This is a genomic window from Cobetia sp. PDI-12MA, from assembly GCF_059507695.1.
Window position 1 is genome coordinate 1,891,445 of record NZ_CM183351.1, and the last position, 57,671, is coordinate 1,949,115.

43 protein-coding genes and 3 pseudogenes (1 of these 46 cut by a window edge) are annotated in these 57,671 nt (G+C 61.2%); 32 read left to right on the forward strand and 14 right to left on the reverse strand.

The features are described from left to right. Positions 1-84: 84 nt before the first annotated feature. Complete coding sequence (locus tag AC5WNI_RS08175; RefSeq protein WP_487885529.1) at positions 85-642, reverse strand: hypothetical protein; 558 nt, start codon at positions 640-642, stop codon at positions 85-87. Positions 643-909: 267 nt separating this feature from the next. On the opposite strand from AC5WNI_RS08175, the gene AC5WNI_RS08180 reads away from it, so the two are divergent. The 5 genes and pseudogenes from AC5WNI_RS08180 to AC5WNI_RS08200 all read left to right on the forward strand — a co-directional run bounded on the left by AC5WNI_RS08180 (position 910) and on the right by AC5WNI_RS08200 (position 7,430). Continuing rightward, a complete protein-coding gene (locus AC5WNI_RS08180) occupies positions 910-2,937 on the forward strand; it encodes a BCCT family transporter (protein ID WP_487885530.1) in 2,028 nt (675 codons plus the stop codon). Positions 2,938-3,334: 397 nt separating this feature from the next. Then, positions 3,335-3,607, forward strand: a complete 273-nt coding sequence (locus AC5WNI_RS08185) for a hypothetical protein (RefSeq protein WP_487885531.1) — start codon at positions 3,335-3,337, stop codon at positions 3,605-3,607. A 23-nt stretch (positions 3,608-3,630) separates the two neighbouring features. Continuing rightward, positions 3,631-4,257, forward strand: a pseudogene (locus AC5WNI_RS08190) (BCCT family transporter); the annotation flags it as partial. Positions 4,258-4,357: 100 nt separating this feature from the next. Then, positions 4,358-5,197, forward strand: a pseudogene (locus AC5WNI_RS08195) (BCCT family transporter). A gap of 568 nt (positions 5,198-5,765) precedes the next feature. After that, a complete protein-coding gene (locus AC5WNI_RS08200) occupies positions 5,766-7,430 on the forward strand; it encodes an AMP-binding protein (protein ID WP_487885561.1) in 1,665 nt (554 codons plus the stop codon). A gap of 154 nt (positions 7,431-7,584) precedes the next feature. Here AC5WNI_RS08200 and AC5WNI_RS08205 read toward each other — a convergent pair whose 3' ends face one another. Beyond that, complete coding sequence (locus AC5WNI_RS08205; protein WP_487885532.1) at positions 7,585-8,841, reverse strand: dicarboxylate/amino acid:cation symporter; 1,257 nt, start codon at positions 8,839-8,841, stop codon at positions 7,585-7,587. A gap of 618 nt (positions 8,842-9,459) precedes the next feature. On the opposite strand from AC5WNI_RS08205, the gene AC5WNI_RS08210 reads away from it, so the two are divergent. The 5 genes and pseudogenes from AC5WNI_RS08210 to AC5WNI_RS08230 all read left to right on the forward strand — a co-directional run bounded on the left by AC5WNI_RS08210 (position 9,460) and on the right by AC5WNI_RS08230 (position 15,644). After that, the gene (locus tag AC5WNI_RS08210; RefSeq protein ID WP_487885562.1) at positions 9,460-10,746 is read left to right on the forward strand and encodes a thiamine pyrophosphate-dependent dehydrogenase E1 component subunit alpha; all 1,287 of its coding nucleotides are present in this window, start codon (positions 9,460-9,462) and stop codon (positions 10,744-10,746) included. 149 nt (positions 10,747-10,895) lie between these two features. After that, the gene (locus tag AC5WNI_RS08215) at positions 10,896-11,864 is read left to right on the forward strand and encodes an alpha-ketoacid dehydrogenase subunit beta (RefSeq protein WP_175088859.1); all 969 of its coding nucleotides are present in this window, start codon (positions 10,896-10,898) and stop codon (positions 11,862-11,864) included. A gap of 21 nt (positions 11,865-11,885) precedes the next feature. Next, positions 11,886-12,044 (forward strand): annotated as a pseudogene (locus AC5WNI_RS08220) (biotin/lipoyl-containing protein); the annotation flags it as partial. A gap of 306 nt (positions 12,045-12,350) precedes the next feature. Beyond that, entirely contained in the window at positions 12,351-13,709 is a 1,359-nt protein-coding gene (locus AC5WNI_RS08225) for a 2-oxo acid dehydrogenase subunit E2 (protein WP_487885563.1), read from the forward strand. A gap of 24 nt (positions 13,710-13,733) precedes the next feature. Beyond that, on the forward strand, positions 13,734-15,644 hold the full coding sequence (locus tag AC5WNI_RS08230) for a protein kinase domain-containing protein (protein WP_487885533.1): 1,911 nt from the start codon (positions 13,734-13,736) through the stop codon (positions 15,642-15,644). 116 nt (positions 15,645-15,760) lie between these two features. Here the strand turns inward: AC5WNI_RS08230 and AC5WNI_RS08235 are convergent, their stop codons facing one another. Further along, positions 15,761-17,170 carry an aspartate ammonia-lyase gene (locus AC5WNI_RS08235; RefSeq protein WP_487885564.1) on the reverse strand — a complete coding sequence of 470 codons (1,410 nt, stop codon included), beginning with the start codon at positions 17,168-17,170 and terminating at the stop codon, positions 15,761-15,763. Positions 17,171-17,491: 321 nt separating this feature from the next. Between AC5WNI_RS08235 and AC5WNI_RS08240 the strand changes: the two genes are divergently transcribed. Continuing rightward, positions 17,492-18,424: a LysR substrate-binding domain-containing protein gene (locus AC5WNI_RS08240; RefSeq protein WP_054556694.1), complete on the forward strand. Its 933-nt coding sequence runs from the start codon at positions 17,492-17,494 to the stop codon at positions 18,422-18,424. A 102-nt stretch (positions 18,425-18,526) separates the two neighbouring features. On the opposite strand, the gene AC5WNI_RS08245 is transcribed toward AC5WNI_RS08240, so the two are convergent. From AC5WNI_RS08245 to AC5WNI_RS08255, 3 genes are all read right to left on the reverse strand, one after another. After that, positions 18,527-19,681, reverse strand: a complete 1,155-nt coding sequence (locus AC5WNI_RS08245; protein WP_487885534.1) for a bifunctional nicotinamide-nucleotide adenylyltransferase/Nudix hydroxylase — start codon at positions 19,679-19,681, stop codon at positions 18,527-18,529. Positions 19,682-20,064: 383 nt separating this feature from the next. Then, positions 20,065-21,018, reverse strand: a complete 954-nt coding sequence (locus tag AC5WNI_RS08250) for a nucleoside hydrolase (protein ID WP_487885535.1) — start codon at positions 21,016-21,018, stop codon at positions 20,065-20,067. Between the two features lie 142 nt (positions 21,019-21,160). Beyond that, entirely contained in the window at positions 21,161-22,081 is a 921-nt protein-coding gene (locus AC5WNI_RS08255) for a ribokinase (protein WP_054556692.1), read from the reverse strand. Between the two features lie 170 nt (positions 22,082-22,251). Here AC5WNI_RS08255 and AC5WNI_RS08260 point away from each other — a divergent pair, with 170 nt between their 5' ends. Further along, entirely contained in the window at positions 22,252-24,198 is a 1,947-nt protein-coding gene (locus AC5WNI_RS08260; protein ID WP_175088745.1) for a cache domain-containing protein, read from the forward strand. A gap of 123 nt (positions 24,199-24,321) precedes the next feature. Here AC5WNI_RS08260 and AC5WNI_RS08265 read toward each other — a convergent pair whose 3' ends face one another. Next, the gene (locus AC5WNI_RS08265) at positions 24,322-25,374 is read right to left on the reverse strand and encodes an NAD(P)-dependent oxidoreductase (protein ID WP_175088746.1); all 1,053 of its coding nucleotides are present in this window, start codon (positions 25,372-25,374) and stop codon (positions 24,322-24,324) included. Between the two features lie 318 nt (positions 25,375-25,692). On the opposite strand from AC5WNI_RS08265, the gene AC5WNI_RS08270 reads away from it, so the two are divergent. The 13 genes from AC5WNI_RS08270 (at position 25,693) to AC5WNI_RS08330 (ending at position 37,595) form a co-directional block, all read left to right on the forward strand. Next, a complete protein-coding gene (locus tag AC5WNI_RS08270) occupies positions 25,693-25,917 on the forward strand; it encodes an FmdB family zinc ribbon protein (RefSeq protein WP_043333602.1) in 225 nt (74 codons plus the stop codon). Between the two features lie 147 nt (positions 25,918-26,064). Then, positions 26,065-27,852, forward strand: coding sequence for an aspartate--tRNA ligase (gene aspS, locus AC5WNI_RS08275; RefSeq protein WP_043333603.1), 1,788 nt, complete (start codon positions 26,065-26,067; stop codon positions 27,850-27,852). A gap of 280 nt (positions 27,853-28,132) precedes the next feature. Beyond that, positions 28,133-28,711 carry a crossover junction endodeoxyribonuclease RuvC gene (ruvC, locus tag AC5WNI_RS08280; RefSeq protein ID WP_175088747.1) on the forward strand — a complete coding sequence of 193 codons (579 nt, stop codon included), beginning with the start codon at positions 28,133-28,135 and terminating at the stop codon, positions 28,709-28,711. Between the two features lie 312 nt (positions 28,712-29,023). After that, positions 29,024-29,638, forward strand: coding sequence for a Holliday junction branch migration protein RuvA (gene ruvA, locus AC5WNI_RS08285; RefSeq protein ID WP_487885537.1), 615 nt, complete (start codon positions 29,024-29,026; stop codon positions 29,636-29,638). Positions 29,639-29,877: 239 nt separating this feature from the next. Further along, positions 29,878-30,921: a Holliday junction branch migration DNA helicase RuvB gene (gene ruvB / locus AC5WNI_RS08290; RefSeq protein WP_175088749.1), complete on the forward strand. Its 1,044-nt coding sequence runs from the start codon at positions 29,878-29,880 to the stop codon at positions 30,919-30,921. Next, entirely contained in the window at positions 30,918-31,352 is a 435-nt protein-coding gene (gene ybgC / locus AC5WNI_RS08295; RefSeq protein ID WP_175088750.1) for a tol-pal system-associated acyl-CoA thioesterase, read from the forward strand. The genes ruvB and ybgC overlap by 4 nt, the downstream gene beginning before the upstream one ends. 134 nt (positions 31,353-31,486) lie before the next feature. Continuing rightward, positions 31,487-32,164: a protein TolQ gene (tolQ, locus tag AC5WNI_RS08300; protein ID WP_175088751.1), complete on the forward strand. Its 678-nt coding sequence runs from the start codon at positions 31,487-31,489 to the stop codon at positions 32,162-32,164. A gap of 14 nt (positions 32,165-32,178) precedes the next feature. Further along, positions 32,179-32,625 (forward strand): protein TolR, encoded by a 447-nt coding sequence (gene tolR / locus AC5WNI_RS08305; protein ID WP_175088752.1) that lies wholly within the window; start codon positions 32,179-32,181, stop codon positions 32,623-32,625. A gap of 3 nt (positions 32,626-32,628) precedes the next feature. After that, complete coding sequence (gene tolA, locus AC5WNI_RS08310; protein WP_175088753.1) at positions 32,629-33,828, forward strand: cell envelope integrity protein TolA; 1,200 nt, start codon at positions 32,629-32,631, stop codon at positions 33,826-33,828. Then, positions 33,825-35,117, forward strand: coding sequence for a Tol-Pal system beta propeller repeat protein TolB (gene tolB / locus AC5WNI_RS08315; RefSeq protein WP_175088754.1), 1,293 nt, complete (start codon positions 33,825-33,827; stop codon positions 35,115-35,117). Before tolA ends, tolB begins: the two co-directional genes overlap by 4 nt. 70 nt (positions 35,118-35,187) lie before the next feature. Beyond that, complete coding sequence (gene pal / locus AC5WNI_RS08320) at positions 35,188-35,697, forward strand: peptidoglycan-associated lipoprotein Pal (protein ID WP_175088755.1); 510 nt, start codon at positions 35,188-35,190, stop codon at positions 35,695-35,697. A 138-nt stretch (positions 35,698-35,835) separates the two neighbouring features. Next, positions 35,836-36,624 carry a tol-pal system protein YbgF gene (gene ybgF / locus AC5WNI_RS08325; protein ID WP_495929110.1) on the forward strand — a complete coding sequence of 263 codons (789 nt, stop codon included), beginning with the start codon at positions 35,836-35,838 and terminating at the stop codon, positions 36,622-36,624. Positions 36,625-36,830: 206 nt separating this feature from the next. Then, positions 36,831-37,595 carry a YciK family oxidoreductase gene (locus AC5WNI_RS08330; protein WP_175088757.1) on the forward strand — a complete coding sequence of 255 codons (765 nt, stop codon included), beginning with the start codon at positions 36,831-36,833 and terminating at the stop codon, positions 37,593-37,595. Between the two features lie 202 nt (positions 37,596-37,797). Here AC5WNI_RS08330 and AC5WNI_RS08335 read toward each other — a convergent pair whose 3' ends face one another. Both AC5WNI_RS08335 and ubiG read right to left on the reverse strand, forming a co-directional pair. Next, complete coding sequence (locus AC5WNI_RS08335; RefSeq protein WP_175088860.1) at positions 37,798-38,478, reverse strand: HAD-IA family hydrolase; 681 nt, start codon at positions 38,476-38,478, stop codon at positions 37,798-37,800. Positions 38,479-38,480: 2 nt separating this feature from the next. Then, positions 38,481-39,242 carry a bifunctional 2-polyprenyl-6-hydroxyphenol methylase/3-demethylubiquinol 3-O-methyltransferase UbiG gene (ubiG, locus tag AC5WNI_RS08340; protein WP_217485807.1) on the reverse strand — a complete coding sequence of 254 codons (762 nt, stop codon included), beginning with the start codon at positions 39,240-39,242 and terminating at the stop codon, positions 38,481-38,483. Positions 39,243-39,467: 225 nt separating this feature from the next. Here ubiG and mtnA point away from each other — a divergent pair, with 225 nt between their 5' ends. From mtnA to AC5WNI_RS08355, 3 genes are all read left to right on the forward strand, one after another. Then, positions 39,468-40,652, forward strand: a complete 1,185-nt coding sequence (mtnA, locus tag AC5WNI_RS08345) for an S-methyl-5-thioribose-1-phosphate isomerase (RefSeq protein WP_175088758.1) — start codon at positions 39,468-39,470, stop codon at positions 40,650-40,652. Between the two features lie 185 nt (positions 40,653-40,837). Next, a complete protein-coding gene (gene galU / locus AC5WNI_RS08350; protein ID WP_175088759.1) occupies positions 40,838-41,722 on the forward strand; it encodes a UTP--glucose-1-phosphate uridylyltransferase GalU in 885 nt (294 codons plus the stop codon). A 3-nt stretch (positions 41,723-41,725) separates the two neighbouring features. After that, the gene (locus tag AC5WNI_RS08355; protein WP_175088760.1) at positions 41,726-43,012 is read left to right on the forward strand and encodes a nucleotide sugar dehydrogenase; all 1,287 of its coding nucleotides are present in this window, start codon (positions 41,726-41,728) and stop codon (positions 43,010-43,012) included. 191 nt (positions 43,013-43,203) lie between these two features. Here the strand turns inward: AC5WNI_RS08355 and AC5WNI_RS08360 are convergent, their stop codons facing one another. Together AC5WNI_RS08360 and AC5WNI_RS08365 are read right to left on the reverse strand one after the other, a co-directional pair. Then, positions 43,204-44,331 carry an alcohol dehydrogenase family protein gene (locus AC5WNI_RS08360; RefSeq protein ID WP_217485808.1) on the reverse strand — a complete coding sequence of 376 codons (1,128 nt, stop codon included), beginning with the start codon at positions 44,329-44,331 and terminating at the stop codon, positions 43,204-43,206. A gap of 449 nt (positions 44,332-44,780) precedes the next feature. Beyond that, on the reverse strand, positions 44,781-45,365 hold the full coding sequence (locus AC5WNI_RS08365; RefSeq protein WP_043334256.1) for a superoxide dismutase: 585 nt from the start codon (positions 45,363-45,365) through the stop codon (positions 44,781-44,783). Positions 45,366-46,019: 654 nt separating this feature from the next. Here AC5WNI_RS08365 and AC5WNI_RS08370 point away from each other — a divergent pair. The 3 genes from AC5WNI_RS08370 (at position 46,020) to tamB (ending at position 53,698) form a co-directional block, all read left to right on the forward strand. Beyond that, on the forward strand, positions 46,020-47,204 hold the full coding sequence (locus AC5WNI_RS08370) for a coiled-coil domain-containing protein (protein ID WP_175088761.1): 1,185 nt from the start codon (positions 46,020-46,022) through the stop codon (positions 47,202-47,204). A 183-nt stretch (positions 47,205-47,387) separates the two neighbouring features. Next, positions 47,388-49,457 carry an autotransporter assembly complex protein TamA gene (tamA, locus tag AC5WNI_RS08375; RefSeq protein ID WP_175088762.1) on the forward strand — a complete coding sequence of 690 codons (2,070 nt, stop codon included), beginning with the start codon at positions 47,388-47,390 and terminating at the stop codon, positions 49,455-49,457. A 92-nt stretch (positions 49,458-49,549) separates the two neighbouring features. Beyond that, positions 49,550-53,698, forward strand: coding sequence for an autotransporter assembly complex protein TamB (tamB, locus tag AC5WNI_RS08380; protein WP_175088763.1), 4,149 nt, complete (start codon positions 49,550-49,552; stop codon positions 53,696-53,698). Positions 53,699-53,837: 139 nt separating this feature from the next. On the opposite strand, the gene AC5WNI_RS08385 is transcribed toward tamB, so the two are convergent. Then, a complete protein-coding gene (locus AC5WNI_RS08385) occupies positions 53,838-54,191 on the reverse strand; it encodes a YchJ family protein (RefSeq protein ID WP_487885539.1) in 354 nt (117 codons plus the stop codon). Positions 54,192-54,363: 172 nt separating this feature from the next. Here AC5WNI_RS08385 and msrA point away from each other — a divergent pair, with 172 nt between their 5' ends. Then, entirely contained in the window at positions 54,364-55,002 is a 639-nt protein-coding gene (gene msrA, locus AC5WNI_RS08390) for a peptide-methionine (S)-S-oxide reductase MsrA (RefSeq protein WP_175088765.1), read from the forward strand. Positions 55,003-55,168: 166 nt separating this feature from the next. On the opposite strand, the gene AC5WNI_RS08395 is transcribed toward msrA, so the two are convergent. Both AC5WNI_RS08395 and AC5WNI_RS08400 read right to left on the reverse strand, forming a co-directional pair. Next, positions 55,169-56,338 carry a dicarboxylate/amino acid:cation symporter gene (locus AC5WNI_RS08395; protein ID WP_175088766.1) on the reverse strand — a complete coding sequence of 390 codons (1,170 nt, stop codon included), beginning with the start codon at positions 56,336-56,338 and terminating at the stop codon, positions 55,169-55,171. A gap of 354 nt (positions 56,339-56,692) precedes the next feature. Continuing rightward, positions 56,693-57,671 carry the 3' portion of a hydrolase gene (locus tag AC5WNI_RS08400; RefSeq protein WP_175088767.1) on the reverse strand. It continues 80 nt past the right edge of the window, so the window shows 979 of its 1,059 coding nt (coding positions 81-1,059); the start codon falls outside the window, past its right edge; the stop codon is at positions 56,693-56,695.

A 57,671-nucleotide genomic window follows, 5' to 3' on the forward strand; every position in this document is an offset into this window, starting at 1 on the left:
TTCATGCTCATGGTTTCCAGCTCTCGGATCTCAGCCTTGACCTGAGAGCCATGAACTTCAGCGAAGCCTCATGCCTCGGGCTGCCTATTGCACGCTGTAACCGCGACCGGTGAAGCAGGCACTCAGCGCGCGGCGATAGGTGACTGCGTTGCTGGCGGTCACGGGCGGCGGCGCGGAATTGGCTTCGGCGCCACTCTGCTGATTGGCCCAGCGATGGCACTCATAGCGATCACGCGCTTGCTGGTCTTCGCTCTGGCCCTTGGTGGGGTAGGCGATGACATCGACCGCCGCGGCCGTGAGTGTCGCCTGAGCGGGGGCCTGGACGGGCAGGTATTGCTGTTGACTCTCTTCCCACAGGTAATAGGTGCCTGCCGCCAGGTAATACAGCGTAGCGCCCACCCAGACACCGCGCGCCCCTGCGGGCAGGCCATGACCGTGCCCCGGGCCACCCGGAGCCCAGCGAACCAGCCGACCGGGCTCACCATGCCGGATCACGATGTTGGGGCCTATGTAGCCCGGCCCGTCGAAGCGGCCATGCCCCGGGCCCGCCATGGCGGACGTGGTCGGCAGGGCACTCAACAGGGCGAGAGACAGCGCGAGCGCGCGCAAGGGGGCCTTGCCGGAATGATGGTTGCGACTCATGCGTTTACTCCTGTGTGACCAGCATGGCTTTTGAGTGTGCCAATGGCGTTGGGTGCCAGCGTGCAAGCATCAAGAAAACAAATGACATCCTGCGCCATGTGCTTGCCAGTAAGTTGGACGGTAGTTGGACAAGACATTGGTCATGTAGGCATTAGGTGATATTATCCGCGCGCAATCTGATCATGTTTTTTCATTATAGTGTTGTTTGCCAGCAGGGCGCCGAGACAGCTCACGGCGTCTCTCCCGGACACTCACAAGGAAATCTCCATGCGCAATACCCCTGCAGCGGGCGGTGGCGAAGCTGCCAGTGCCGAGCCGCGCACCGGCTTGTTTGCCAAGGTCAACCCGCCGGTCTTCTTCGGCGCGAATGCCATCATCCTGTTATTGGTGATCTTCACCGCGGTGTTCTCGGACACGGCCATGTCGGTGTTTGAATCGGTCCAGCATTGGATCACCAACACCGTGAGCTGGTTCTACATCCTGTGTGTGGCGATCGTGCTGATCTCGGTGGTGTATGTCGGCTTCTCTCGTCATGGCGAGATTCGACTGGGTCCGGACCACTCACTGCCGGACTACAGCAATGTCACCTGGTTCGCGATGCTGTTCTCGGCGGGTATGGGCATCGGTCTGATGTTCTTCGGCGTTGCCGAGCCGGTGATGCACTTCCTCAATCCACCGACGGGCACCCCGGAGCAGGTCGAGACCGCACGTGAAGCGATGAAGCTGACCTTCTTCCACTGGGGGCTGCATGCCTGGTCGATCTACGCCATCGTCGCGCTGATTCTGGCCTACTTCAGTTATCGCCATGACCTGCCGCTGACGCTGCGCAGTGCCTTGTATCCTCTGATCGGCAAGCGCATCTACGGCCCGATCGGCCATGCGGTGGACATCTTCGCCATCGTCGGTACTGTCTGCGGTGTCGCCACCACGCTGGGCTACGGCGTGGCACAGGTCAATGCTGGGCTCTCGCACCTGACCGGCATGCCGAACAATGACTGGACCCAGGTCGCGATCATCGTCGTGATCACCGGACTTGCCACCATCTCGGTCGTGACCGGCCTGGACAAGGGCATCCGTATCCTGTCCGAGATCAACCTCGGCCTTGCCGTGGTGCTATTGCTGTTCGTGCTGCTGCTCGGCCCGACCGCCTTCCTGCTCAAGGCGTTCGTCCAGAATTCCGGCTTCTACATGGCGGATATCGTCGGCAAGACCTTCGAGCTCTACGCCTACGAACCCAATGACTGGATCGGTGGCTGGACGCTGCTCTACTGGGGTTGGTGGATGTCCTGGTCTCCGTTCGTCGGCATGTTTATCGCGCGTGTCTCGCGCGGCCGTACCATCCGGGAATTCGTGATCGGCGTGCTGTTCGTACCGGCCGGTTTCACCCTCTTGTGGATGACCATCTTCGGCAACACCGCCATCTCGATGATTCTGGAACAGAACGTCACGGCGCTGGTCGATACCGTCAACGACAACTATTCGCTGGCCCTGTTCACCTTCCTCGAGCAGCTTCCGCTGTCGTCCATCACCTCGATGATCGCGCTGGTGATGGTCATCGTGTTCTTCGTCACCTCGGCGGACTCCGGCTCGATGGTGGTCGACATGCTGGCCTCCGGTGGTCGTGAAGACACCCCGACCTGGCAGCGTATCTACTGGGCCTTCGCGGTGGGTCTTCTGGCTGTCGTGCTGATGCTGGCCGGTGGTCTGGGGGCGCTGCAGACAGCCACCATCGCCACCGCCTTGCCGTTCGGCATGATCCTGCTGGCCGCGATATTCGGGCTGCTGCGTCAGCTCAATCTCGAGTCCGTCAAGCGCCGCTCCCTGTCGGTCAATACCGCAGCCGCGACGCCGATGGGCGAGAAGGGCAACTGGCGCAAGCGCGCCCAGCACCTGATGAGCTTTCCGACGCGCGCCATGGTACGTGGCTTCCTGCGCGGTACTGTCGCGGAAGGCATGCAGGAGCTGGCCGAAGAGCTGCGCGGCCAGGGGCTGGAGGTCGAAGTCACCACCAGCCGTGACCGCGTCTACTTCAATGCGCGCCACGGTGAGGAAGACGACTTCATCTATGGCGTACGCATTCGCTCTCACTTGCGTCCGGACCTCAATTTGGATCAGGAAGACGAGGGCGATGAAGAGGATTACTGTCGTGCCGAAGTCTTCCTAAAGGAAGGCGGTCAGTCCTATGACCTGATGGGCTACAGCAAGGACCAGGTTATCAATGATCTGCTCGAGCAGTACGAACGTCATATGCATTACCTGCACCAGCTGCGTCTGAGCCAGTCCGTCGGTCAATGACCTGACAGGCAGTCAGTGACGCTTCACGCGTCGTCATGATACAGAAGCCCCTTGTGGAGAAATCCGCCAGGGGCTTTTGCCTGTCTGGATGAGACTCCTTGCAAGAACCGACCTGGACATTACCTCTGTCGAAAGACGCAGGAATAGGAGGCCTCTATTTCTCGGCTCAGTCATTAGCGCTGCTTATCCAGGCGACGTCGAGATCTTATTTGTCTCGCAAGCAGGGGGCTCTAGCATGAATTCTTCCCACAAAATCGCCTATCGGCAGGGGCCTGATGACATGCCGCGGTGTTGTCGCCTGCCAGGTTTCCCGCCCATGAATGACCGGAAGTGAGCGGGATCTGCCCGCAATGGCCCCATGACGACTGAGGTCCCTTGAGCCCCGGCATCCGCAGTCATGAACAACGATACCGCTGTCATGCACGACGGTACCAATGTCACGAACGACGACAGCGGCATCATGAAAAATGACAATAAAAACCTGTCACGAGGTAGGAACATGTTGAAAGGAAAGGAGCTGGATGCACTCATCGAGCAGCGAGGTGTCCTGAAGGGGCTCAACTCGACGCTCGGAATCACCGCGATCACCATGACCGTGTTCTTCATTCTCTACGCGATTCTGTTGGGAAAGACGGCCAGCGATCAGTTTCTGGGATCAAGTCCTGGATAGAGAGCACCCTGGGCTGGTACTACGTGCTGGTGATGTTCTCGACCTTCGTGGTCTGTCTTTACGTGATGTGTTCGCGTGTCGGCAAGATTCGGCTGGGGCGCGACGATGAACGTCCCGAGTTCAGCAATTTTGCCTGGTTCTCGATGCTGTTCGGCTGCGGGACCGGCGCGGGCATACTGTTCTTCTCGATGTCCGAGCCCATGATCCATTTCGCGAGTGACTGGAGCGGCGGTAATCCGTTTCTGAGTGCTGACGTCAAGGCGGCCGTCGCCGCCTTCTTCGAGGCCAAGCAGGCCGCCCTGACGAGTGGTCTCATGCCGGGGGACGAAGGCTTCCCGGTGCCTGACAGCCGCGTCGCGGAAGCGGCCGCCGGCGGCATCAAGCTCACCGTCTTTCATTGGGGCACGATCGCCTGGGCCATGTATGCCATCGTCGGGCTGTCTCTGGCCTATTTCGCCTTCCGTAAGGGCCTCCCACTCTCGATGCGCTCGGCTCTCTATCCGCTGATCGGCAACCGGATCTACGGGCCCATCGGGCACACCGTCGATATCCTGACCGTGTTCGGTACCATTTTCGGCATCGCCACCACGCTGGGTCTGGGCGTCGAGCAGATCGGCTCCGGCCTGATGTCACTGGGTCTCATCGAAGAGAAGTCTCGCATGGTGACCGTGGTCTCCATCGTGTTGATCAGCGTCATCGCTACCCTGTCAGCGACCAGCGACCAGCGACCAGCGACCAGCGACCAGCGGCGTGGCACGTGGCATCAAGCTGCTTTCCACCTTCAATACCTGGGTCTGCCTCGGCATCCTTGCCTACTTCCTGCTGGTGAGCGACGCCAACTATCTGATCGCGAGCTCCATCACTGCGCTTGGCGATTACCTCACCGATGGCGTCTCGATGACACTGTGGACGGCGCGCACGCCGGATGAGCGGGGGTGGCAGGGCGGCTGGACCATCTTCTACTGAGGCTGGTGGATCGCCTGGGCCGGTTTCGTCGGCATGTTCATTGCCCGTATCTCGCGCGGCCGGACCATCCGGGAATTCATTCTCGGGGTAATGGTCATCCCCTCCATCATCGCGCTGGTCTGGTTCGGCGTCATCGGCTCGGCGGGCATCCATCAGTCCCTGTACGGGGCCGACATGGGCATCTACACGGCTGCGGTCACCAACTGGGACTACGCCGGCACCCTTTACCACTCGTTCGAGGTGCTCACTCCCGGCATCGCCGCGACCGTAGCCAAGGTGGCAGCGGTGGTCGTGGTAATCATCTTCTTCGTCACGTCTGCGGATTCCGGCATCCTGGTGCTGGGGCGCCTGCTGGCCTTCGGTCGTCGCCCCCCGGTTCAGCAACGCATCATCTGGGGCATGATGCTGGGCGCCGTGACCTTGATCCTGCTGTTGCTGGGAGGCGATCAGGCGCTCAAGTCCCTGCAGGCTGCCTCGATCGCCGGCGCCTTGCCGTTCACCTTCGTGCTGATCGCCATGACGACCGGGCTGTTGAAATCGCTGCGCGAGGACGGCGAATCGATGATCGAGAACGAGGAGCATATCCGCAAGATGATCGAGAACGAGGTCCGCGACCTATCGTGAGTTGCCGCTTGCCAGACGTATGTGCCTGACGTAGGCGTTCGGTGTGCAAGACATGAGGCCTCTGCCCCTGGGCAGGGGCCTCGTTGTTTCTCGCTTTCGAGTGAGAAGGCGGTTAACGACAGCGATTTTTCTGCATCGGAGCAGGCCTGCGCATGTCACCAAGGTCGCAAGGCAATATCAAACGTACGTATGTTCCAATGTTGGCAGGTCCATCGATTCCGCCAACGGCGCGCAGCATTGGTTTGCGGCTATGCTGTCGACAGTGAGGGCCCCCATAGACTGACACTCACCCGACGGAGCCCCAGCAGCGCCTCACCACGATGTCTTACGATCTAGTCTCATGACGACGTCTTGCAACAACGTCCTACAACAACAAGGTGACGGGGGCAGTGACGCCGAGCGCCCCACGTACTGATCAAGGAGCAACGCCATGCATGATCCCCTAGCGGCTCGACCCGATGAGTCAGGCAAGTCCACTCCCGATTCCACTCTCGACTCCACGACAGAACCCTCCCACATGGCAGGTGCCTCGCCCGACGCTTCGAGAGCACAGCCAGCGGCAGGCGACATGAGCGGCATGTCGTGCCTGCGGTCTTCCCTGGAGGTGGATTTCAGCGGCTACGACTCCCTGATGGACATGCTGGAGAAGGCCTGCTCGGCGCATGGCGAGCGTCCTGCCTTTACCTGCATGGACCGCACCATGAGCTTTGCGGAGCTGGACGCCACTAGTCGCCAGCTGGCGGACTGGTTCCAGCATGAGACCGACCTGAAACCGGGCGATCGGGTCGCCATCCAGCTGCCCAATACACTGATGTTTCCGGTGGTGGCCTTCGCCGTACTGCGGGCAGGCCTGGTGCTGGTGAATACCAATCCGCTGTATACCGAACGTGAGATGGAGCATCAGTTCAATGATTCCGGCGCGCGGGCATTGGTGGTGCTGGCCAACATGGCGGACAAGGTCGAACGCGTGCGGGAGCGCACTGGCCTCGAGTACGTGGTGGTCTGTGAATTGGGCGACATGCATTCGGCCTTCAAGCGACTGTTGATCAATACCGTGGTCAAGCACGTCAAGAAGCTGGTGCCGAGTTACCACCTGCCTGACGCCATTCCGCTGCGCACGGCCATCTCGCAGGGCAAGGCCGAGCGCTGGGAACGGCCGACACTGGCACTCGATGATATCGCTGTGCTGCAGTACACCGGCGGCACCACCGGGGTCGCCAAGGGCGCGATGCTGACTCACCGCAACCTGCTCGCCAACATGCTGCAAGGCAAGATGGCCCTGACGCAGGGTTTGAACCCCGGCCACGAGACGCTGGTGGCGCCGTTGCCGCTCTATCACATCTACGCCTTCACCATTCATCTGGCGTGCATGCTCAGTGAAGGCAATCACACCCTGTTGATTCCCAATCCGCGCGATATCCCGGGCTTCGTCAAGACGCTGCAAAAGCACGACTTCACGATGTTCGTCGGTCTCAATACGCTGTTCGTGGCGCTGTGCAACAACCCCGGCTTCCAGGCACTGGACTTCTCGAAGCTCAAGATCACCACCTCAGGAGGCGTGGCGCTGACGCGCAAGGCAGCAGAAGAGTGGAAGCGGGTCACTGGCAGTGATATCTCCGAGGGCTACGGCATGACCGAGACCTCGCCGATCGTGTCGTTCAATCCGCTGGATGCCATACAGCTCGGCACCATCGGTCGGCCGATGCCCTCCACCGAGGTGCGTCTGTATGACGATGAAGGCGCGCTGGTCGCGATGGGGGAGCCGGGCGAGCTGTGCGTGAAGGGGCCGCAGGTGATGAAGGGGTATTGGCAGCGTGAGCAGGCGACGAAAGACAGCTTCACTGCCGATGGCTTCCTGCGCACCGGTGACATCGCGGTCTTCCAGGACGATGGCTATATGCGCATCGTCGATCGCAAGAAGGACATGATCATCGTCTCCGGGTTCAACGTGTATCCCAATGAGGTCGAGGACGTCATCGTGCGTCACCCGGATGTGCTCGAGGCTGCCGCCGTCTCCGTGGTGGATGAGCGCAGTGGGGAGGCAATCAAGTTGTATGTCGTGCTCAAGGACGGCGCAGAGCTCGAGGCGGATGCGCTGCGAGATTGGTCGCGCAAGGAACTGGCCAGCTACAAGGTGCCGCGTCAGGTGGTCTTCATCGACGAGTTGCCCAAGACCAACGTCGGCAAGGTGCTCAGACGTGAACTGCGCGACTCGCCGCCGGAATCTGCCTGATCATGCCGTTGATCTCTCCCTGTTGGTGACAGCCTGAAACACGGAGCCTAAACACAGCCCTTGAAACACGAACGCCCCGCTCATTGAGCGGGGCGTTCGTGTTTACGATACGTATTGCAAGGCCAGGCGCTGGAGCGAGCGCCTGAGCCTGCCGTCAGGCGTCCTTCTTGTGCTGGGGCGCGTTGTAGATCTCGAGATCCAGCTCGCTTTCGGACTTGCCGACCAGGGTGGTGACCATCAGATCGCCCGCGACATTCACGGTGGTACGCGCCATGTCGAGGATACGGTCGATGCCGGCGATCACCGCGATGGCTTCCAGCGGCAGGCCTACCTGGCTCAATACGATGGAGAGCATGATCAGGCCGGCGCCCGGTACACCGGCGGTGCCGATGGAGGCCAGCGTGCCGGTCAGCACGATCATGCCGTAATCCATCATCGACAGCTCGATGCCGGTCATCTGGGCGATGAACAGTGCCACCACGCCCTGGTAGATGGCGGTGCCATCCATGTTGATGGTCGCACCGACCGGCAGCACGAAGCCGGAGACACCTTCTGATACGCCGAGGTTCTTCTGGGCGCAGCGGATGGAGATCGGCAGGGTACCGGAGCTTGAGGCTGAGGAGAAAGCCACGACCAGTGCATCGACGATACCGCGCAGGTAGCGCACCGGATTCAGCTTGCCCAACGTCGCCAGCAGGCCGGAGTAGACCACCAGCACGTGCACGATACTCGCCAAGTAGGCCACGCCGATCACCTTGGCCAGCGGCAGCAGCACATCCAGGCCGTAGTTGCCGGAGACGTGCGCCATCAGGCCGAAGACACCAAACGGCGCGAAGGCCATCACGAACTCGGTCAGCTTGTACATCACTTCAGCGAAGCTATCGAAGACGCGCACTACCGGCTCGCCCTTGTCGCCGATCATGATCAGCGAGATGCCGATCCCGATGGCGAAGACGATGATCTGCATGATGTTGCCGTTGGCCAGCGCATCGATCGGGTTGCTCGGCACCAGGTCGACCAGAATCTGCACCAGCGAAGGCGCGTCCTTGGTTTCCATCGCCTTGTCGAAGTTGAACTCGAAGCCGGCACCCGGTTGGAAGATGCTGGAGGCCAGCATGCCGATGGCGATCGCGAAGGCGGTCGTCAGCAGGTAGAGGGCGATGGTCTTGCCGCCGATGCGGCCCATCTTCTGCGGGTCACGCATCGAGGTGATACCGACCACCAGGGTGCTGAAGACCAACGGCACGATCAGCATCTTGATCGCATTGATGAAGATATCGCCCAGCGGCTTGAACATGCTGGCGCTTTCTCCCATCAGGGCGCCAGCGAGTATCCCCAGGGCGAGGCCGCCCAGGATCTTCTGCCACAACGGCAAACGGCGCCACAGGTTAGGGCGGGAGGAATCACTCATGGAACTTTCCTTAGGTGTCTAGCGATGATCATCGCTGATGATGCTCAGGGCGCGCCCGAGTCTGTCGTCTCGATGCCTTGTCACGATTGCGCACTGCATTAAGCACTTTTTTGGTGCGGGAAGATTAACAGTCAGCCTGCACTCACCCTCTGCACCTTTAGTCGCAAAAAAGTGTCATTACACGCGAATTCAGCTTTCTATGCAGAACGCGCATGAGCTCATGCCGCAAAAGGTTCCACCAAAGAAGTAGTTGTCAGGCAGGCATATCGTCTGTCTTTGCGATACCTTGACGTTAACGTTAACTGTTAGGCCGCCAGAGCGACTTTCCACTAGTCTGATGGTAGGCACTGTTGCCATCGTCGAATCGACAGCTTCCGGTTCGACATTCCTGAAGGTACGTCATTGCCTGCCCGGCCTCACGAGGGCTGGGTAATCCCTCAAACGCCTGATCGGTAAGAGAGGACGCTGAGCATGTCCGATACAACAACACGCGGCCCCGTCTCCCCGGGGACCGCGCCGTCCGATGGCTTGCAGCCACAGCTGAATGACCTGACCGCCATGCCGACGGCAGACCAGATCGCGCCGCAGGGGCCGACGGTGCTGCATCATCTGGCCTTCATGACCGGCGATGAACTCTGCATCCCGATCTTCAAACGCCTGCGTCAGGACGGCACCCTTTATCCCGTCGATGCGCCACAGGGTCAGAATGACGATACCCGGGGAGGCCAGTCGCAGGACAGTTCACCTATCGACCGCGATCCGATCGGTCGCGACCCGATCGAGCGCGATACGGCGCTCAAGATCTACCGGACGATGCTGTTCACCCGGGTGCTGGATGAGCGCATGCTGGCCGCCCAACGGCAGGGGCGCTTGAGCTTCTACATGCAATGCACCGGCGAGGAAGCCACGGTGATCGGCAGTGCGGCGGCGCTTCAAGACGATGACATGATCATGGCGCAATACCGTGAGCAGGGGGCGCTGGCCTGGCGCGGCTTCAGCTGTGACGAATTCATGAACCAGATGTTCGGCAACGAGCGCGACTACGGCAAGGGCCGTCAGATGCCGATCCACTATGGGTCGCGTGACCTGCACTACATGACCATCTCCTCGCCGCTGGCGACCCAGATTCCCCAGGCGACTGGCTATGCCTACGGCCAGAAGCTGGCAGGCAAGGGGCAATGCACCATCACCATCTTCGGTGAAGGGGCCGCCTCCGAGGGCGATTTCCATGCCGCCCTCAACATGGCCTCCGTGCACCGGGTACCGTGTATCTTCCTGTGTCGCAACAATGGCTATGCCATTTCCACCCCGTCATGCGAGCAATTCGCCGCCGATGGCATCGCGCCACGTGCCTTCGGCTATCACATGCAGAGCATCCGGGTGGATGGCAATGACGTGATCGCCGTCTACGAAGCCACCCTGGCGGCGCGCAAGATCGCGGTCGAGACCAATCAGCCGGTATTGATCGAAGCGATGACCTACCGTCTGGCGGCGCACTCCTCTTCGGATGATCCCTCCGGGTATCGCAGCAAGAAGGAGGAGGCCATCTGGCGCGACAAGGACCCCATTCTGCGCATGCGCAACTGGCTGGAGGCGCAAGGCTGGTGGAGCGAGGAGGAGGAAAAGGCCACTGGTGATCAGCTGCGTCGCGAAGTGCTTGAGTCCATGAAGCGCGCCGAGAAACTGGCGCCACCGGCGTTGGACACGCTGATCAGTGATGTCTACGACACGCCGACGCCGTTGCTCACACAGCAGCTCGAAGACGTGAAACAACATATTCGCAAGTACCCGCACGCCTACCCCAAGGGCGCCGCCAGCATGGGATTCACTGCGCAGGAGCTGGAAGACAGCCGCAAGGTGTATCAGGAACGCCATCAGCGTGTAGATGGAGGCCAGACATCATGAGCGAGCAGATGAGTGAACAGCCGTTGGAGAAAACGCCAGTGACAGACTCAGCTACAAGCGACTCAGCTGCGGCGGGTTCAGCGGCGAAAGAAGCGTCTGCCGCGCCTGGCAGCAAGGATGCAGCGGTCTCGGCCTCGGGCAAGAAACAGATGAACATGCTGCAGGCGATCAACAATGCGTTGGATATTGCCATGGCCGCCAATCCCCGTGTGGTGTTGTTCGGGGAGGACGTCGGGGTATTCGGCGGCGTCTTCCGAGCTACCAGCCACCTGCAGGACAAATACGGTCGAGAGCGCTGCTTCAATACGCCACTCACCGAGCAGGGTATCATAGGGTTCGCCAACGGGCTGGCGGCACAGGGGTCGACGCCGGTGGCCGAGATCCAGTTCGCCGACTACATCTTCCCCGCCTTTGACCAGATCGTGAACGAGGCGGCCAAGTTCCGCTACCGCTCCGGTGATCTATTCGATGTCGGCGGCCTGACGATTCGCACGCCCTATGGTGGCGGCATCGCAGGCGGACTCTATCACTCCCAGTCGCCCGAGGCGTATTTCGCGCATACCCCGGGCCTCAAGATCGTGATTCCACGCAACCCCCACCAGGCCAAGGGCCTTCTGCTGGCAGCGATTCGTGATCCCAATCCGGTGCTGTTCATGGAGCCCAAGCGGCTCTATCGCGCCTCGGTAGGCGAGGTGCCAGAAGCCGATTACGAACTGCCCCTGGGCGTGGCCGATGTCATCCGTGAAGGCCGCGATATCACGCTGCTCGGCTGGGGCGCTCAGATGGAAGTCATCGAGAAGGCCGCTGCGCTTGCCGAGCAGGATGGCATCGACTGCGAGATCATCGATCTGCGCAGCATTCTGCCCTGGGACATCAAGACGGTGTGTGACTCGGTGCTCAAGACCGGTCGTCTGGTGGTCAGTCATGAAGCCCCGCTGACGGGAGGCTTTGCCAGCGAGATCGCCGCCACCGTGCAGGAGCGTTGTTTCCTGTATCTCGAGGCGCCGATCCGGCGCGTCACTGGCCTTGATACGCCGTTTCCGCTGGTGCTCGAGAAGGAGCATCTGCCGGACGAGCTCAAGATCTACGAGGCCATCAAGCAAAGCTTGAATTACTGATGACAGGGAGTGATGCGCGCCATGAATGATTTCATCCTGCCCGATATCGGCGAAGGCATCGTCGAGTGCGAGCTGGTCAAGTGGTTGATCAAGGAAGGCGACGTGATCGAGGAAGATCAGCCGGTGGCCGAGGTCATGACAGACAAGGCGTTGGTGGAGATCCCCGCGCCCCACGCCGGTACCGTGGTCAAGCTTTACTGTCAGGAAGGCGAGATTGCCCGTGTCCATGCGCCGCTGTTTGCGGTGGATGATGGCAGTGACAGTGATAGCGAGAAGACCGGACACGGCGAGCGCGAGGATGAGCACGCCGGCGATGTCATGACGGTTGCAGCACCTGCTCGCTCGACGGCACCGACTCAGTCAGCCGCCAGCCAGGCGGCCAGCAGTCAGTCGGATGTGGCTGCGTCAGCGTCTGCCAAACCAGCCAGCAAAGGTGCAGCTAGCACACAGACAGCCGCGGCCCTTGAACGACGCTCGCGTGATTTCATCCTACCGGATATCGGTGAAGGCATCGTCGAATGTGAGGTGGTCACCTGGCACGTCGCGGAAGGCGACACAGTGGAAGAAGACCAGACGATCGTGGATGTGATGACCGACAAGGCGCTGGTCGAGATCACCGCCTCGGAGCCCGGGCGTATCGTGCGCTTCCATTATGCCCAGGGCGAAAATGCCCGAGTGCATACGCCGCTGTATGCCTATGTGCCTGATGAGGAGGCAGAGGCTGAAAGCGCTGAGAGCACTGAGAGCACTGAGAGCACTGAGAGTGAAGTCACCGCGCCTGAACACAAGCAGGGGCAGCCAGAGTATCTGGCGGAGCACCGCCAGGAGGGCGACGACAAGAGCGACAAAAAGAGTGGGCTAGACGGGAGTCACGGGGAGAGCCGGCCTCGAATACCCGCGACCCCTGCCGTGCGTCGCCTGTTGCGCGAGCATCAGCTCGAACTCCAGGCCATTGCTGGCTCGGGGCGAAACGGCCGGGTGCTGAAGGAAGATGTGCTGGCTTATCTCAAGCAATCCGAGGCTCACGAGACTGACGTGGTGCCTGCTGATGCTCACAAGGTCGGCGAGGCTGTCGAGACCGACAAGGCAGCTGCCGAAGCGTGTGCTGTGGCCAGTCACGAGGAGAGGTCGTCACGCCTTGAGTCGAAAGCGGTACTGCTCAAGGGAGTTGCGGCGGTGATGGCCCGGCGCATGGTACAGGCCAGCACGCAGATCCCGCATTTCCATTATGGCGATGAGCTCGATATCACCGACCTGCTGGCGTTGCGGGCCCGCCTCAAGGTACGCGCCGAGCAGCAGGGCATTCGGCTGACCCTGATGCCGTTCATCATGAAGGCCATGGCGCTGGCGGTCATCGAGGAGCCGATTCTCAATGCGCGCCTCAGTGAGGATGAAAGCGAGATTCTCTATCAGGGCGCCTGCAACATCGGCATGGCGGTGGACAGCGCCAGCGGACTGATGGTCCCGAACGTGAAGAGCGTCGAACGCCTGAGCATTCTCGAGATCGCGCGTGAGGTCGGGCGGCTGACCGAGGCTGCGCGTAGCGGGCGCGTTGCCCAGGCGGACCTCAAGGGCGGTACCTTGTCGATCTCCAATATCGGTGCGTTGGGCGGCACGTATGCCGCGCCGATCATCAACCAGCCGGAGGTCGCCATCGTCGCGCTGGGTCGCACTCAGCGTCTGCCGCGCTTCGATGGCGAGGGCAATGTCTGTGCGCGTGACATCATGACCATTACCTGGGCGGGAGATCATCGCATCATCGATGGCGGAACCATCGCGCGCTTCAGCAATCTGTGGAAACACTATCTGGAGCACCCTGACGAAATGCTGCTGTCGCTGTCATGAGACGTCGGCCAGAGAGCTTATTGCATGAGTGATGCGCGCGCCCACGAGCGCCTGCAACAGTTCTATATCCCGGAAGAGCAGTCGATCTATCTGCTCTCGCATCATGATGCCAAGAAGCTCAAGGATTGGGTGGCGCTGTGCATCTCCCAGCTGGAGGGGCTTGGCTACCGGGATATCCATCTGGTCGGCAAGGGTGCCTACGGGTTCGTGTTCGCAGGCTGGCGCCTGGGCGAAGACCGGCGCACGCATGAAGAGCACGTCTTCAAGTTCACGCGGGTGACTCTGCCCCAGGCACTGCAGGACCGTCTGGAGGAAGAGGCCTACATGCTCGACCAGGTCGCCCACCCGCTGATTCCGCGTCTGATCAGCTATCAGCGGGTACGGCGGCAGTCGATTCTGGTCATGCAGCGTGCACCGGGCATCAATCTCGAGGAATATTCGCTGCGTCATGGGCGCATGTCGCCGCGTCTGGTGGTCAAGATCGCCAGTCAGCTGGCCGATATTCTCAAGTCGTTGCGCGGGTCATCGACGGGAGCGAATACACCACCCATCGTGCATGGCGACATCAAACCGTCGAATCTGGTCTTCGATGTCGAGCGGGAACAGGTGGCATTGATCGACTGGGGCAGTTCGGTGTTCGCTCAGCTCGATGAGCATCAGCAGTTCATTACCACCAACGTGATGCAGCTGATGTCGGATAACCTGCAACAGACCAATGCGCGTCTGGGCGATGTCTATTTCATCGGCGAGGAGCAGCTCAATGGTGCGCTGTCCTCGCCGCGCTTTGATGAGCAGGGTGTGGCCGCCACTCTTTACGCCCTGGCTTCTGGGCAATCGTGTCGCTTCGGCGTGCGCGCCATCCCGGCGGTGTCGCTGGGGTTGCCGCGGGAATTCGCGCGTCTGCTTGACGGCATGCTGGCGGATGACCCGCAGCTGCGTATGCAGGCCGGCGACTACTTCCTGCGCGAGATGGGCAGGATCGCACGGCTGGTGATGCCGGAATTGCCTCTCGAGCCGCCACAGTCTCTGCTGCCGGTCTGGGTGAGGCCGGCAACGCGCGAGATCGACACGGTTGTCTATACCTCGCGCAAATCCTTCCTGCGTGAGGCCTTCGAGGCGGACGAGTCCGGTGAACACGCTGGTAACGCGCTGGACGCCGTCAATGATGTCCAGCTGGATCGTTACTACAAGAACTTCATGCAAGGCATGGGAGGCACCGAAAAAGCCTTCCTGGCCGCTGTCAGTCGTCTGGGCAAATACCCGATCGTCGGCGGTCTGGCGATTCGCTGGGAGCCACAGGGCATCTTCGTGGATACCGCGCTGCACCTGCATGACCCTGCCTTGAAGGGCGCCTTCGTCGTCGCGATCAACAACATGGTCGCTCTGGCGCGTGCCATCTATCGCCAGGGCGTGTTCAAGGCGTGTCTGTTCAATGCTCGCGATACCCTGCATCTGGAGCGGGGAGACCCCGAGGCCGCCTTCGTCTTCGCGCCGACGGCAGACGGGGAGGCCAGACCTCGCTTGAGCTATGAGGTCAGCGCGGTGCCGGAGCTTGAGGATGACTCCCGGGTGCACTCCTACTTCGAGGACGGACCGGATCCTGAGGAACTGCTGGTGCTGCCCGAGGAGATATTGAAGGCACTGGAGTCACTCAATGCCATCCATCACACCGGCATGCTGATCTTCGAAGCCTTGCCACACCACCTCAAGATTCACAGTTATTACCGACTGCTGGATCCCTCGCGCGAGCAGGAATTCACGCGTTTGCTGGCGGAGATTCTCGATGCGGTGCCGCTGATCTCCGGGTTGGGAATTTCCGGCTTCATGAAGATGCCCTACAAGAACACCAAGCATTTCGATCATATCGAGGCGCAACCCGAACGCTTCTATCCAAGGGATCCGCGTGCCTTGCCGCGTGGTCCGCATGCCGTATGAGGGCAAAGAAAAACCCGCCTGAGTCAGACTCAGGCGGGTTTTCTCACTTGGAGGGATTCACTTGGGTGGCTTCACTGAAAGTCAAACGCACTGATGGGCCATGCTTCAGCGAGCTGTCAGTCCTTCATCTGACGCGGGCGTGTCATGGCCTGCGGGGACAGCAATGCCTCCAGGCGTGCCTCGTCCAGCAGGCCTTCCTCACGTACCAGTTCCAGCACGCTGCGGCCGCTGGCCAAGGCTTCCTTGGCGATGCGGGTGGCATTGTCGTAGCCGATATACGGGTTGAGCGCGGTGATCAGACCGATGGAATTGTTGACCAGCTCGGCGCAGCGATCACGATTGGCGGTGATGCCGATCACGCAGCGATTCCTGAGCATGGTCATGGCGCGGCTCAGCTGGCGGATGGAGTCGAGCAGCTTGTAGGCGATCAGCGGCTCCATCACGTTGAGCTGCAGCTGGCCGGCTTCAGCCGCCATGGTCAGCGCGGTGTCGTTGCCGATGACATCGAAGGCGACCTGATTGACGGCTTCCGGAATCACCGGGTTGACCTTGCCCGGCATGATCGAGCTACCCGGCTGCTGAGGCGGCAGGTTGATCTCGTTGAAGCCGGTGCGCGGGCCTGAGGACAGCAGGCGCAGATCGTTGCAGATCTTGGATAGCTTGACCGCCAGGCGTTTGAGCATGCCGTGGAACAGTACGAAGGCACCCATGTCGCTGGTGGCCTCGACCAGGTCCGACGCCGGACGGAAGTCGATGCCGGAACGACGCGCCAGAGCCTCGATCGCCAGTGCGCTGTAGCGCGGGTCCGCATTGATGCCGGTGCCGATCGCGGTCCCGCCCAGATTGACCTCCTTGAGCAACTCATTGAGGTTGGCGATGCGATCGACGTCTTCACGCAGGGTGTTGGCGAAGGCGCGGAATTCCTGGCCCAGCGTCATCGGCACCGCGTCCTGCAGCTGGGTGCGACCCATCTTGACCACGTCATCGAATTCCAGCGCCTTGGTGGCGAAGGCATTGGCCAGTTCGCTCAGCGCGTCTACCAGTACCGAGTGGCTGCGCAGCAGGCCGACACGGATGGCAGTCGGGTAGGCGTCGTTGGTGGATTGCGCCATGTTGACGTGATTGTTGGGGTGCAGCTGCTGGTAATCACCTTTCTCGTAGCCCAGGAATTCCAGGCCCAGATTGGCGATCACTTCGTTGGCATTCATGTTGGTCGAGGTGCCGGCGCCACCCTGGATCATGTCGACCACGAACTGATCATGGTGATCGCCATTCATCAGACGCGCACAGGCGTGCTGGATGGCATCGTGCTCGCGTGTATCGAGATAACCCAGCGCATGGTTGGCCTCGGCGGCGGCGGCCTTGACCAGCGCGAGCCCTTCGACGAGACGCGGGAAGTGCGACAGTGGCACCCCGGAGAGGTGGAAGTTGTTGAGCGCGCGTTGGGTCTGCACGCCGTAGTAGGCGTCAGCCGGCACCGGCTCGCGCCCGAGGAGATCCTTTTCAAGTCGGAAGCCGTTGGCCAGTGCCTCACGCTCGGCATGGCTCAAGTCGGCCGGTGTGGAAGCTGCCGGGGAGGCATTGGCGGCGATGGGGGTTTCCGAGAGATGGTTCACTTGGGCGGAACTCCTGGCTGAAGTACACTGTGGCGCTTGAATGGCGGCTAGGTGGACAAGGGTAACCAGCGCAGCCCCTCGGCGGCCAATGCCATTCAACGCTGCCGTATACGTCAAACGCATAAGACGAAGGTGGTGGTGCGCCGCGATGCACCATTCTCCATGACAAGACCCTGCATGACCGGCCAGGCAAGCCTCGCTTGGGCATGTTCGACATTTTTGGGAGTTCGGGTGAACCTGGAAACTAAGTGGTTGGAAGATTTCGTTGCGCTGTCCAATACCCGCAGCTTCTCCACCTCGGCTCGCCTGCGACACGTTACCCAGCCTGCGTTCAGCCGCCGCATCCGTGCGCTTGAACAGGCCGTGGGCACTACGCTGGTCGACCGCTCGACGACCCCGGTCAGTCTGACGCCGGAGGGTCAGTTGTTCCTGGTCACCGCGCGCAACCTGACAGAGCAGCTGTCAGAGTGTCTCGCCCACCTGCGCGGGCTGGGCATGGCCAACGAGACCCTGGATATCGCGGCCGCGCATTCGCTTGCGCTGGCCTTCTTCCCCAAGTGGATCTCGCGTCTCCAGCAAGGCCTGGGGGAGTTGCCGACACGCCTGTCCGCGATGAATGTCGGCGACGCCATTCACTCGCTGCGCGAAGGCAACTGCGACTTGATGCTTGCCTATTACGACCCTTACGCCAGCATGCAGCTGGACGCCGAGGCCTTCCCGTCCTTCTCGGTTGCCAAGGTCAACATGCTGCCGGTGTGCGTGCCACTGGAGAATGGCGAGCCCCGCTTCCCGCTGACCGGGCAGAGCGAGACCAGCCAGGATGCGATTCCCTTGCTGTCCTATACCCAGGGGGCATTTCTGGGCCGTAGCGTGAAGATGCTTTTGAAGAATGATCCGCTGCGCCTGCGTCTGCGCACTGTCTATGAGATGGCGATGGCAGAAGGGCTCAAGGGCATGGCCTTGCAGGGCGTCGGCATGGCGTGGATTCCGGACTTCTGCATTCGCGATGAGCTGGAAAGCGGCAAGCTGGTGCGCGCGGGCAACGAGGCGTGGGATATTCCGCTGGAGATTCGTCTCTATCGTTGCTCACTGGTCCACAAGCCCGGCATCGACAAGCTGTGGAAGCAGCTGATGAATCTGCCGCGAGATTTTCTCGAAGCCTGAGCCTTGCCGGTGTATTACCGTTGTAGAAGACCTGCGTGTCTCTTGATCGAAAACGGCAGCCCATTGGGCTGCCGTTTTCGTGTGTGGACCACATCCCAGCCGTCAGAAACCGGTCTGTCCGGCATGCAGGCCGAGGAAGTTCTGAATGATGAAAAAGTGGTCCTCGAAGAGGGTGTCGGGCTCCAGATCCGCCAGCGCGACCCAGCGTGCCTGCTCCTCGTTCTCGCCGCCGCCGCTTCTGAGCTTGGGAAGCTGCTGCTCCGGTCGCAGGGCGAAGTAGAAGGCCTCTGCCAGGGTGCGCCCGCGCCAGCTGCGATGCGGCGCATCAAACAGACGCTGACCGCGCAGAGAGCCACGCAGGACTGGTTCCGGCACCTTGAGGCGCACACGCTCCCTGAGCTCACGCAGACAGGCATCCAGCAGGCGCTCCTGGGGTTGCACGAAGCCGCCAGGCAGGGCGTAAAGCCCCTTGCCGGGTGCCGCGCGACGTGTGGTGAGCAGCACATGACCGGACTGCACTACCACGGCGTTGACCGTGATGAACAGTGGCGGGTAGGGCGCATCGCTCCAGGCGGCGCGGTATTGCTCCAGCAGTCGACGTTCCTCGACCAGCCCTTGCCACGCGGTCTCCTCCAGGAAGCCATGCAGATGCTGAGCCACCGGCGGTGGCAGCAGCTCCAGCCCCTCGTTGTCCAGCCAATCTTCTGCGCGGGCGCGCTCGGTGAAGATGACCTCACGAATACGGCTGGCCTCCATCCCCTCGCGCAGTGGCACCGCTACCGACTCCCACTGCGGGAAGAGGCTCAGGTAGTAGCTTGACTGGCTGTTGCTGTCACGACGATTGGCACCGATCAGCGCGATTCTCGGCATTCGATTGGCCTGCGGACGCGCGATATCGCGTACCTTGCGCTGCACATCACGTACCCAGACATCGTCGTTGTAGAGGGCATCCAACAACGGCACGATTTCTAGGCGCGCATTGTCGGCATCGTCAAAGCAGCTGCGGATCATGCGCGTGCGTTCAGAAAAGGTGAACGGGTTGCGCAGTGAACGTGCCTGCCAGGCAGAACCGACCAGCACGATGACCTGCCGCGCGAGGCGCAGGGCTTCTTCCATCACGGCAACATGGCCATGGTGCATGGGCTGGAAGCGACCGATGAAGACCAGGCAGTCGTACTGGGTGTCGGCGATCGCGGGAGAATCCTGAGTGCGAAGCGTTGCAGCGGGGGCAGAGGGCAACGTTGTCGTCGAAGGCATGATGAGCTCCGTGGCAGGCAGGATGGGGCGGCGTATAAGGCGCTTGCCCAGTGAGATTCCGCTAGCGTATCAGATTATGTGCATGCGCCGAACGGCTCGTCATTCACTCTCGTCTGGTAAGGGTTATTCAAAAGTTTATCCCGTTATCTTGCTGAAAAATTCTTCATGACTCAGCAACTTCTCGGTATTCGGGGCGTGGGAAGGCAGTTGCGGTAAAAGGAGAGACGCCGGAGAGGAGAAGAGGGAAGGAAAGGATAGGGGAGGGTGAACAAGCGCGAATGCACAAACCGAGCCAACGCCCGCCAGCAATGAGGCTGACGGGCGTTGGCTCGGTTTGTTGGCAAGGCCGATGGCAGACCCAGGCGGGCCTGCCGGGCGCTGGATCAGGACGTCTTGGCGGTCAGCACGTCGGTGATCCACTCGACGACCTTGTCGCCCTGGGCATTGACGCAGACGTCGACCAGCGGCGTCTGGGACCACTGGTTGCCGAGGAATTCGCGACCCTCAGGGGCGAATAGTGTCTGACCTTCGGCCAGGCCTTCGACTTCGACATTCAGGTGGCCGCGCTCGGTAGTGAACAGCTCCGGCTTCATCAGCCAGGCGAGGGCGCAGCTGTCGTGCGGGCAGCAACCATCGATGCCACGCGCTTCCTGATAGAAGGCCTTGTAGAACTGATAGCTGCCGGACAGCACTTCGCCAAGTGCGCCTTGCGCGACGCGGATACGCTCGACATGGGCCGGAGACAGCACGCAGCGGTGCGTCGCATCGAGACCGACCATGGTCAGCGGCCAGCCGGCGGTCAGCACCTTGGCGGCGGCATGCGGGTCATTGAAGATGTTGGCTTCGGCGACCGGTGAGACGTTGCCGCCTTCACGGATGGAGCCGCCCATGATGACGACCTGCTTGACCTTGCTGATGATGCTCGGGTCCAGCTGCAGTGCGGTGGCCAGGTTGCCCAGTGGGCCGACGGCGACGAGGGTGATCTCGCCCGGACGCGCATTGACCTGCTCGACGATGAACTGCGGTGCGCTGACGGACAGCGCCTTGCCCTTGGGCTCCGGGATCTCCATGTTGCCGAGACCATTGGCGCCGTGGATGTGCGCCGGCGCCGGGAACTTGTCCTTGACCAGCGGCTGGGCAGCGCCCTGGGCGACCGGGATCTCCTGGCCCGCCAGTTCGCCCAGCAGCAGGGCGTTGGAGGTGGCCGTCTCGATGGTGACGTTGCCGAAGGTGGTGGTCATGCCGAGGAATTCGATGTCCGGATGCGCCAGACAGATGGCAATCGCCTGGGCATCATCCACGCCCGGATCGGTATCAAAGATAATCGGTGTTTTCATGCTGACCTCGTGAAAGAAGTGACCTGCAATAGAGGGCGTTACGCCAACAGGGCGCCCATGAGGTGACACGGGCTTAGCACGGGCCACGTGGTGGTGCCCCGTGCAGGTAGTTCAGTCGTTCAGAGACTTGTTGCTCGAAGACTCAGTTGCTCAGGACGTCGAGTGTCGGCCATTCGGCCAGGGCAGCGGCGACATCACTGGCCAGCGGAATGCTCGGCGCTGCGCCTTCGCGGCTCACGCACAGGGCAGAGGCGGTGCTGGCACGACGCAGGCTTTCCTCGATGCTCTGACCTTCGATCTGGCTTGCCAGGTAATAGCCGATGAAGGTATCGCCTGCCGCGGTGGTGTCCACGGCATTGACGCGATGCGCCGGCAGCTGGATGCGCTGTTCCCCCAGCTGGTAGCAGACGCCTTCACTGCCCAGAGTCATGACCACTTCGGTATCAGGCAGACGAGTGTGCAGCGCGGCGAGCAGGGTGGCGACAGGCGCGCTCTCTTCCAGCTCGACCAGCTGTGCCGCTTCGCCACGATTGAGGAACAGCACCTGGCAGTGTTCCAGCGGCAGGCGCAGGACATCAGCCCCCATCGGGGCCGGATTGAAGGCGATCTTCATGCCCTTGGCATGTGCCAGCTCGATGACCTTGCCCAGTGCGTTGCACTCATTTTGCAGCAGCAGCCAATCTCCCTGCGTCACACCAGAGAACAGCGTCGCGAGATGCTCATCGGTGAAACCGTGATTGGCACCCGGATGCAGAATGATGCTGTTCTCGGCGTGGTCGTCCACCTGGATGATGGCGTGGCCACTGGCACTGGCGCTCAGCTCGACCTGCGAGGTGATGACACCGGCGCTTTCCAGCGGCTCAAGTGCCCAGCGATCACTGTTGCCAAGGCGGCCCCAGTGCGTGACGTCGCCTCCGGCGCGCGCAAGCGCGAGCGACTGGTTGGCACCCTTGCCACCCAGTACCTGACGGTAGGAGAGACTCGCCAGGGTTTCACCCGGTCGTACCAGGTGAGGTACCCGATAGACGTGATCGATATTGATAGAACCGTAGTTGTAAAGCATGCAGCCTCCTTGGGGGCGAGCATCCTAGCAAAGCCTTGGCCGCCTGTCCCCAGTCGTATCACCAAGGTCTGACCTTTAGGTCATGTTTAAGCGTTGAAGCTATTAGCCTCTTGGAACGCAAGAGAAAGTGCATACTTCCTGTCATCTCGCTGGATTCAGGATAGTCGCCCATGTCGGAGTCGAAGCAACCCGCCGTCACGATCAAGAAGTGGGTCTGGCGAGCACTCTTCACCAGTACCATGATTCCGTTGCTGTTGGTCGAGACCGCCCTGGTGGCGGTGTATTTCGTGTCCAATGACGAGATTCGTGATGCCAACCTCAATTACCTGCAATCCCAGTCGAGCAGTGAGCTCAATCTGGCGATGCTACGGGAGGCCAAGTCACTCAGCCAGCAACTGGAACATGTCCAGAACTTGTCACGCGGGCTCGGTGCCCAGGCAGGCGAACTGGCCATGGGCGACGCCAGCACTGGGGTGGCGGCTCGCGAGATTGCCCGTCACGCAAGCTTGCCAAGCGGTGTCTGGGCCAGTCAGCAGACGGCGGACAATCAGGGCAGCGGCTTCTATCCCGCCTTGCCAGGCCTCGAGCAGGACATTCCCCTGGCACTGCGCATGACAGCGGTCGACCCGATCATGCGCAGTGTCGTATCTTCGCACTCGGCCGTGGTGCAGTCCTTCGTCACGATGGCCGATTGCTATGTCCGCCTTTTCCCCTATGTCGATCTGGCCTCGCTGGTGCCAGCCGACCACGATTGTCGGGATTTCTCCTTCTTCTATCTGGCCGCGCCAGAGGCAAATCCCTCGCGAAACACCATCTGGACCGATATCTACGAAGACCCGGCCGACAATGGCTGGATGGCGTCGGCCGTCAGTCCCTTCTATTCCGAGCAGGGCGAATTTCTCGGCGTCGTCGGCGTCGACATGACCCTGGACGTGATCGTCAATCAGGTGCTGGCGATGGAGCTGCCCTGGCAAGGCTTCGCGATGCTGTTCGATGCCGAGGGACGCTCACTCGCCGTCCCGCGGGCCGGTGAGCAGTTGTTGTCGCTGCTGCCGCTGGAAATTCCCGATGCCAATGACCTCCAGGAAGAGGATGTCATTCGGCCCGCTCAGCTGGAGCTGAAAGGTCATGATGTCTTCAAGAGACTCGCGCCCCGTATTCTGGAGCAGCGGCGTGGCCTGGAAAGCGTCAATGTGGCGGGGGCGCCCTACAAGGTGGCGTGGGAGCGCTTGCCGGGCAATGGCTGGATCATGTTGAGCATGGTCGAAGAGAGTGCCGTCTTCTTTCGTACCGCCGAGATCGGGCGCAACTTCCAGCTGGTCGGCATGGCGCTGGTCGGCGGCCTGATCCTGTTCTATTTCACCTTCTTCATTCTCATGGGCTGGCGCACGCACCACATCAGCCGTCGCCTTTCGGTGCCGCTGGCCGAGCTGCGTGAACGACTGCATCGCATCGGCATGGGTGCGGAGGTCGAATCCGCGGGCGGCAGTGGCATCGTCGAGCTGGATGACGCCAACGCCACCGCCGAAGAGATGTATCAGCGGCTGCGCCAGACGCAGAAGGAATTGCAGTCCAGCGAGCGTCGCTTGCTAGATTCCCTCGAAGCCAGTGGCGATAGCCTGTGGGAAGTGGACATACCTGAGCGCATCGTTCATATCCACCCCAATCTCTGGAAGATGCTCGGCGCTTCGGGCCACGAACCATTGGCGATGCGTGAAATGGACTTCGATCGTTTGATTCACCCGGAGGATCTCGAGCAGGTACATGCGCTCAGACACAAGATCATCACTACCTATGGCGAAAGCTGTGAGTGCCAGTACCGGATGCGTGCGCCGCAGGAAGAGGACCTTCAGCAGATCGAGGCGATGGGAATGAACGAAGTCGACATGGACGCCGAAACAGGCAATGCCGGCGACAAGCCCCTGCAACAGCGGAGCCTGGCCGCTGGCGATGGTGGTGTACGGGCGGGAGGCGCGCAAGAGGGCGACGAGAAGGAGAGTAAGGAGAGAGCGAACGGCACCCGATGGGTATTGTTGAGCTCACGTGGCCGTGTGGTGTCATGGGATGCTGAAGGCAATGCCCTCAAGGCGGCGGGCATGCATATCCGCATCCGTTGATGCTGACCACTCAGGAAAAAGCCCCCGAACCGGCATATATGCCGGTTCGGGGGCTTTTTCGTGATGTACCGCTCGCACCTGCCACTCGGCGTCGATGCCTGGCGCAGCGAGGCTGTGGCCGTGTCAGGCGTGTTCGCTCAGGAATGTCTCGATATTGGCCAGACTGAGATCGAGCATGTTCTGGCGCGCCTCCTGGCTGATCCAGGCATTGTGCGGCGTGACGATCAGATTCAAGGGAGCATTCGCCGAATGGTGCTGGCTTTCCAGGGCCGAGAGTAGCGAATGGCCTTCACGCGGCGGCTCCTCCGGCAGACTATCCACCGCCAGGCCGCCGAGTTGTCCGGTGGCCAGTGCTTCCAGTGCTGCGTCCTCGTCGATGATGCCCCCGCGGGCGCAATTGACCAGCAATGCACCGGGCTTCATGGCGGCGAGCGCCTGCTCATCGATCAGATGCTGCGTCTCTGGGGTCAGCGGGCAGTGCAGACTGATGGCGTCGGCCTGGGGCAGCAGGCTTTCCAGCGCGGGGCGCTCGGCGGTGGGGGCGGTGCCCGGGCGAGCGGCAAAGGTCACGCGCATGCCGAACGCCTCGGCCAGCCTGCCCACCGCGGTGCCCAGCTCCCCCTTGCCGATGATGACCAGATGCTTGCCGGACAGCTGCACCACGGGGCGGCCCATCAGGCAGAAGGTCGGACTGCGTTGCCACTCGCCCGCGGCGATGTCGGTCTGGTATTCCGGCAGGCGGCCAGCCAGTGCCAGCAGCAGCATCCAGGTGTGCTGTGCCACCGAATGAGTGCCGTAGGCATTGACGTTCATGACCCGAATGCCACGTGCTTCGGCGGCCGCCATGTCGATATTGTTGGTGCCGGTCGCCATCACCGCGATCAGCTTGAGGGTCGGCAGCTCATCCATGTGGTGCGCCTCGATGCGTACCTTGTTGACCAACACGATGGAGGCACCGCTCAGTCGTGGCACCACTTCCTCGGGCGCGGTGGCGTCATGACAGACCAATCCTTCCAGACGGGCCTCGAGGCGCGAGAAGTCCAGGCCATCACCGACGGAGCCGGCATCGAGCATGACGGCCTGCGGGGCGCCGGTAGACGAGGTGGGCTCGCAGTGAGAGGAAGCGGGCGTGGAAGAATGCGAGGGAGACTGCGCAGTACGATCGTGATCGGACATAGGTGCCTCATGATGGCGTAGGAAGATAGATAGGAAGACAGAAAGGCTGGCCCGCAAGGTCGAGTACCTGGTGTCTGGGCCGGTTTGTGCTTGGGTGTTGCCCCGCACGGGGCCGAGCACGCTATAATGTGTCCCTTTCGCTTTGACTTGAAAGCCGCTCAACTGGCCTTATTGTAGGCGTCTCTTGCTGGTGCTTGCGAAAGCTCTCATGTTGGGGCCGCAGGTGCGCTGAACGCAAGACGCGCCGCAAGGCATAACATTGTCATGGTTCACGGTGCTCAGACAGCCCCGTGACCAGTATCGTCAGGAAAGAAAACCATGCCGATCTATGAATACCACTGCAAGGCCTGTGGCCATCGGATGGACAAGTTGCAGAAGATCAGCGCTGCGCCGCTGACGGAGTGCCCGGAATGCAAGACGGACCAGCTCGAGAAGCTGGTCTCCGCCGCCGGGTTCCGTCTGGCAGGCAGTGGCTGGTACGAGACGGATTTCAAGTCCGGCAGCAAGAAGAATCTGGCCGGTGGTAGCGACAGCACCGCCTGACATAGCTGGGATAGTGCGTCAGGCATCAGCGTGATGAGGGTCAAGGGCGCCCAACGGGTACCCTTGACCCTCATCGCCAACGGCAGGCCCTCTGAGACAGATGCGCATCAGCGCGTCGATCATGAATTTGAGCAACAAGGAATCAACATGCGCAGCCACTATTGCGGCAAACTGAACGAGACCCTGATCGATCAGGATGTCACTCTGTGCGGGTGGGTGCACCGCCGTCGCGACCACGGTGGCGTCATCTTCCTCGACATGCGCGACCGTGATGGCATCGCCCAGATCGTCGTCGATCCGGACACCGTCGATGCCTTCGCCACTGCCGACAAGGCGCGCAGCGAGTTCGTGCTGCGTATCAAGGGCCGTATCCGTCTGCGCCCGGAAGGCACCCAGAACCCGAACATGCCGACAGGCATGATCGAAGTGCTGGCCAAGGACGTCGAAGTGCTCAACACTGCACAGACGCCGCCGTTCCAGCTCGACGACCACAACAAGGTCGGTGAGGAAGTTCGCCTCAAGTATCGTTATGTCGACCTGCGTCGTCCCGACATGATCGAGAAGCTTCGCCTGCGCTCGCGCATCACTCACAGCGTGCGCGCCCAGCTCGAAGCCCTGGGCTTCCTCGACATCGAAACCCCGATCCTGACCCGCGCCACGCCGGAAGGCGCACGTGACTATCTGGTGCCGAGCCGCACCTACGCCGGCAGCTTCTTCGCACTGCCGCAGTCTCCGCAGCTGTTCAAGCAGCTGCTGATGGTCGCCGGTGTCGATCGTTACTACCAGATCGCCAAATGCTTCCGTGATGAAGACCTGCGCGCTGACCGTCAGCCGGAGTTCACCCAGATCGACCTCGAAGCCAGCTTCGTCGACGAGCAGGACATCATGGGCATGACCGAGACCATGATCCGTGGTCTCTACAAAGAAGTGCTCGATGTCGAGCTGGGCGACTTCCCGACCATGCCGTATTCCGAGGCCATCAGCCGCTTCGGTTCCGACAAGCCGGACCTGCGCATTCCGCTGGAACTGGTCGATGTCGATGATCTGATGAGCGGCGTGGACTTCAAGGTCTTCTCCGGCCCGGCCAAGGACGACAAGGGCCGCGTCGCCGCGCTGCGTGTGCCGGGCGGTGCCAGCCTGTCACGCAAGGAAATCGACGCTTACACCAAGTTCGTCGGCATCTACGGTGCCAAGGGTCTGGCGTGGATCAAGGTCAACGAACGTGCCAAGGGCATCGAGGGTCTGCAGTCGCCGATCGTCAAGTTCATGGAAGACGTCGTGGACGAAGTGCTGGACCGCTGTGGCGCCGTCGATGGCGACATCGTGTTCTTCGGTGCTGACAAGGCCAACATCGTGGCCGAAGCCATCGGTGCGCTGCGCGTCAAGCTGGGTGAAGACCTCAACCTCTACACCCGCGAGTGGGCACCGCTGTGGGTCGTCGACTTCCCGATGTTCGAAGCCGATGCCAACGGCCGCCTGAGTGCGCTGCACCACCCGTTCACCGCGCCGTCCTGCACACCGGAAGAGCTCAAGGCCAACCCGGAAGCGGCACTGTCTCGCGCCTACGACATGGTCATCAACGGCACCGAGCTGGGTGGTGGCTCCATCCGTATCCACGATCAGGCCATGCAGCGTACCGTGTTCGAAGTGCTGGGCATCGGTGAAGAAGAAGCGGAAGAAAAGTTCGGCTTCCTGCTCGACGCCCTGAAGTTCGGCGCGCCGCCCCATGGTGGTCTGGCCTTCGGTCTCGACCGTCTGGTGATGCTGATGACCGGCGCCAAGACCATTCGTGAAGTGATTGCCTTCCCGAAAACCCAGAGCGCCGGCTGCATGATGACCGACGCTCCGGGCGTGGTCAGCGGTGAGCAGCTCAAGGAGCTGAACATCCGTCTGCGTCAGAAGGTCAAGGTCGAAGACGAAAGCGGCCAGGCCTGATTCAGCGGCGCATGACCGAGAGAGTGACTGGTGGGGCCGTCTGGACTGATTCGATCAGACCCGGGCGGTCCCGCGGTGGCAGGTTTGCCCCTTTGGCCTGATAGGCTAGTGGGCGAGCAAGCCCGACAAGGCGGTGCGAGACTGTTTGCTGGCGTTCACGTCAGGCAATGACAGTGTCGCACCGCCTTTTTTGTGGCATGGTGGCTGGTTATATACACAGTAAGAGCGATGGCGTGATGACGACAGCGAAGACGCAAGGTGTGAGAGACGAGGCAGCGGCATGATCATTCTTGGCATCGACCCGGGCTCACGTCTGACCGGGTATGGGGTATTGGATGTCTCTGCGGCTCAGCCTCGCTATGTGGACAGTGGCTGCATCCGCATGTCACAGGTCAGCCTGGACCAGCGCCTGGCGCAGATCTATGCCGGTATCAGCGAGGTGATCGCCCTGCATCGCCCCGCGGAATTCGCCATCGAGCAGGTCTTCATGTCCAAGAACGCCGATTCGGCGCTCAAGCTGGGCCAGGCGCGCGGGGCTGCCATCGTGTGTGCGGCCAATCACGGCTTGCCGGTGTTCGAATATGGGCCGCGGCAGATCAAGCAGGCCGTGACCGGTACCGGTGCCGCCGAGAAGTCTCAGGTGCAGCATATGGTCACGCATACGCTCAAGCTCTCCGCCACGCCGCAGGCCGATGCCGCCGATGCGCTGGCCATCGCCTTGACGCATTGTTTCGCGCGTCGACGACTGACGCCCGGCAATGACCAGCTGGAAGCATTGGGGCTGGGGAATACCAGTCGACGCAAGGGAACCCGCGTGGGGCGTAGCAGCAGCTGGCGAGACTTCGAGCCTGACGCCTGACATGCCGCTGAGCGACAAATGCGGTATTGTGCTCAATTAATAGCGATTTTTCAGTCACTTGTAGAGTGTCTGCCGAGCTTGGCAGCAGCCGATTGCGTGATGCGCCAAGCCGCGCGGCATCAGGCTTCGGGTCCTCACCCAAGGTATGACTGTCAGAAAGATGCGACAAATTCGTCGTGACACTGGGACATGCCGCCTGCGCTTCATCTTTGGTAGGCTTGCCCGCATTGTAACAATCCGTGCAGAGAATCGGGCCTGCCAGCAGCAGGATCCTGACGAATACATTCTCTGCCGAGCAAGGACAGCCGCAACATGATTGGACGCCTGACCGGGACATTGCTGGAAAAACAACCGCCGCAGCTGGTGCTTGACGTACAGGGTGTCGGTTATGAACTGGAAGCTTCGATGAACACCCTGTTGGGCTTGCCGGCCGTGGGCGAACATTGCCAGCTTTACACCCACCTGGTGGTGCGCGAAGACGCGCAGTTGCTGTATGGCTTCGGCAAGGAGCCCGAGCGTCGTCTGTTCCGTGAATTGATCAAGATCTCCGGTGTCGGTCCGCGACTGGCGCTGGCGATTCTGTCGGGAATGGAGCAGTCCGATTTCATCCGCTGTGTTCATGACGAAGATAGCCGAGCGCTGACACGCCTGCCGGGCGTCGGCAAGAAGACGGCGGATCGCTTGATCATCGAGATGCGCGATCGCCTCAAGCATTGGACGCTGCCGGCGGATGATGGTCTGGATGAAATGGCGCGTGCCTCCCAGCCACAACCGCCGATCACGCATCCTCTGGCGGACGCCGAAGCCGCGCTGGTAGCACTGGGCTACAAGCCTGTCGAGGCGGCCAAGATGCTCTCCGGACTGGAGACCGGCGCCTCTACGGAAGCGCTCATCAAGGCGGCGTTGGCGCGCAAGATGGCCAGCTGAGACCCTGCCAGAGCAGCAAACATGCGCCCTATAGTTTCCGTGAAGGAAATGGCGCATCGTGATTGGATTTATTGACTAGGGGTTGGCAGGTTACTGGGGTAGAAAGTGCGCGCTTGAACGCAGATGCGCTAGATCGTTGCATAGCCTTGGCGAACCTTGTCACCTGCCACTGACGCACGTTCATGGCCATGACCCGTGTCATGTGCGTGACCTGCGTCATCAGGAGTTGAGCAAGCATCATGATGGAGTCGGACCGACTGATCTCCGCGGCGACGCATGATCCGGAAGAGCGGATCGATCGCGCCAACCGGCCGCGCACGCTGAGTGACTACATCGGACAGCCCATCGTCCGCGAACAGATGGAAATCTTCATCAGTGCCGCGCGAGGGCGAGGCGATAGTCTGGATCACACTCTGGTCTTCGGCCCGCCCGGTCTCGGCAAGACGACGCTGGCGCATATCATCGCCAGCGAGATGAGTGTCGATATCAAGTCGACCTCAGGGCCGGTGCTGGAGCGGGCAGGCGACCTGGCAGCGATGCTGACCAACCTGCAGGAAGGCGATGTCCTGTTCATTGACGAGATTCACCGCCTGTCACCGGCTGTCGAGGAAGTGCTCTACCCGGCGATGGAAGATTATCAGCTCGATATTATGATCGGTGAAGGCCCCGCAGCCCGCTCGATCAAGCTTGAGCTGCCACGGTTCACCCTGGTGGGCGCGACGACGCGGGCGGGGCTGCTGACGGCGCCGCTTCGCGATCGCTTCGGTATCGTTCAGCGCCTCGAGTTCTACGATATCGAGTCACTCACCGACATCGTGGCCCGCAGTGCCAGGCTTTCCGGCATGGAAGTCGAGATGGACGGGGCACTGGAGATTGCACGACGTTCCCGCGGCACGCCGCGTATCGCCAATCGCCTGCTGCGCCGGGTGCGTGACTTCGCCGAAGTGCGCTCGGATGGTCGCTTGACGCTGGAAGTGGCCGACAAGGCGCTCAACATGCTCAATGTCGACAGCCACGGTCTGGATCACATGGACCGTCGACTGCTGTTGGCGATGATCGAGAAGTTCGATGGCGGGCCGGTCGGGGTCGACTCATTGGCGGCGGCCATCGGGGAAGAGCGCGATACCATCGAGGATGTTCTGGAGCCCTACCTGATCCAGCAGGGCTTCATGATGCGCACGGCGCGTGGGCGTCTGGTCACACGCTCGGCCTATCTGCACTTCGGGATCACCCCACGCGAAGAGCAGGCGCGCCTGGGACAGGAAGGAAATGACGCGTCATGACATCTGAAGACGCAGGAAATACGTTGAAGGGTGAAGCTGCATGTTTTCACCACACTGTGCGTGTCTACATCGAGGATACTGATGCCGGTGGCATCGTCTACTACGTGAATTATCTGCGCTTCATGGAGCGCGCACGCAGTGAATGGTTGCGAGCGAAGGGCTTCACGCAGCAAGCCTTGCTTGAAAAGGGCATTCAGTTGGTAGTACACAGTGTAACAAATCGTTATCTTCGTCCTGCGTATCTGGATGATCTGCTGACCGTGACGGCAACGGCAGGCGCATTACGCGGTGCTCGCTTGACGTTCACCCAACAGGCGCTGCGCGGTGAGCAGATATTGAGCGAAGCGGAAGTCGTGATCGCATGCGTTGATGCCACGACCTTGCGCCCCAGACGCTGGCCCGGGGAATTGCTCGCGGCTCTTGAGGTCTGAGACCACAAGGCGCGAGGAGGCCGCTGTCAGCCAGGCACAGAGACACCAGGCTGATGAACAGATTATTTATCGTGTCACTGAATGACGGTGGCACAGACTGAACCAAGTAAAGAGGGATTTCCGTGGAAGATTCGATGTCGATCATTTCGCTGTTCGTGAACGCCAGTCTGGTCGTTCAGGCAGTCATGTTGCTGTTGCTGGCAGCTTCCATTGCATCCTGGGTGGTGATCTTTCAGCGCGGGATGGCATTGTCCCGTGCCAAGCAGGCTTACGCGGCATTTGAAAAGCGCTTCTGGTCCGGGGTCGACCTCAATCACCTCTATCGTGAGTTACCGGCGGATGAAGAGTCCACCCCGGGTGCCTCCGGCGTCTTTCGTGCCGGCTTCCGCGAGTACAGCCGACTCAAGCCCAAGTCCAGCAATGCCGATGCGGTGATGGATGGCGTGCAACGCAGCATGCGCGTCACGCTGTCACGTGAGGAAGAGCGCTTGAATATTCACCTGCCGTTTCTGGCCACGGTCAGCTCCGTCAGCCCCTATGTCGGTCTGTTCGGCACCGTGTGGGGCATCATGGGCTCCTTCCAGGCGCTGGGTACTGCTCAGCAGGCAACCCTGACCACCGTCGCCCCCTGGATTGCCGAAGCCCTGGTCGCGACTGCCATGGGCCTGTTCGCGGCCATCCCGGCCGTCATCTTCTACAACCGTCTGGCCAGCCGTGCTGATCAGCTACTGGGTCGCTATGAAGACTTCGCCGAAGAACTTCACTCCATTCTGCATCGTAATCTGCACGGTCGTGGCAGCAACGACGCTTGAAGGGGGGCGAGTCAATGAAAGGACCGTATAGCAGAGGGCACAAGCGCAAGCTGTCCTCCGAGATCAATGTGGTGCCCTTCATCGACGTCATGTTGGTGTTGCTGGTCATCTTCATGATCACCGCGCCGATGATGACGCAGGGGGTTCAGGTCGAATTGCCCAAGGTCACCTCCAAGCCGATCGACAATCCCGATGATGTGACGCCATTGATCGTCTCGCTGGACGACAGCGGCAATTACTACATCGATCTGGGGTCGGATGAAGACAAGCGCACGCCGGTGGCACTGGATGAACTGGGCAGCAAAGTCGCGTCCATCGTGGCCGAGAAGCCCAAGACGCCCGTGTTGGTCAAGGGTGCCAGGACAGCGCCCTACGGCGATGTCATGGGACTGATGAGCACGCTGCAGGGCGCCGGTGTCCCCAATGTCGGGCTGATTTCAGAACCACCGACCGAGGGCTGATGGATGAGTCAGCCAGAGATAGAACAGCGGGTCGGGTTGGGATTGCCTGTAGTGCTGGCCGTTGGCCTGCACCTGGGCATCCTGATTCTGACTCTGGTGAGCTGGCCGGAATCCGAACCGGAGAAGACCAACACCACCATCGTCAATGCGACACTGGTCAGTACCGAGACCACGACCAATCAGGCCCAGCAGGCGAAGTCCAGCAAGGCGCGTGATGCAGCTGAAGAGTCCGATCAGCGCCAGAGCGCCAAGGAAGAGGCGGCCAGAGAGGCAGAGCTTGCAGCGGAGCAGCAACGCAGCGCCGCCGAGGAAAAGGCGGCTGCCCAGAAGGCTCAACAGCAAAAGGCAGCTGAACAGGCCAAGGCAGCAGAGCAGTTGAAGGCCGAGCAGGCGGCGGCCGCCAAGGCCAAGGCAGAAGCGGCCAGGCGTGCAGAGGAAGCCAAGGCGATTGCCCTTGATCGCAAGAAAGCAGAAGCGGAAAAGCAGGCCAAGGCCGAGGCCTTGAAAAAGGCGGAAGCCGAGAAGACTGCCAAGGCCAAGGCGGAAGCCGAAAAGGCCGCCAAGGAAAAAGCTGCAGAAGAAGCACGCAAGAAAGCCGAAGCGGAAAAGGCCGCCAAGGCCAAGGCAGACGCTGAAGCCAAGAAGGCGGAAGCTGAAAAGGCAGCCAAGGCCAAGGCAGCAGCGGAAAAGGCCGAGAAGGAAAAGGCAGCCAAGGCAGCAGCGGAAAAGGCCGCCAAGGAGAAAGCAGCCAAGGCCAAGGCGGCGGAAGAAGCGCGCAAGAAAGCGTCCGCTGAGGCCGCACGCCAGAAGGCACTTGCCGAGAAAGCGGCGCAGGCCTCTGCCGGCTCGCTGGATAGCCTGATAGACAGTGAAAGTGACGCCATCAGTGGCGCCAAACAGGCCGCTCAGGCAGCCAACAGCTTCGAGAACCTGCTCAAGAAGTATGTCGGACAGAATTGGAATCGGCCCTCGGGCTCCGTTCCCGGTATGACGGTTACGCTGAGAGTGTCATTGTTGCCGACAGGCGAATTGGTAGCGGCTGCGGTCAGCAAGAGCAGTGGTAACGCCGCCTTCGATCGCTCCGCAGTTCAGGCGATCCAGAAAGCAGCGCCGTTTACCGAGATGCAGGACCTGCCGGCTGGTGCCAAGAGCCAGTTCCGAAACTTCAACCTGTACTTCAATCCAGAGGACCTGGGCCGATGAGACGATTGACCGCATGGATGATGGCAGCCGCCTTGCTGGCAGTGACCAGCCTGGCAAGAGCTGACCTGACCATCGAGATCACCAAGGGCAATGACAGCGCCACACCTATCGCTGTCGTGCCGTTCGAGAATCTGACCGGGGGAAGTCTGCCGCAGGACCTCGCACGCATCATCTCCGATGACCTGGCGCGCAGTGGCCAGTTCGACCCGATCAAGCGCGACAATCTGATCGCGTTGCCGGGTACGACGCAGGACGTCTTTGTCAATGACTGGAAGCGCCTGGGGGCCAGTTACCTCGTGGTGGGGCAGGTAAAGACGGCCAGCAATGGTGGTTATAGCATCCAGTATGAGCTGATGGACGTGCTGGGTAACAAGCGCATGCTTGGCGAAGTCATCACCGGAAGCAATGGTGAGCTGCGCGCGCGTGGCCATTATATGAGCGATGAAATATTTGAGGAAATTACTGGAATTCGCGGTGCTTTCTCGACAAAAATCGCATACATTACCGCCAAAGGTGTTGGCGACAATATTCGCTTTGCCCTGTACGTGGCGGACTCAGATGGCCACAATAGTCAGGAGGTTCTGGCGTCCGATGAACCGATCATGTCACCAGCATGGTCGCCGGATGGCAAGAAGCTGGCCTATGTCAGTTTTGAAGCCGAACGTCCCGCTATCTATGTGCAGGAATTGGGTAGTGGTCGTCGTGCAAAACTGACAGGTTTCCGAGGCATCAATGGTGCCCCAGCCTGGTCGCCGGATGGTCGTAAACTGGCAATGGCATTGTCAAAGGACGGCCAGCCGGAAATCTATGTGATGGATATTGCCAGTCGACAGTTTCAGCGTCTGACCAACAATCCTGCGATCGATACCGAGCCGGATTGGTTGCCGGATGGTAGCGGTATGGTGTTCACCTCTGATCGTGCAGGCTCCCCTCAGATCTATCGTCTTGATCTGTCCGGCGGCACGGAACGTGTGACATATACCGGCAATTACAACTCCCGCGGGCGCATCTCACCCGATGGCGAGAACCTGTTCATGATCAACCGCGCAGGCAACGGTTATCAGGTTGCCAAGCAAGATCTGAAGAGCGGTCGGGTTACCTCCCTGACCGATACTCAGTGGGATGAATCACCAAGTGTTGCGCCGAATGGCACTATGGTGATATATGCCACTCAGCAAGGAACCCGCGGGGTCCTGGGCCAGGTGTCGGCAGACGGAAGGGCACAATTCTCCCTGCCGTCAGCACAAGGCGACGTGCGTGAACCTGCGTGGTCGCCGTTCCTGAACTAAACCACTAGAATGCAACTGAGTCACCAAGAAAGGCTTGGCATTCGTACCCATTAGAGCAAGGAGTTTCACAATGCAGTTCACCCCGTATGCAAAAGGTCTGTTGGTTGCCCTGTCCCTGAGCGTCATGGCAGGTTGTTCCAGCAGCGGCGGCGCTCAGGACGGCGACATGGATTCAGCCAACAGCGGTGCGAACACTGTCGGCATGAACACTGGTGCCAACAGCAACGCCAGCCAGATGAGCAACGCCACCATGCCTGACGTGCGTACCATCTACTTCGCCTTCAACAAGGACACCATCCGTCCTGAGTTCGAAAGCGTCCTGATGGGTCACGCTCAGTACCTGAAAGCCAACACCAGCGCCAATGTCGTTCTGGAAGGCCACGCTGATGAGCGCGGTACTCGTGAATACAACCTGGGTCTGGGCGAGCGTCGTGCCAAGTCTGTCGCACGCTTCCTGACTGTCCAGGGCGTGTCTCCGTCACAGATCGAGATCGTCTCCTACGGTGAAGAGCGTCCGGCAGTCCAGGGCCACGGCGAGTCTTCCTACGCCAAAAACCGTCGTGTGGTCTTCGACTACTAAGCACGGTTCACCTCCGCTCCTCCCCAAGTAGGCGCGGAGACGATAGAAACTCGTGTTGAGCTGGCCCGGGCTAGAGGCATGTCCTTGAACCCCGGGCTTGCTTGCGCGATACCATGATGATTCGGCGGAGCCGACAGCATGAAACACAGCCTGAAAGGGTTGTTCGGTGCGGGAGCCTTGTTGCTCCCGTTGTCCGTTTTGGCCGCACCGACGGTCGAGGACCTCACTGGGCAATCAAACTCGCTCTATCAGCAGGCCAATACTCGTTTGAGTGGCGGCGGCACCCTGACCCTTCTCAACCAACTCGACGAACAGGCACAGGAAATTGCCCGGCTTCGCGGCCGGATCGATGAGCTGGAATATCAGTTCAAGCGCCTGACCGAGATGTCGCAGCAACGCTACCTGGATCTGGAGCAGCGGGTTTCTGGCGGCGCTTCCGCCGGGGAGAACGGTCAGGTTGTCGATTCACAGGCAGCAACGGCAGTCACTGGCGGTGCAAGTGCCGGCGGTGCTGCAGCCAGCACCAATGGCGCCAGCAATGCCGGCAGCGGTGCAGCGGCCCAGAAGGATTACGAGAAAGCCTTCGCCAAGGTTCAGTCTCGCGACTTCGATGGTGCCATTGTCGCCTTTGAAGCCTTCGTGGTGGACCATGGGGATTCCAATCTCGCAGCCAATGCCCATTACTGGCTGGGCGAGCTGTATTCGGCCAAAAATCAGCTGGATGCTTCCGCCCAGGCCTTCGAGACCGTGATCAGCGAATTCTCGCAATCCAGCAAGGTGCCGGATGCGATGTACAAGCTGGGGCTGGTCAAGGCGCGTCAAGGCAAGGCACAGGAAAGTCGCTCCTTGCTCCAGAAGCTGGTCCAGCAGTATCCGGACAGCAAGGCTGGCACCATGGCCAAGGACTTCCTATCCTCCGGCACCTGAGTGCCCGTGGCCATTGGCCACCTGTATTCCCCAAAGCCCGCGCTTGGTATTCTACCAGGTGGGGGCTTTGCGTTATGTGGCGCTCGGCCCATCATGCCATCGGCAGGCGACCCGAGCGCGACCCATGTGGCCAAGCAAGTATTGCCGGTGAAGAGGCAGTGACTCTTATCGGCCGTTGACGACAGATCTCAGACAGGGATATCACCATGGCAGAGTGCAAGATCGACTATCAGGCCCCGGACGACATGCTGAAAGGGCGAATCATTCTGGTGACCGGGGCGGGGTCCGGCATTGGGCGTGAAGCGGCAGTCGAATATGCGCGACATGGGGCGACGGTGATATTGCTGGGCAGAACCATTGCCAAGCTGGAAGAAGTCTATGACGAGATCGAGGCCTTGGGAGCACCACAGCCGGCCATCTATCCGCTCAACTTTGAAGGGGCTTCCCTCAAGGATTATCAGCAGATGGCTGATACCCTGCACAGCGAGTTCGGTCGTCTGGATGGTCTGCTGCACAACGCCAGCCTGCTGGGCAAGATCACTCCGTTCGAGCAGTATGATCCGGCGCTGTGGGAGCAGGTCATGCAGGTCAATATCAATGGGCCCATCTGGATGGTCCAGGCGTTGCTGCCATTGCTCAAGGCCTCGAAGGATGCCTCCGTCGTGCTGACAAGCTCCAGTGTCGGGCGCAAGGGGCGTGCCTTCTGGGGCGCCTACAGTGTCTCCAAGTTCGCCACGGAAGGCTTCTCACAGATGCTGGCTCAGGAACTGGAGAATACCAGTCAGGTGCGGGTCAATACGCTCAATCCCGGTGGCACGCGGACTCCGATGCGCAAGTCGGCGTTTCCGGCCGAAGACCCCGATACCCTGCGCACGCCCGCCGACATCATGCCGACCTATCTGTGGTTGATGGGGCCGGACAGTCGTGGTCGTACCGGCGAGATGTTCGATGCCCAACCGCCGAAAACCTGAGTGCTGGTCGATTATCAACGCCTCATCGGATGACGAGTGACGCCGCCAGGCGTGTCATTCGATGTACCCTACAACAAGAACGCCGACGGCATTGGCCGTCGGCGTTCTTGTGTCTGGCTGCTTGTGTCTATCTTCTGATATTCATCTGCGGATCACTCGCTCGTAGGGGCTGGTTCGTGCGAGCTGTGTCCATGTCGCTCGGTCAGCGCAGGTCTGCTGCCCGGAGCGCGGCATTGATGACTTCTTCCGAGGTGTCAAACCACACATCGGCAGGCCAGGCGTCCACATCGTCACCCTCACGGACATAGCCGTAGCGCACCGCGACCGCCAGCATGCCCGCCGCGCGAGCCGCCTGCATGTCACGGTCATGATCCCCCAGGTACCAGCATTCGAAAGCATCGACGCCGAGGCAGCGCGCCGCCTCCCACAGAGGCTCTGGATGCGGCTTCTTGACAGGCAGGTCATCGGCACACAGCAGGCAGCCGGGCGTAAGCTCGAGCGCGGCGATCAGCGGCTCGGCGAACTGACGGGGCTTGTTGGTCACGATGCCCCACGGCAGGCCTGCGCGCTGACAGATCTCGATCAGGGCGTCATAGCCCGGGAACAGCACACTGTGCGCCGCGACATCGCGGGCATAGAACTCCAGCAGGCGAGTGCGCTCGCTGGCATGCTCGGGATGATCGAGCTCATGGCCCAGGGCCAGCGTCACCAGAGCGCTGCCACCATGCGAGACTTCGGCGCGAATCACGTCGTAGTCCAGCGCCGGCAGGGTGTGATGCTGACGCAGCTCATTGGTGGCGCGTGCCAGGTCTGGCGCGGTGTCCACCAGGGTGCCATCGAGATCGAAGATCAAGGCGGCGGGGCGAGGTAGCGCGGCCGGCAGGCTCACGCAAGCTCTCCCTCGGTCGGGCGACGCGTGTGCATCAGGTAGTTGACGGAGAGGTCGGAGGAATTCAGGCGATATTTGCGCGTCAGCGGGTTGTAGGTCATGCCGGTGGAGCCTTCCATCTTGAGGCCCGCATCACGTGTCCAGCGACCCAGCTCGGCCGGACGGATGAACTTGCGATACTCGTGAGTGCCACGTGGCAGCATCTGCAGCACATATTCCGCGCCGAGGATCGCGAAGGCATACGCCTTGGGATTGCGGTTGATGGTCGAGAAGAACACCATGCCGCCGGGCTTGACCAACCGTGCGCAGGCCGCGATCACCGAGGATGGGTCCGGCACGTGCTCGAGCATTTCCAGACAGGTGACGACGTCGAACTGGCCGGCCATCTCTTCTGCAGCGGCTTCGGCGGTGGTCTGGCGATAGTCCACTTCGACACCGGACTCCAGCTGGTGCAGGCGGGCAACGGAAAGTGGCGCCTCACCCATGTCGATACCCGTCACCTGGGCACCACGATGTGCCATGGCTTCGGAGAGAATGCCGCCGCCGCAGCCGACGTCGATCACGCGCTTGCCTGCCAGGCCAGCGTGGGTGTCGATATAGTCGACCCGCAACGGATTGATGTCATGCAGCGGCTTGAATTCACTGTCACGGTCCCACCAGCGACTGGCCAATGCCGAGAACTTGGCGATCTCGCTGGCATCGACATTGCCCAGATGGTCCTGGGGCTGGGCATCTTGCTGGGTGTCGTTATCGCTCATCTTTGCATCCTTACCGTTACGGAAGTGCTGTTCGGGAGGTGTCAGGCCTGTACAGGCACCTTACCCTCGGGCACGATTCCACCATTCTAATCCGACTGCCGTCGCGGGTCAGCGTCCAGCGCAAAAAACTCATCATGACGGGCACTTGCGTTACGATGGGGCAGGACGTCGCGCCACGCGCGATGGCCAGTCGACATTATTGTCATGTAGCAACGGGGAGTGGTCATGAGCCTGGTTCCGATTCGCTGGGTAAGCCAGCAAGAGTGTGCGTCGCGGGAAGAAGACACGGCAGTAGCCCAGCCCGATGCCCGCGCTGGCGTCACTCATGATGTCACTTCTGATGTCACTCAGCCGGCGGTGAAGCTTGCGCTGCTCGACCAGCGCCTGCTGCCGGGTGAAACTCGCGAGGTGCTGCTTGAGGATGCACGCGGGGTCGCGACTGCCATTACCGACATGGTGGTTCGCGGTGCACCGGCCATCGGGATCGCCGCCGCCTATGGCGTGGCGCTGGAGGCTTTCGTCATCAACCGCGAGGGCGGCGACTGGCAGTCACGCCTGGCCAGCGCCTGTGATGTGCTGGCTGCCTCGCGTCCGACAGCAGTCAACCTGTTCTGGGCGCTGGATCGCATGCGCAAGGTGATTGCCGCACACGCCACCCAGTCGCAGGCCCCGTATGAAGCGTTGCTGAAGGAGGCCGTGCGCATTCATGAGCAGGATCTGGACGACAATCTGCGCATGGCCGAGTTTGGTGCCCAGGTGATTGCGGCCTCCCTTGCACAAGGCGAGACGCGGTGCGAGGTCATGACCCACTGCAATACCGGCGCGCTGGCCACCGGCGGCCACGGCACGGCGTTGGGCGTGATCCGTACCGCCTACGCTCAGGGCATTCTTGGCCGTGTGCATGTCAACGAAACGCGCCCCTGGTGGCAAGGCTCTCGCCTGACGGCGTGGGAGCTGGTGCAGGAGCAGATCCCCGCACGGCTGGCCGTGGAAGGCGCAGCCTCGTTGATCATGCAGCAGGGGGCGCGGACGCCGGAAGGGGTGCGCTGGTTGATCGTCGGCGCGGACCGCATTGCCGCCAACGGTGACACGGCCAACAAGATCGGCACCTTCTCGCTGGCCGTTCAGGCGCGCGCCCACGGCATCAAGGTCATGGTCGTGGCGCCTCTGGCCACGTTCGATGGCACCCTGGCCAGTGGCGCGGACATCCCCATCGAGACGCGCGGCGCCGACGAACTGCGTGAGGCGGGTGGTCGCCAGATCGCGCCGCAGGACATCGATGTCTTCAACCCGGTCTTTGATGTCACACCGCATGAGTATATTGATGCCATCGTCACGGAACATGGCGTGGTAGAGTCGCCCGATAGTGACAGTGTTGGTGCGCTGCTCGGCCGCGCCATGCGCCGTTGATAGCGATTCAGCAAGTGGTAGCGCTTGGCAAGCCTCGGATAGTGCAGGAATTTCGCACTCCTTGATCAAACTGGCATAATCCCTGCCTATGATGAAGGATGGTCGTTGATTGGCTTCGACGGCAGTAACCCGGTGGAGGCCCTTCGATGGGCTTCACCACGACATAGACACAAGGAAGACGCTACATGATACGCAAGGCTGTTCTGCCTGTTGCCGGTCTCGGCACACGTTGCCTCCCGGCCTCCAAGGCCATCCCCAAGGAAATGATCACCATCGTCGACAAGCCGGTGATCCAATATGTGGTGGAAGAAGCGGTCGCAGCCGGTATCAAGGAAATCGTGCTGGTTACCCATTCCAGCAAGAACGCCATCGAGAACCACTTCGACAAGCACTTCGAGCTGGAAACCACCCTGGAAGCCAAGGGCAAGCTCGAGCTGCTCGAACAGCTGCGTAACATCATCCCGGATGACGTCAAGATCATCAGCGTGCGCCAGCCGGAGCCGCTGGGTCTGGGCCACGCCGTGTTGTGTGCCAAGCCGATCGTCGGTGATGAGCCGTTCATCGTCATGCTGCCGGACGTGCTGGTTGATGGCGAAGGTCTCGAGAAGAATGACCTGGCGCGCATGATGGAGGCCTATGAAGCTACCAACGCCGCCCAGATCATGGTCGAGAATGTCCCGAAGGATATGGCCTACAAGTACGGTATCGTCGCGATCGACAGTGACACGCCGGAAGCTGGCAAGTCCGCCTTGATCAATGGCATGGTCGAAAAACCGGCCCCGGGCACCGAGCCGTCGACCCTGGCGGTCATCGGCCGTTATCTGCTGCCGGGCCGTATCTTCGAGCTTCTGGAGAACACTCCGCCGGGCGCGGGTGGTGAGATTCAGCTGACCGATGCCATCGACACCCTGCGTGACGACAAGGCCGTCGCGGCCTACCGCATGGCCGGCGATACCTACGATTGCGGCCACCAGCTGGGCTATCTTGAAGCGACTCTTTCCTTCGCCAAGCGTCACCCGACCTTCGGTGAAGGCTTCCGCGAGCTGCTGACTCGCTACCAGGAGAAATAAGCCATGCAGGTGCTGGTGCACGGAAGCGAACTGGCGGCGGCAACGGCCAGCGCCGCTCTGGCGAGCGTGGGTCACCGTGTCTGGTGGTGGCCGCATGAGGATATGGACTGGGCTGCCCTGGAACACGTCGACTGGTTGAACAGTGAGCCAGGCCTGCGTGAACGCCTTGATCGCCATCGGGAGCGCGGCGATCTCACTCTCATTGAGGACCTCGAGTCACTGCGGCGCATCGATATCCACTGGATCGCCGTCTCGCCGGACCAGCGCGAAAGTGCGCTGAGTCGTGTCGAGCAGCTGGTGGCGACCCTGGATGAGCCGCTGGTGCTGGTCAACAACTCGACTTTCCCGGTGGGCACGACCGAGCGTTTCGAGGCGTTGCTGCCGCGTGACGACCAGTACGCCGTCGCCTTGCCGGACATGCTGGAAGAGGGCCGTTCACTGGCCACCTTCGAGCGTCCGGCCCGCTGGTTGCTGGGCAGCGAAGCGGAACCTGCCACCCTGCGGGTGCAGGAGTTGCTGCGTGCCTTCAACCGACGTGAAGATGTCTTCCAGATCATGCCGCGCCGCGCCGCCGAACTGACCAAGCTGGCCATCAACGGCATGCTCGCGACGCGTATCAGCTACATGAACGAAGTGGCGGGTCTATCCGACTCCCTCGGCGTCGATGTGGAATATGTGCGTCAGGGCATGGGCGCCGACCCGCGTATCGGCTTCGGGTACCTCTATCCGGGCTGTGGATTCGGTGGCCCGAACTTCTCGCGTGACCTGATGCGTCTGGCCGATGTCCAGCACCAGACAGGGCGTGAATCAATGCTGCTCGAGCATGTGCTCGACATCAACGAAGCCAAGAAGGAGACGCTGTTCCGCAAGCTGTGGCAGCACTTCGATGGTGAATTGCGCGGTCGTACCGTGGCGATCTGGGGCGCGGCGTTCAAGCCGGGTACCGCGCGTATCGACCATGCGCCGGTCTTGACTCTGCTTGAGGCGCTGTGGGCCCAGGGTGTGCGCGTGCGCGTGCATGATCCCGCGGCCTTGTCGGCGCTGGGTGAGGCCTGTGGTGCGCATCCGTTGCTGGAGCTGGTCGATGGCAACATGTATGACGCCCTGGAGGGCGCTGATGCCCTGATGCTGGTCACCGAGTGGAAGTGCTACTGGAACCCGGACTGGCAGCGCCTGAAGCGTGAGCTGGGCGCGGGCCTGGTGCTCGATGGTCGCAACATCTTCGACCCGCGTTACGTGGCAAGTCAGGGTCTGGTCTATCGCGGCATCGGCCGCCGTGCCAGCCCCTGACGGGCATCTCGGCGGGTCAGGCTGACGCATTCTCAAGCTGATGTTCTCTCAGACTGACGCACCTTCAGGCTGACCCTTGCGTACTCGGTATGCAAAAGCCCTCATCCGGTTCCGGATGAGGGCTTTTTGTCGTGGGGCTCAGGTTTAAAATCTAGGCCGCCAGGCTTTTCATGATGACCGCCAGGCTGACTTCAGGCCCAGGGCTCGAGCACGAACTTGCCCACGTGACCCTTGCTCAGAAACTGTTGTTGCGCAGTAACAATCTCGGTCAATGGGAAGCTGGCCGCGATCAGCGGGCGAATCTCACCTTGCTCCACATAGCGGATCAGATTGGGGAAGGTGGCTTCACACCAGGCAGTGGTGCCGAGCAGGCGCAGGTTCTTGAGGTACAGGTCGCGCAGATCCAGCGTCACCATCGGGCCGGCGATGGCGCCGGTGGTCACCAGACGGCCGCCGCGTGCAAGCAACTTCATCATGACCGGAAAGTTGTCGCCCGCGACATTGTCGACCACCAGATCGACGCTTTCGTGGCCCAGCAGCTCGAGCAGGTCGGCCTTGCGGTCCAGTAGTCTGTCGGCGCCTAGTTCGGCAAGGGCCTCATGCTTGGCGGCGCCCGCTACGGCATACACCATTGCGCCGCGGCGCTTGGCCAGCTGCAACGCGGCGGAACCGACTCCGCCCGAGGCGCCCAGAATCAGCACACGCTCGCCCGCCTTGAGCTCTGCCTGTTCGAGCATGTTTTCCGCCGTGCCGTATGCGCAGGGCAGCGAGCCAAGCTCGACATCACTCCAGTCACAGTCCACCGCGAACACTTCACTGGCGCGCACGCTGACGAATTGCGCGAAGGCGCCGTCGAAGTCGGAGCCCATCCATTCATTTTCCAGTGAGTCCCAGCCCTCGCTGCGCATGCAGGAGCGTACCAGCACGCGCTTGCCCAGCAGGCTGGCATCCGCATTCGGGCCCAACGCCACCACCTCGCCACAGCAATCCGTGCCCTGTATCAGGGGGAAGGGCGTCTCTCCCTTCCAGCCACCTTCCGGCGGCGCCGGTTTGTCAGTCGTCGCCTCTGCATCCCCGTTATCATGCACGCTGCTGGCCTGCTGGGTCGCGGTAGTGATCGTGGAGGAATACCAGCCCAGACGCGTATTGATCTCGGTGTTGTTCATGCCAGCCGCCAGCACCTTGATCAGCACCTCGCCTTCACCGGGTGTCGGCACCGAGCGCTGCTGCGTCTCGAGGCATTCATAGCCCCCATGGCCGGTGGTCACGATCGCCAGCATGGAGTCGGGCAGAGAGGAGGTCGAGGTGTCAGTGGGCATCAGTATTCCCTTTTTTCAAAGTATGTATTTCGTGCGGTCAAAGAATGCATTTCAAGCAGTGTGTGCCAACAGTGTGCCAACAATGTCATCGAGTCTCTTGTCGTCGAATCCCTGTGAGCGATCAAGGGTACACAACGAGGTAGAGCATACGTTCTACTTATCAGTCATTAGATTGGGGCACCGCCGTCATTTGCAAGTCGACAGACGAGGTTCTTCTCCTGATGGTGCATACAGCGTAGCCAAGCCTTGCGTGTAGCAGGCTCGTGGCTGGGTGACGTTGTCTTGAACGAAACAACCCCGCCAGGTGGCGGGGTTTTCAGAGCAGGGCATCCATGCGTCATATCAGGGTGACGTTAAATGCCCTAGCTCAGCTGGAGTTCCGAGCGGTAAACGACTCGGCTTCCTGAGGCTAGCTAAGCTCGGTCTAGCCAAACTCAATCTGGAAAAGCTCAGGCTGCGAAGTTCTGTGCAGCGAATTCCCAGTTGATGATGTTCCAGATGCTTTCCAGGTACTTCGGACGCGCATTGCGGTAGTCGACGTAGTAGGCGTGCTCCCAGACGTCGACGGTCAGTAGCGGAGTCTGACCAGACTTGGCGATCGGGGTGTCAGCGTCGTCAGTGTTGACGATTTCCAGCTCGCCCTGGGCGTTCTTGACCAGCCAGGTCCAACCGGAACCGAAGTTGCCAGCGGCGGAAGTGTTGAAGGCTTCCTTGAAGTCAGCAACGGAGCCCCACTTGGCCACGATGGCGTCTGCCAGCGGGCCGGACGGCTCGCCACCACCATTCGGGGACAGGCAGTGCCAGTAGAAGGTGTGGTTCCACACCTGAGCTGCCTGGTTGAACAGACCACCCTGGGCGCTCTGGATGATCTCTTCGAGAGATTTTTCCGCGTCAGCAGTGCCTTCGACCATGCTGTTCAGCTTGGTGACGTAGGCTTGGTGATGCTTGCCGTAATGGTACTCAAGGGTCTCGGCAGAGATGGTCGGCTCGAGTGCGTTCTTTTCGTACGGCAGTGCTGGAAGTTCAAATGCCATGGGGATCAGCTCCTTTTCCTCACCAATTGGGTCGTACTCTGCCTTCGTGGGGCTTGGGGCTGAGTATTTCAATGCCTGACCTGCCATCGCGTGATGGGAGAAGGTCAGACAAGCACAGACTCAAGCTCCGCGACCAGCATCACTCCCGGCCCTGAAACTGGCCACCCGCTCAGGCAGCGGGCAAGGGCGAAAGTGCATGACTCGCCGTGCATCCTTCATGCCGTGGCTACGCGCATGAAATGTGCAATCAGCGTGAAAAACCTTGTGAATCCAGATAGCTACGAAGACAGAGGCTGCGCGTATCGCAGTGTCTGGCACTATAGCACCCAGACACCAACAGGCCAACGCTGGTGGGCACTGACCGCGGGATCCTCTCAAGCGTCTTGCAGGGCTCGCGTGCATTGCCAGGCTTTTGCCATATTCCTGCCATTCTGCCCTCGATGACGCGCCGTGGCGGGAACCTGATGAGATGACCGAGGTCAGCTGTTAGACTCGATTTCCTGTACGTGAATCGTGACTTATCTTTTGCAGAACCTGCATTACTGTATTTTTATACAGTAATGCGAAAAAGCGCACTTCCGGTCGTCTTGCGTCGCCCTGAAGATGCTGCACTGAACCTTTCGCTGCTGATCGTTTGCCGGACCTGGAGCCAGAATGCGGCCGCACAACGCTGAACCGTCTCTCAATGACTCACCGGACGATGCGCTGGTCGCGCGTCCCAACGATGCGCTTGGCGTGCATCACACTCGTCCCCCCGCGCCCAGACGCTGGCCGACGTGGCTTTGCCTCCTTGTCCTGGGGGGCGTGGTGGGCTGGCAACAGTGGCAGCTGCATAACCTGCAGACCCTCGGGGGCGATCAACGCGATCAGCTCGGCGCGCGAGTCAGCCAGCTCGAACATTCCGTGGCCCAGCTTGAGCAGCAGGGCGATGAGCGCCTGAGCGAACTGCGTGATGCACTGGGTGAGCAACTCAGCGCCCTGGACAGCCAGTTGAATGACACTGTCCTGCCGGCGCTGACCACTCTGCAGGAGGACAAGGCGTCCCTGTCGAGTGAGGCCGTCGCGCGCCTCGAGACGCTGGAAGACAAGGTGGCGAAGGACGCGGATGACGCTCAAGCGCGTCTGACCGCCATGGACGAGGCGCTTGATCGCCTGGATGGTCGCGTCACGACGCTTGCCCAGACAGGTGATAATCAAGCGACCCTGATCACGGCGCTGCAAGGCTCGATGGCGGCGTTGGAATCCCTCAGCCGTGATGGCCGTGCAGCGCTGGGCGCGCGTCTGGATGCCCAGTCGGCCACGCTTGAGCACCTCGAGCCGCTGGTGGACAAGACCTCCAGCACTCTGGACACGCTGACTTCCCGCATCGAGACCTTGCAGAGCGATATTGAGAGCGACAGCGCCGAGCAATTGGCCTCGCTCGAGACACGCCTCACGGCACTCAAGACGGACCTAGCCACGCAACAGACCCAGACGCGTGACTTACAGCAATCCCAGCAGCAACTGGACGAGACGCTGAAGGCACTGCCGGAGCCGGTGGCCACCGCTGATGGCGATGAACTGGCCAGCAAGCTCACGGGCCGCTTCGCGCCGCTTGACGAATTGACAGCGCTTGAGAGCGCGCAACGCTCACTGGACTCCCAGCTGGGTGAGCTGCGCCGTCAGCAGACAGCGCTCAGTGCCGGCCTGGAAGCCAGTTCTCAGAGGGCGTCAGAGGACACGCGAGAGCAGTTGCGCTCGCTGGACGCCAGCCGCCGTCAGCTGAGTGGCCGTGTCGCGTCGCTGCTGGGCCAGGTATCTGAGCTGGAACAGCGCGTCAGTCGACTGGAACGTCGCTGAGCCGGCGTAGCAGAGACATGGGTGGCGTTACCTGAGTATCCGCGACACAAGACCCGACGATATGGCGTGGCCCGCCATCCAGGTAGGCCATGTGACACGCCCCGTGATGACCGAGCGCCGCACGACATGATGAATGGGAACAATGGACAGTGCTTTCCACCAGCACTCAACAAAGGACGAATCATGAGTGGCGACAACAAAGAGTCTGCTCGAGCGACCGGGACGCGCGTTTTGCCGCATCGCTATCTGACGCCGCTGATCGTGTGTGGCGGATTGTGCTTCGCGCAGCAGGCGCTTGCGATCGATGCCGCCGTCAAGGGCGTCAAGGGCGCGACGGCCACTAACGTGGTCAACTTCCTGGCCGGGATGACGCTTGAGGGCGATGCGCCGGCCGAGCGCTATGAGGATGAGATCATCCGGCGCACTCAGGAAGCGCTGCAGGCCTTCGGTTACTACGATGCCCAGATCACGCTCAGCTATCCCGAGAAGGGGCTGCTGGGCGGCGATGATGTGGTCGTGACGGTGGATGCCGGTGAGCCGGTCACCATCGAGACGCTGGAGCTGCGACTCGAGGGCGACGCTGCGCGCGACAAGGTCATGAAGAAGGTGCTGGCCGACGCCGACCTCGAGGAAGGCGATGTGCTGCGTCACTCACGCTATGACAGCCTCAAGTCGACTCTGACGTCGCTCAGCCTCGAACGCGGCTATTTCGACACCTCCTTCTCCCAGCAACGCATCGAGATACGCCCCTGGTTGCACTCTGCACGCATCTATCTGGTCATGCAGAGCAGTCAGCGCTACCGCTTCGGCGATATCACCTACCGCAACAGTCAGATAGAGCTGGATCGCGTCAAGGCCATGCAGCCGTTCGAGACGGGTGATTATTACGAAGCCGGCAAGTTAACCCAGTTCAACCAGCGGCTGAGTGAGGCTGGCTGGTTCCGCTCGGCCGCGATCAAGCCGCAGCTGAGTTCCGATGCCAACCTGGCGACCACCAGCCCCGACAGCGAGATCGAGACGGGCGAAGGCCATACCTCCTATGCCGAGGCCAAGGGCTATGAGGGCTCCTGGCTTGCCGATGTCCAGGGAGTTGATACAGGGGGAGCTGACGCCAGCTCGGACTCGACGGCCTCGTCCGCAAAGGCCGCAGGCAAGTCGTCTGCCGGGCAGGCGTCTTCGGTGGCGGACTCTCAAGTAACGGGCACTCAGCTAGCAGATGACGCCACACCGATGTTGACTGCCGATGCCCTGGAGGCTGCGGTCAAGACGGCCAACGGCCCCGTCATTCCGGTGGACATCAGCCTGATTCCCGCCGATCGCCACAAGTTCGAGACCGGTATCGGCTACGCGACGGATGTCGGGCCACGGCTGCAGTTCAGCTGGGAGATGCCGTGGGTCAATCGCTATGGCCATAGCCTGACCAACAGCCTGTTCCTGTCCTCGCCGGAACAGACCTTCGAGGGCGAATACCGCATGCCGCTCGAAGACCCGCTCAAGGATAGCTATGTTCTCGAGTACGGGATGTCGAACACCGACGATGAAGATACCGAGAGTCTCGAGACCACCGCGCGCTTCACCCGCGAGTGGAAGTTCGACAATGGCTGGACCCAGCGCGTGTTCTTCGGTTCCACCTATGAGGACTACACCCAGGCGGACGAATCCGGGGCCGTGCTGCTGCTGTATCCCGGCGTGAGCTGGAACCGTACCCGCACACGTCCCAAGACCTTCCCGATGTGGGGCGACCGCCAACAGCTGACCTTTGAGTACGGCGATCAGATGTGGGGCTCGGACGTGACCTTCCTGCGCTCCCAGTTCAACACCAACTGGATACGCTCCATCGGCGACAACCATCGTTTCGTGGCGCGCATGGGCGTCGGGCACGTCGATACCGACAACTTTGATGACATGCCACCTTCGATGCGCTTCTTCACCGGGGGTGACAACAGTGTGCGTGGCTATTCCTACGAGACACTCGCGCCGGAAGATGATGACGGCGATCTGGAAGGCGGTAGCTCATTGCTCACCAGCAGCCTGGAATACGATTACCGCCTGACCGGCGACTGGTGGGGTGCGACCTTCTACGACGCCGGTAACGCCTTCAATGGCTGGGACGCACTCGAGCTCAAGACAGCGGCCGGCATGGGGATTCGCTGGATCTCGCCGGTAGGGCCGATTCGTCTCGATATCGCCCATCCCTTCGATGACGATGACAACGATTACCGTATTCACTTCTCGATCGGGCCGGAATTCTGAGCGGCTCGCATCTCTTGAGCGAGTGTCGTGCGGATCAAGCGCCAGCAAAGGACCATCAGCTGAGCGGGTGAGCTGATAAAAAAGATATGGAGATGTTGGAATTGTCTAATCCCTATGTACGTCGGGGCGGCCTGGTCATCCGGTTGCTGATATGGCTGCTCGTGTTCCTGATCGGGCTGACGATGCTGCTGGTCGGGGGCGTGCTGTCTCCGTGGGGCACCGGGCTGGTGCTCGATCAGGCGCGCTCACGTGGCTTCATCGATTACTCCCAGGCCTCCGGCTCACCGCTGGAAGCGCTGTCACTCAAGGACGTCTCGCTGGACCTGCCGGGGCTGACCGTCAATGCCGACTCTCTGTCGTTGGCTTGGGGCGAGGACTGCCTGCTCAAGGGCAAGCTGTGTCTCGAGTCGCTGGAGTCCAGTGGTCTCGCGATCACCCTGAGCGATAGTGGAGCCAGCACTGAACCGGAAGCGGAGAGCAGTGAGAGTCTCAACGTGCCCATCGTGGTGCCGATTCCCATCGAGGTGCACAAGGTCGCCATTGATGACTTCGCCCTGGCGCTGGCGGATGGCAGTCGCGTCACCTTCGATCATTTCCATACCTCGGCCACGCTGTCAGTGAGTACGCTGACGCTGGGCGAGACACGCCTGATCACCAGTCGTTTCATTCCGGCCGATGCCGCCGCGGCTCAAACGGCGTCAGATTCCGTCAGTCTCGAGGGTGTGAGCATTACGTCTGAGGCTCAGCAAGCGGCGAGTGCAGTGATCAACGCTCAGGACGTGGCGTCTCAAGCCGAGAGCGCCGCCAAGGCCATCACGGATGAGGCTGCAGAAGTGTCTGGCAAGACTGCAGCTGAAACCACGGATCAGACAACACAGGCCGGGCGCATCGCCTTGCCGGAAGTCTATGTTCCGCTGACCATCGAGGTTCCCGATCTTGCCATTGAAGACTTTGCGCTCGAGGGGCCAAGCCCGTATGAGGTCAGCCGCCTGTCGCTGGCGCTCAAGACGGAAGGGCATGACATCACGCTCTCACGTCTCGAGGTCGACTCGCGTGATGTGAACGCCGATCTCGTTGCGCAAGTCACCTTGAAGGACGAGTATCCCCTGAGCGCCACGCTCAATGCCGAGACCCTGATCGACCCCGTGCGTAATGAAAAGCTGCGTCTGTCTCTGGAAGGCTCGCTGGCGGATCTTGAGGCTTCCCTCAAGGCCGACGGTCCTCTGGCCGCTGAGCTTGTGGCCAGCGCGGATGTACTGGACAGTGATCTGCCCTTCGAGGCACGCCTGAGCTCCGAGCGGATCACCTGGCCCTTTGCTGCTGTCTCTGATGACACCTCCGCGGATGCGCAGAAAGGCGCTCAGACAGCGACGCAAGCCAACGCTGGAAAGAACAAGACTGCCTCCGCTGGCGCTACCTCCTTCACGCCTGACTATAGCGTCGAGAATCTGGCGCTGGTCGCCAAGGGCTCATTGTCGGGGTATACGACCACACTGGACGCCATTATCGAGGGGCGTGACATTCCGCGGGCCACCTTGTCATTGGCTGGCGACGGCGATCTCGAGCATTACCGCTGGCAGCCGCTCCAGATCGCGCTCAAGCGTGGCACCGCGACCACCCGTGGCGAGATTCATTGGCAGGAAGGGATCGAGGTCGCCGCCGAGCTGGCTCTCGACAAGCTGCATCCCGAAGACTTGCTGCCAGCCCCGACCGGGGGCGGACAGAAAGCCGTGCGTGGTGAGCTTAGCGGCAATCTCGTGGCCAGCTTCAATCAGCCTCAGCAAGGCCCGTGGGCCATCGATGTCAGCAAGCTGGATATCCATGGCACCTTGCTCGAGCGTCCGCTCACGCTGACCGGCAAGCTTGCAGGCAATGCCGACATGCAGTGGAACGTCGACGCGCTTGAGCTGCGCCAGGGGCAGAACCGGCTGAGCGCCAATGGCAAGATTGCCAAGACCATCACCCTGGCGGCCAACATCGATTTCCCGGCGCTCTCGACCCTGATGCCGGATATCGCGGGTGAGCTCAAGGGCAAGATCGATGCCTCGGGCACTCTCGACAAGCCTCAGCTGGCCAGCAACTTCACCGCACGACGCCTGCAGATCGGGGAGAACCGTATCTCCGACATGGCGCTGTCGGCCGAGGTCGATGCTCGCAAGCGAGGAATCGATGACCCGGCACTGGATATCGCTCTGAATGCCGATGATGTGAGAGCTGGCGGACAGCAGATCGCGACCGTCGCGCTGACGCTGGGAGGCTTCCTGAGCGATCACACCCTGCAGTTCGATACCGAGATGGCCGGTGAGATGCCGCTTTCTCGTCTGGGGCTGACCCTCAAGGGTGGGCTCGACAAGGCGCGTGAGCATTACCGCGGTGCGCTGTCTCCGCTGACGGCGAATACCGATTTCGGGGACTTCAACTTCGACACGCCGGCGAGCTTCGATGCCAATCTCGCCAAGGGCAGCGTGCTGGTGCAGCCGTTCTGCCTGAGTCGTGAACAGGGCGGCCAGATCTGTGTCGCCGAGCCATTGAGCGCGGGCAATGACGGTCAGGCCGTGGTGACTCTCGAGGGGATTCCGCTGGACATGGCCCAGAGCGCCATGCCGGAGAGCTGGTCCATCGGCGGTGCCACGGGCGGCAAGATCACGGCAAGCTGGAAGCAGGGTGGCCAACGCTGGAATGCTGATGCCGAGCTGGCGGGCAAATTGACGCTGGCCGGCGAAGACGCCGACGGCAATGCCTGGTCATTGCCCGAGACCACCCTGCAACTGGCGCTTGAGGCCACGCCCGACAAGGCCGATCTCGATACCCAGATTCGCCTCGACAGCGCCGGCGGCATCGGTCTCACCGTGTCGGTCCTCGACCCGGCAGGCGCAGGTCAGCTGGATGGCTCGTTGGCCATCCGCGACATCGACCTCTCGCCGTACCGTCCGCTGGTGGCAGGCATGACTCAGCTGGAAGGCAAGCTGGCGGGTGACGTCGAGGTCGGCGGCAACCTGAACCTGCCGTCGTTGACCGGGCCAATTGCGCTGACCGGCGTCAAGGTGCAGGGCGACGGGCTGCCGGTGTCGCTGTCGGATGCCCAGTTCACCGTCGACTTCGATGGCAACAGTGCCGATATCGATGGCTATCTGGTGGGCAATGATGCGCGCTGGGGCATCGATGGCGAGGCGGCGTGGCCGACGCTTGAGGACTGGACGGCGTCATTGAACCTTGACGGCGCGAAGAATCCGCTCGAACTGCATATCGCCGGAATCGGGCGTATGCGCGTCGCGCCGGACCTTGCGATCAATGCCAGCCCCACGCTTCTCAAGCTGCGGGGTGACGTCAAGGTGCCGTGGACACGCATCGAAGTGGATCAGGTGCCGCCGTCTGCCGTGTCACCTTCCAGTGACACTGTCATCATCGAGCGCCCCAGTGATCAGGACACCTCCAATCCGGCCGAACTGGCCGATGGCAGCGATACCGCCAAGGCGCTCAACGAGGCAGGCATGGCGCTGGACGTGCGCATCGGCATCCATATCGGGCCGGATGCGCGTCTGGAGGCAATGGGGCTCAAGACCAAGCTCAGAGGTGATCTTGATGTGCGTCAGTCCAAGGGTGGCGTGCAGGTCTTCGGTGAGGTCAATCTGGTCGACGGCACCTACAAGAGCTTCGGGCAGGACCTGCAGATCAGCAAGGGGCAGGTCTTGCTGGCCGGACCGCCCTCGAGCCCGCGTCTGAATATCGAGGCGATCCGTGATCCTGACAACACAGAGGACGACGTGACCGCAGGGGTGCGTGTGACCGGACTTGCCTCGTCGCCCAGCGTCGAGATCTTCTCGGACCCGTCGATGGATGAATCCTCGGCACTGAGTTATCTGCTGCGCGGTGAAGGTCTGGACAGCGACACCAGCAGTGATAGTGCGGTCACATCCGCCTTGATCGGCATGTCGCTGGCGCAAAGTGGGCAGGTGGTCGGCCAGATCGGGGAGACCTTCGGCGTGCGCGACCTGAGTCTGGATAGCTCCGGCAGCGGCGATGACAGCCAGGTGGTGGTCAGCGGCTATATCGCCCCGGACCTGAAGCTCAGTTACGGTGTCGGGCTGTTCTCGCCGATCGCGGAGCTGACGCTGCGCTACAAGCTGTTCCGCAATCTGTATGCCGAAGCGGTGTCAGGCACGGCGCAGGCCGTGGATCTGCTCTACAGCTTCTCGCTGGGTCGCAGCGAGCTGGCGCCCAGAGTCGGCAAGGACAGATGACACGTCAGGCCAATTGATTGCCGCAGATTCAGCCCCCCATCGACAGGTTCGGTGGGGGCTGTCTCGTTATGGTGGGGGCGGAGAACTCGTTTCAGAAGGTGCTCTAGAGATCGTGACCGACAGCGCCCGACGCTGACGGTCACGCAGTACAGCAACGCTTGATCTTCTTGCCGCTGCCACAGGGACACAGGCTGTTGCGCCCCGGTGTCAGTGTCTGCCACTCGGCATCACCGTCGACATAACGCCAGTGATGGCCATCGTGATGAAAGCGGCTAAGTTCCTGCAATTGTTGAAACTTTCCCTGTTCGAAGAAGGTGGCATGAAAGCGTACCATGCCGGTATCGGCGTCTTGTCCGCTATCCAGAATCTCCAATGCCAGCCAGTGCGGGCCAGCACCTTCGAGATCGGCGCGTGCCGGGCAATGGGCCGGGTCCCAGCTGTCGATCAGGAAATCGCTGAGCGACAGGCAGAAGGCACTGTAGCGGGCACGCATCAATTGCTCGGGGCGTTCGGCGAGGGTGATGTCAGCATGAATCGGCTGACAGCAATCGACGTAGCGTCGCGCCTCAGTACTATTGGGCTGGCAGGGGCAGATTTTGGGGGGCAGAGATGACATCATTGAACCTATACACGATTGCACGACGCGACACAGGAGAGAGTCCGCCATGTGGATAACGGAAGATAAGCAGACCATTCCTTCAGCGCAGGACAGCTTGCCAGGGCGCAGTGAAGCGGTACGCATCAGCGGCGTTCATCACGTCAATGGCCGCTCGATTGTACCGCCCTTCGACAGTGAGTGTGAGGAGATCGTGCTGGGACTGGGCTGCTTCTGGGGAGCCGAGCGCCTCTTCTGGCAGCTGCCGGGCGTCAAGGTGACGGCGGTCGGTTATGCCGGTGGCCATACACCGAATCCAACCTATGAAGAGACCTGCACCGGCAAGACAGGCCACACCGAGGTCGTGCGTGTGATCTTCGACCCGACGGTGATCGGCCTGCCTGAGATCCTGCGGGCCAGCTTCGAGGCCCATGACCCGACACAGGGCATGCGTCAGGGCAATGACATCGGCAACCAGTACCGCAGCGCGATCTATTACACCCGCGAAGACCAGCGCGCCATCGTCGAGAAGAGCATGGCCGACTACCAGCAGGCGCTGGATCAGTCCGGTCTCGGCCGCATCACCACAGAGGTCGCACCGCTGCGCGAGTTCTACTACGCCGAGGAATATCACCAGCAGTATCTAGCCAAGAATCCAGGCGGCTACTGCGGTCTGAAAGGCACGGGAATCAGCTGTCCCATCGGCTGACAGCCTGGCACTGACGTCATGACAGGCAGGACATGGCTGCCTTGAGACTGTGCTGAGAGTGTCGCTGAGAAACACGAAAGCCTCATGGTAGCCGCGAAGTTCACGGTCGCCATGAGGCTTTTTTCTGTCTGGAGCAGCCTTCGGTCAGGCGCTGCGATGCACAGTGTCAGCGGTAGCGCTGTCGGTCCTGCTCGGCTTCTGCAAAGCGATCGATCCACTGTACCAGGGCGCCATCGCCGGTGACATTGCACGCCGTACCAAAGCTGTCCTGTGCCAGATAGAGCGCCATCATCAGGCCGACGGCGGCGGCATCGAAGCCGAGCAGGCTCTGCAATACGCCCACCGAGGTCACCGCGGCCCCGCCGGGCGAGCCGGGCGCGGCAATGATGGTCACCCCCAGCGCGGCGATGAACGGCAGCAGGGTGGTGAGCTCGGGCGTTGCCAGTGAGGGAGTGACCAGCATCACGCCAATGGCGCACACGGTCAACGTGATAGCACTGCCGCACATGTGGATGGTGGCCAGCAACGGCACCGCAAAGCTCGCCACGGATGGGGAGATATGATTGAGGTGCATCTGGCGCACGGTAACCGGAATCGTGGCCGCGGAAGACATGGTACCGGCGGCGGTGAAGTAGGCGGGCAGCATGTGGCCCAGCGCCTTCATGGGCGAGCGACCGGTGCTGGTGCCGCTGGTGACGTAGAGCAAGCTCAGCCACAGCCAATGCAAGGCCAGCGCCAGCAGCAGGATCATGCCGAAGCTCTTGAGGGTATTGGCGACCGTGCCCGCGATCGTCATTTCGCAGAACAGGCCGGCGATATAGAACGGCAGGGCAGGAATCAACGCCTTGGCGATGAAGCGCTCGACGATGTCACGTCCACCGTCGGCCAGCTGACGCATGCCGTCATGCTCGGTGGCGGAAATGCCGATACCGAACAGGAAGGCCGTCACCAGCGCGGTGCTGATATCGGTCAGTGGTGGAATATCCAGCGTGAAGTAGGGGCTCAAGTGCTTGACGGCATGACTGACCGGCAGCTGGTCATGTTGCACGATATGCGGCACGACCTCCAGCCCGACGATACCTGCCAACAGCCCTGCCAGCGTCGTCGAGGCATAGGCCAGCACGATGGTCATGGTCAGCAGACGGCCCGAGGAGCGCTCGAGGCGTGCGATCCCGCTCATGATGAAGAACAGGATGATCAGCGGAATGGCATATTCCAGCAGTTCACCAAACAGCACCTTGAAGGTCAGCAAGGCGCGAACCAGGGATTCGGGAGCCCATTGTCCCAGCAGTATGCCAGCCACGATGCCGAGCACCAGGCGAAAAATCAGGTTCATTATCAGGCCAGTAGAGTCTTGAACGTAGGATGGGCGCGCAGTCTACCATTCTCACTGAATCGTGACAGTGATCCGTGTCACCCTTCACATCATCATCCTGTATACCGTTATCATTTTCAGTGCACTAAATTCAGCTATCCCAACAAGGCATACGATAGTAGTCAAAGTGGACTCAGGACTTCCCACCGGATCTGAGGGTGGGAAGGCGAGCAAGGGTGGAAGGAGCAAAGAGAGGCAAGAAATACCCCAAGGACAAGACAACCAGGGAGGGGAATGCGTATTGGTGCCTGAGTAGCGGTCAACCTCACCAGTTCGATGCAGCTGGTTCAATGCAGGTAGCTCAGTACAGATAGCTCAGTGCGCTTCGCTCTGCACCTCGGCCTGTGCTTGCGGCTTGGGCAGCCCGCTCCAGGCCTCCAGTTGCTGACTGATACGGCGAGCCAGCCAGGAGCTCAGTCGACCACGACGCCACTCGACAAAGCCCACATGCCCACCGCGCTCACTGAGCTCGATACGCACGGCCTCGGAGGGTTGGTGGAAGCGTGCGAACAGATCGCGTGGCATGAAGGGGTCATCCAGCGATTGCAGTATCAGCGTCGGCAGTTCGATCTCGCTCAGCAGACGACCCGCCGAGGAGCGCGTGTAATAATCACTCGCCGAGGTGAAGCCATGCAGAGGCGCGGTGACTTCGTTGTCATAGGCCCAGAAACTGTTGAGCTGGGTCAGCTGATGCGCTCCGATCGAGATGGGTAGTGGGCCATTGGCAAGCTTCGCTGCCACCTTGGCCTTCAAGCCCTTGAGCAGATGGCGCTGGTAAAGGCGCGAGAAGCCCTGATTGAGCACATCCGCGCTGGCCGCCAGGTCCAGTGGGGCGCTGATGGCGATCGCGCCAGCCAGGTCCAGACCATCACCGCCTTGCTCAGCCACCAGCTTGAGCAGCATGTTGGCGCCCAGCGATACGCCACAGGCGACCTTGATGGCGTGCGGATAGCGTCGCCCGAGTTCGCCGAGCACCCAATAGGCGTCAGCGGTATCCCCGCTGTGATAGGCGCGCGGCAGGCGGTTGGGGGATTGCCCACAGCCACGGAAATGCATCATCACCGGTCGCCAGCCCATCCGGGCGGCTGCATTGAGCAGCTCACGGGCGTAGGGCGAGCTCAAGTCACCCTCAAGGCCATGAAATAGCACGAACAGGGGCGCATCGTCACTCAGGGCCGTCGTACGCTCACGCTTTTCATGACCGTCACTGATGACCCAGGCGAGCTCGACGAAGTCACCATCGGGAAGATTGAGAATCTCGGTGCGACGACTCAGGGGCGCGCGGGGCAGAAGG

Excerpts from the sequence above, each read along its gene's own strand:
- AC5WNI_RS08175 (WP_487885529.1), bottom strand. The coding sequence starts at position 642 with ATGAGTCGCAACCATCATTCCGGCAAGGCCCCCTTGCGCGCGCTCGCG.
- AC5WNI_RS08180 (WP_487885530.1), top strand. The coding sequence starts at position 910 with ATGCGCAATACCCCTGCAGCGGGCGGTGGCGAAGCTGCCAGTGCCGAG.
- AC5WNI_RS08185 (WP_487885531.1), top strand. The coding sequence starts at position 3,335 with ATGAACAACGATACCGCTGTCATGCACGACGGTACCAATGTCACGAAC.
- AC5WNI_RS08200 (WP_487885561.1), top strand. The coding sequence starts at position 5,766 with ATGAGCGGCATGTCGTGCCTGCGGTCTTCCCTGGAGGTGGATTTCAGC.
- AC5WNI_RS08205 (WP_487885532.1), bottom strand. The coding sequence starts at position 8,841 with ATGAGTGATTCCTCCCGCCCTAACCTGTGGCGCCGTTTGCCGTTGTGG.
- AC5WNI_RS08210 (WP_487885562.1), top strand. The coding sequence starts at position 9,460 with ATGACCGGCGATGAACTCTGCATCCCGATCTTCAAACGCCTGCGTCAG.
- AC5WNI_RS08215 (WP_175088859.1), top strand. The coding sequence starts at position 10,896 with ATGAACATGCTGCAGGCGATCAACAATGCGTTGGATATTGCCATGGCC.
- AC5WNI_RS08230 (WP_487885533.1), top strand. The coding sequence starts at position 13,734 with ATGAGTGATGCGCGCGCCCACGAGCGCCTGCAACAGTTCTATATCCCG.
- AC5WNI_RS08245 (WP_487885534.1), bottom strand. The coding sequence starts at position 19,681 with ATGCCTTCGACGACAACGTTGCCCTCTGCCCCCGCTGCAACGCTTCGC.
- AC5WNI_RS08250 (WP_487885535.1), bottom strand. The coding sequence starts at position 21,018 with ATGAAAACACCGATTATCTTTGATACCGATCCGGGCGTGGATGATGCC.
- AC5WNI_RS08255 (WP_054556692.1), bottom strand. The coding sequence starts at position 22,081 with ATGCTTTACAACTACGGTTCTATCAATATCGATCACGTCTATCGGGTA.
- AC5WNI_RS08260 (WP_175088745.1), top strand. The coding sequence starts at position 22,252 with ATGTCGGAGTCGAAGCAACCCGCCGTCACGATCAAGAAGTGGGTCTGG.
- AC5WNI_RS08265 (WP_175088746.1), bottom strand. The coding sequence starts at position 25,374 with ATGTCCGATCACGATCGTACTGCGCAGTCTCCCTCGCATTCTTCCACG.
- AC5WNI_RS08270 (WP_043333602.1), top strand. The coding sequence starts at position 25,693 with ATGCCGATCTATGAATACCACTGCAAGGCCTGTGGCCATCGGATGGAC.
- aspS (WP_043333603.1), top strand. The coding sequence starts at position 26,065 with ATGCGCAGCCACTATTGCGGCAAACTGAACGAGACCCTGATCGATCAG.
- ruvC (WP_175088747.1), top strand. The coding sequence starts at position 28,133 with ATGATCATTCTTGGCATCGACCCGGGCTCACGTCTGACCGGGTATGGG.
- ruvA (WP_487885537.1), top strand. The coding sequence starts at position 29,024 with ATGATTGGACGCCTGACCGGGACATTGCTGGAAAAACAACCGCCGCAG.
- ruvB (WP_175088749.1), top strand. The coding sequence starts at position 29,878 with ATGATGGAGTCGGACCGACTGATCTCCGCGGCGACGCATGATCCGGAA.
- ybgC (WP_175088750.1), top strand. The coding sequence starts at position 30,918 with ATGACATCTGAAGACGCAGGAAATACGTTGAAGGGTGAAGCTGCATGT.
- tolQ (WP_175088751.1), top strand. The coding sequence starts at position 31,487 with ATGTCGATCATTTCGCTGTTCGTGAACGCCAGTCTGGTCGTTCAGGCA.
- tolR (WP_175088752.1), top strand. The coding sequence starts at position 32,179 with ATGAAAGGACCGTATAGCAGAGGGCACAAGCGCAAGCTGTCCTCCGAG.
- tolA (WP_175088753.1), top strand. The coding sequence starts at position 32,629 with ATGAGTCAGCCAGAGATAGAACAGCGGGTCGGGTTGGGATTGCCTGTA.
- tolB (WP_175088754.1), top strand. The coding sequence starts at position 33,825 with ATGAGACGATTGACCGCATGGATGATGGCAGCCGCCTTGCTGGCAGTG.
- pal (WP_175088755.1), top strand. The coding sequence starts at position 35,188 with ATGCAGTTCACCCCGTATGCAAAAGGTCTGTTGGTTGCCCTGTCCCTG.
- ybgF (WP_495929110.1), top strand. The coding sequence starts at position 35,836 with ATGAAACACAGCCTGAAAGGGTTGTTCGGTGCGGGAGCCTTGTTGCTC.
- AC5WNI_RS08330 (WP_175088757.1), top strand. The coding sequence starts at position 36,831 with ATGGCAGAGTGCAAGATCGACTATCAGGCCCCGGACGACATGCTGAAA.
- ubiG (WP_217485807.1), bottom strand. The coding sequence starts at position 39,242 with ATGAGCGATAACGACACCCAGCAAGATGCCCAGCCCCAGGACCATCTG.
- mtnA (WP_175088758.1), top strand. The coding sequence starts at position 39,468 with ATGAGCCTGGTTCCGATTCGCTGGGTAAGCCAGCAAGAGTGTGCGTCG.
- galU (WP_175088759.1), top strand. The coding sequence starts at position 40,838 with ATGATACGCAAGGCTGTTCTGCCTGTTGCCGGTCTCGGCACACGTTGC.
- AC5WNI_RS08355 (WP_175088760.1), top strand. The coding sequence starts at position 41,726 with ATGCAGGTGCTGGTGCACGGAAGCGAACTGGCGGCGGCAACGGCCAGC.
- AC5WNI_RS08360 (WP_217485808.1), bottom strand. The coding sequence starts at position 44,331 with ATGCCCACTGACACCTCGACCTCCTCTCTGCCCGACTCCATGCTGGCG.
- AC5WNI_RS08365 (WP_043334256.1), bottom strand. The coding sequence starts at position 45,365 with ATGGCATTTGAACTTCCAGCACTGCCGTACGAAAAGAACGCACTCGAG.
- AC5WNI_RS08370 (WP_175088761.1), top strand. The coding sequence starts at position 46,020 with ATGCGGCCGCACAACGCTGAACCGTCTCTCAATGACTCACCGGACGAT.
- tamA (WP_175088762.1), top strand. The coding sequence starts at position 47,388 with ATGAGTGGCGACAACAAAGAGTCTGCTCGAGCGACCGGGACGCGCGTT.
- tamB (WP_175088763.1), top strand. The coding sequence starts at position 49,550 with ATGTTGGAATTGTCTAATCCCTATGTACGTCGGGGCGGCCTGGTCATC.
- AC5WNI_RS08385 (WP_487885539.1), bottom strand. The coding sequence starts at position 54,191 with ATGCGTGCCCGCTACAGTGCCTTCTGCCTGTCGCTCAGCGATTTCCTG.
- msrA (WP_175088765.1), top strand. The coding sequence starts at position 54,364 with ATGTGGATAACGGAAGATAAGCAGACCATTCCTTCAGCGCAGGACAGC.
- AC5WNI_RS08395 (WP_175088766.1), bottom strand. The coding sequence starts at position 56,338 with ATGAACCTGATTTTTCGCCTGGTGCTCGGCATCGTGGCTGGCATACTG.